Source organism: Massilia consociata, assembly GCF_042432755.1.
In the GTDB taxonomy this organism is placed as follows: Bacteria; Pseudomonadota; Gammaproteobacteria; order Burkholderiales; family Burkholderiaceae_D; genus Telluria; species Telluria consociata.
In genome coordinates, this window is sequence record NZ_JBHLWP010000011.1 from 394,128 (window position 1) to 449,081 (window position 54,954).

The window sequence follows — 54,954 nt, forward strand, 5'->3', positions numbered from 1 at the left end:
CGGCCAGTCGGGCATGGGCAAGTCCTCGCTCATCAACCTCCTGGTGCCGGACGCCGACATCGCGGTGCGCGAGATCTCGGAAGCGCTCGACACCGGCAAGCACACCACCACGTTCACGCGCCTGTACTGGCTTGACGGCGGGGCTGCGATCATCGATTCGCCGGGCTTCCAGGAATTCGGGCTGTACCACCTGACGGAAGGGATGCTGGAGCGCGCCTTCGTCGAGTTCAAGCCGTATTTGGGCGGCTGCAAGTACTATAACTGCCGCCACCTGGCCGAACCGCAGTGCGCGGTGCTGGGCGCGGTCGGGGAAGGCAAGATCGCGAAGATGCGGCACGAACTGTATGCGCAGCTGTTGCACGAGTCTTCCCAAACTTTGTATTAACCGTAAGGGTGATCTGGTCCAGTGGACAGATCGCGCGCTGCCGACCACCCTACGAAAAACCCGGTTTCCCTAGCGGAAAGCAAAACCCTTATAATTCAAGGGACAACAGCAAAGTAAAGACGATATGCCAGTCGCAAAGCCCATCAAGCACTTCCTGCAGTTCTCCGACTTCACGTTCGACGAATTCGAATACGTCATCGAGCGCGCGAAGGTCATCAAGCGCAAGTTCAAGGCCTACGAGGTATACCACCCGCTGGTCGACCGCACCCTGGTGATGGTCTTCGAGAAGAGCTCGACCCGCACCCGCCTTTCCTTTGAAGCCGGCATGCACCAGCTGGGCGGCGCCGCGATCTACCTGAACACGCGCGACAGCCAGCTGGGACGCGGCGAGCCGGTGGAAGACGCCGGCCAGGTGATGTCGCGCATGTGCGACATCATCATGGTGCGCACCTTCGGCCAGGAGATCATCGAGCGTTTCGCCGCCCATTCGCGCGTCCCGGTGATCAACGGCCTGACCAACGAACACCACCCCTGCCAGGTACTGGCCGACATCTTTACCTTCTACGAGCACCGCGGCCCGATCGCGGGCAAGACGGTGGCCTGGATCGGCGACGCCAACAACATGCTGTATTCGTGGCTGCAGGCGGCCGAGGTGTTCGGCTTCCACCTGAACGTCTCGACCCCGAAGGGCTACGAGATCGACCCGAAGCTCGTATCCACCCAGCGCTACACCCTGTTCGAGAACCCGTCGGACGCCTGCGAAGGCGCGCACCTGGTCAGCACCGATGTCTGGACCAGCATGGGCTACGAGAAGGAAAACGCCGAGCGCCTGAAGGCCTTCGACGGCTTCATCGTCGATGGCGCCAAGATGGCGCGCGCCACCCCGGACGCACTGTTCATGCACTGCCTGCCGGCCCACCGTGGCGAGGAAGTCGCGGCCGAGGTCATCGACGGCCCGCAGTCGGTCGTCTGGGACGAGGCGGAAAACCGCCTGCACGTGCAGAAGGCCCTGATCGAATACCTGCTGCTCGGCAGGATCGAAGACAAATAATCCATTTTACGTACCGATTCAACCCACCCACCTAGTTTGATCGTCGACCTCCCTTCCGCCCCGGCGGAAGGTGTTCGCAAAGGCCGGCTGACCATCTGAAAACCCACCTCCCTCCACACTGGAATCTTCCATGAGCGACATTAAAAAAGTAGTCCTTGCCTACTCCGGCGGCCTCGACACCTCGGTCATCCTGAAATGGCTGCAGGATCACTACAACTGCGAAATCGTCACCTTCACCGCCGACCTCGGCCAGGGCGAAGAGCTGGAACCGGCCCGCGCCAAGGCGATCAAGTTCGGCATCAAGCCGGAAAACATCTACATCGACGACGTGCGCGAGGAATTCGTGCGCGACTTCGTGTTCCCGATGTTCCGCGCCAATACCGTCTACGAAGGCGAATACCTGCTGGGCACCTCGATCGCGCGTCCCTTGATCGCCAAGCGCCTGATCGAGATCGCCAACGAGACCGGCGCCGACGCCATCTCGCACGGCGCCACCGGCAAGGGCAACGACCAGGTCCGCTTCGAGCTGGGCGCCTACGCGCTCAAGCCGGACGTCAAGATCATCGCGCCGTGGCGCGAGTGGGACCTGCTGTCGCGCGAGAAGCTGCTGAAGTACGCGGAAGACGCCGGCATCGAGATCGACATGAAGCACAAGAACGGGGGCGCGCCGTACTCGATGGATGCCAACCTGCTGCACATCTCGTTCGAGGGCCGCCACCTGGAGAACCCGAGTGCGGAGGCCGAGGAATCGATGTGGCGCTGGACCGTGTCGCCGGAAGCAGCGCCGAACGAAGCCGAATACCTCGACATCGAATACGAGCAGGGCGACATCGTGGCCCTGAACGGCAAGCGCATGGGCGCCGCCGACGTGCTGACGGAACTGAACCGCCTGGGCGGCAAGCACGGCATCGGCCGCCTCGACCTGGTCGAGAACCGCTACGTCGGCATGAAGTCGCGCGGCTGCTACGAGACCCCGGGCGGCGCGATCATGCTCAAGGCGCACCGCGCGATCGAATCGATCACGCTGGACCGCGAAGTGGCGCACCTGAAGGACGACCTGATGCCGCGCTACGCGAGCTTGATTTATAACGGCTACTGGTGGGCCCCGGAGCGCGTCGCGCTGCAGACCCTGATCGACCACACCCAGAAGACCGTGAACGGCTGGGTGCGCGTGAAGCTGTACAAGGGCAACGTGATCGTGGTGTCGCGCGATTCGAAGACCGATTCGCTGTTCGACATGAACATCGCCACGTTCGACGAAGACGGCGGCGCCTACAACCAGGCCGATGCGGGCGGCTTCATCAAGCTCAACGCACTGCGCATGCGCATCGCGGCCAAGGCGCGCACGGCACGCGGTAAATAAAGCCTGTCGTCACCATCCCGGCAGGCATTTTATTGCTGCCATTCCAAGCCGCCTCCGGGCGGCTTTTTCATCGGCACGGTTGTGAAAAATTTTGTGCCATGCGCGCTCTTGCTGACAGCGGAGGCACCCGAGCGCGGGGTCGCATGGGTTGTGAGCAAGCGCGGTGCGAGATGCGGTAGCGTAAAGCCGCCAAACTGGGTTCCCGCCTGCGCGGGAACGACGTTCTCGAGCCAACACCCGGAGCGAAGGCGGCGGACTTTCCACTACCAGCCTCGAAACCGTCGTTCCCGCGTAGGCGGGAACCCAATCTTGTTTGCGTACCATCAGCGTCGGCAGTACAGGTTCGTCCGACGATACTGCGATGGACAAACCATCCTACGTTTGCATCCTGGCCAGCCGACGCTACGGCACGCTCTACATCGGCGTCACATCCGATCTGGTCCGCCGCCTCTGGCAGCACAAGGAAGGCTTCGTCGAGGGTTTTACCAAAACCTATCGCGTTCACCAATTGGTCTGGTATGAAATGCACACCGACATCGTCTCTGCCATTACCCGCGAAAAGCAGATGTTGGGCGCGGGGCCGCATGGGTTGTGAGCAATCGCGGTGCGAGATGCCGTATCGTAAAGCCGCCAAATTGGGTTCCCGCCTGCGCGGGAACGACGTTCTTGAGCCAACACCCGGAGCGAAGGCGGCGGACTTTCCACTACCAGCCTCGAAACCGTCGTTCCCGCGTAGGCGGGAACCCAATCTTGTTTGCGTACCATCAGCGTCGGCAGTACAGGTTCGTCCGACGATACGCCGATGGACAAACCATCCTACGTTTACATCCTGGCCAGCCGACGCTACGGCACGCTCTACATCGGCGTCACATCCGATCTGGTCCGCCGCCTCTGGCAGCACAAGGAAGGCTTCGTGGAGGGTTTTACCAAAACCTATCGCGTTCACCAATTGGTCTGGTATGAAATGCATACCGACATCGTCTCTGCCATTACCCGCGAAAAGCAGATCAAGAAGTGGCGCCGTAACTGCAAGATCAACCTGATCCAGTCCGCCAATCCAGATTGGCGCGACCTCTACGGTGACATCACCACCTAGCTCCGCAAATCATCCACCGGCTCGCTCCCAAACCGCTTCGCCAGCAGGTAATCCACCAGCGCAACCGCGCAATCGCCCGGCGCCACCAGCACCCCGCCCTCCTTCATGTCCACGAAGCGCTGTCGCAGCGGGAAGCGCGCGTCCGGCGTGGCCCGGATTTCGGCCTGCATGTCGGTATCGATGACGCCCGGCGCCAGGCTGACGCAGCGCACCCGCGCATCGCCGTCGAGGGCCACGGCGCGCGCATGCTGGTCGAGCGCCGCCTTGGTGGCGCAATACACGCTCCAGCCGGGATAGGCGCTGCGTCCCGCGCCGCTCGAGACGTGCAGGATGCGCCGCTCGGCCTGCGGCGCGGCCTGCACGAATGCGGCGGACAAGGCCAGTGGCGCGGCCACGTTGATCGTGGCTGCGCGCAACGCCGCCAGCGGGTCCTGCTCGGCCAGCCTTCCGACCGGGGTGACCACGCCGGCGTTGTTCACCAGCAGCGCCGTGTCGCAACCCGAAAGAAACGAGCGCAGCGTGTGCCCGCCGAGCCAGTGGGCCAGCGCCGCGCCGTCGCCGAAGTCGACCGTTGCCTGCTCCATGCCTTCGCCGATCTCCGCATGCCCGCGCGCCAGCCCGAGCACCGGGATGCCGCGCGCCACCAGTTCCGCCGCCACCGCGGCGCCGAGGCCACGCGTGTGGCCCGTCACGACTGCCTTGATCATCGCCTCTCCCCTTCGACTAGATGAATACCGGTTCCGGCTCCAGTTCGACCCCATAGCGCGCCTTCACGTCGGCCTGGATCGCGCGCGCCAGGCGCACCACGTCCGCGCCAAGCGCCCCGCCCAGGTTGACCAGCACCAGCGCCTGCTTCGGGTACACGCCGGCCGCGCCCAGCGCCCGTCCCTTCCAGCCGCACTGGTCGATCAGCCAGCCGGCGGCGAGCTTCTCGCTGCCGTCCGGCTGCGTATGGTGCACCAGGTTCGGGAATTCGGCCAGCAGGCGTGTGCAGTGTTCGCCCGGTATGACGGGATTCTTGAAGAAGCTGCCCGCATTGCCGATGTCGAGCGGGTCGGGCAGCTTGCGGCGCCGGATGGCTTCGACGATGCGCCCGATCTCCTGCGGCGTGGGCTGAGCCAGGCCGGCCTCCTCGACCGCCTTCGCCAGTTCGGCATAGCGCAGGTTGGGCTGCCAGGCCACCGGCAGGGCGAAAGTCACGTCCAGCACCACCAGTTCGCGCCCTTGCGCATGCTTGAAGATGCTGTCGCGGTAGCCGAAGCGGCAGGCTGCCGCGTCGAGCGTGCGCACCTCGCCGCTGGCCATGTCGTAGGCGGTGAGCGAATGGAACACATCCTTCGTTTCGGTGCCGTACGCGCCCACGTTCTGGATCGGGGCCGCGCCCACGGTGCCCGGAATCAGGGACAGGTTCTCCAGGCCGCCCAGGCCCTGCGCCAGCGTCCACTGCACGAAACCATGCCAGTTCTCGCCTGCCTGCGCCCGCACCAGCACCCGGCCGTCCCGCTCTCCCAGCACTTCCTTGCCCAGACCCGCCATGTGCAGCACGATGCCGTCGAAGTCGCGCGTAAACAGCATGTTGCTGCCGCCGCCCAGCACCAGGCGCGGCAAACCGGCAAGTAGCGGGTCGCGCCGGACGGCGTCGAGCTGCGCCGCCCCGGTCACCCGCAGGTAATGCCGGGCCCGCGCCGGGATGCGGAAGGTGTTCAGGGAAGCAAGGGAAAAATCGTGGGAGATGGGCAGGTCGGCGTGCATGGCGTCAGGGTGTTTTTTGGCCATTATAGTGGCAAGCCCGGCCCGGTCTGTTGCCGTGCAGGTAAATCCGGTGGCCTGAGGGAGGCGTTGTCCGGTAAAATAGAGGGATTCATCTAGTTAGCATCATCAAGAAAAAGGAAAGCCGCCATGCCATCGTTTGATGTCGTCTGCGAAGCAGACATGGTCGAAGTGAAGAATGCTGTCGAACAATCGAACAAGGAAATCACCACCCGCTTCGACTTCAAGGGCAGCTCGGCCAATGTCGAGCAAAAGGAGCGTGAACTCACCCTGTTCGCCGACTCCGACTTCCAGCTCGGCCAGGTCAAGGACGTCCTGATCAACAAGATGGCCAAGCGCAAGGTCGATGTGCGCTTCCTCGACGAAGGCAAGGTCGAGAAGATCGGGGGCGACAAGGTCAAGCAGGTCATCAAGGTGCGCAACGGCATCGAGACCGAGGACGCCAAGAAGATCACCAAGGCCATCAAGGAAAGCAAGATGAAGGTCCAGGCCAGCATCCAGGGCGAATCGGTGCGCGTCACCGGCGCCAAGCGCGACGACCTGCAGGCCGCCATGGCCCTGCTGCGCAAGGACATCCAGGACCTGCCGCTGGCTTTTAACAACTTCCGCGACTGACCGCCGCGAATCGACCCGCACGCGGCCGCCGGCCGCTGCTCCAACGGCAAACGCCGCGTGAACCCGCCCCGCGTTGGGGTAAAATGACGGCCGCGCGCTGCGCGGCCTGCTGCATATGTACGCGTAGGGAACTACGGTAGTCTAAGGATTGCAATGAAACGTGTTGATGATTTCCGCCTGCGTCTGGGCAACAAGGAATATGTGCCCATCATGATCGGCGGGATGGGCGTGGACATCTCGACCTCGGAGCTGGCCCTCGAGGCCGCCCGTCTCGGCGGCATCGGCCACATCTCGGATGCGATGGTGCAGGACGTGTCGGACCGCAAGTTCGACACCACCTTCGTCAAGGACAAGACCAAGCTCTACAAGTTCAACATCAACAACATGAACAAGGCGGTGGTGCAGTTCGACCTCGACCGCCTGGCCGAGGCAACCCGCCTGCACGTCGGCTCGACCATGGAAGCGAAGAAGGGCGACGGCCTGATCTTCGTGAACTGCATGGAAAAGCTGACCATGAACGCGCCCAAGGAAACCCTGCGCACCCGCCTGTCGGCGGCGATGGACGCCGGCATCGACGGCATCACCATGTCGGCCGGCCTGCACCTGGGTTCCTTCGAGCTGATCAAGGACCACCCGCGCTTCCGCGACACCAAGCTGGGCATCATCGTGTCCTCGGTGCGCGCGCTGCAGCTGTTCCTGAAAAAAGTGTCGCGCCTGAACCGCCTGCCCGACTACATCATCGTCGAAGGCCCGCTGGCCGGCGGCCACCTCGGCTTCGGCATCGACGACTGGCAGCAGTACGACCTGCACACCATCATGGACGAGATCCATGCCTACATGCGCGAGCAGCAGCTCGACATCCCGGTGATCGCCGCCGGCGGCATCTTCACCGGCTCGGACGCGGTCGGCTTCCTGGAAAAAGGCGCCGGCGGCGTGCAGGTGGCGACCCGCTTCACCGTCACCCACGAGTGCGGCATGCCGGAGCACGTCAAGCAGGAGTACTTCCGCGCCAGCGAGGAAGACATCATCGTCAACGGCGTCTCGCCGACCGGCTATCCCATGCGCATGCTCAAGAGCACGCCGGCAATCGGCTCCGGCATCCGGCCGGGCTGCGAATCCTACGGCTACCTGCTCGATGCGACCGGCAACTGCGCCTACATCAACTCGTACAACCGCGAGGTGCAGGCCAGCCCGGACGGCAAGAACATCTCGGTGTTCGACAAGACCTGCCTGTGCACCCACATGCGCAACTTCAACTGCTGGACCTGCGGCCACTTCACCTACCGCCTGAAGGACACCACGCACCGCCTGGCGGACGGCAGCTACCAGATACTGTCGGCCCAGCACGTGTTCGAGGACTACCAGTTCAGCGTGAACAACGAAATCGCGCTGCCGCCGAAACAGGAAGTGGCATCCCCGAGCGCCGCCGCCTGACACAGCCTGCGTTTGCTGTTCCATATCTTCAAAGCCACGGTTCGCCGTGGCTTTGTCCTTTATGCGCCGCGCATATCGGAACGCGTGTAATCTGGCATTCGGCGAGCATTTTTCCCGAAGGATGCCAGCATGTCCCTGATCGAAGCATCTACGCAGGTTACTTTCCTGACCGATGACGAGGGCAACGTTGTCACCTGGAACCCCGCGTGCTCGACCATGTTCGGCTGGACGCCGGAACAGGCGCCGGGACGCCATCTCGACGCGCTGCTGGCGGGTGACGCGCATTGGCCCGCGCTGGCGTCGTCGGGCGGCGCCCGGGTCCGCATGCGCTTCGCGGGCGGACGCGAAGGCAAGGCCACCCTGCTCCTGATCCGCCAGTACGACGCGCGTGGCGAGCCTCACGGATGGAGCGCCACCGTGAGCGTCTCGCCGGCCGATTCCACCAGCGAACCCGAGCGCGTCGGCAACACCCCGCTGGCGGAAGTCGTCGACCTGCTGCCCGGCACCTTCTACGCGATCAACCGCGAGGGCCGCTTCGTCCTCTGGAACCATAACCTCGAACGCATGACCGAACTCACGCCGGACGAGCTCGCCGCGGCCCACGTGATGGACATGTTCGAGCCGCGCGAACGCCCGCTGGCGATGGAAAACTTCCGCCGCGTGTTCGAGCAAGGGGCCGAGGTCTCGATGGAGATGCATTATGTCTCGCGCAGCGGGCGCGAGACGCCGATCCTCGTGGGCGGCGCGCGCGTGGCCTGCGACGGCGACCAGTACCTGTTCGGCATGGGCATCAGCATCGCCAAACGGCGCGAGAAGGAACGCCAATTACTCCTGAGCGAACGCGCGCTGCACGCGGCCAGCAACGGCATCGTGATCACCCGTTGCGCCGGGCGCGACAACATCATCGAGTACGTGAACCCGGCCTTCGAACGCATCGCCGGCTATCCGGCCGCCGAAGCGATCGGACGCGATCCGCGTTTCATGGCCGCGCCCAATTTCGACACCCACGAACGCAGCCAGGTGCGGCTGGCAATCGCCGAGCGGCGCGCGGTCAACGTGGTGTTCCGCAACCAGCGCAAGAACGGCGAACTGTTCTGGAACGACCTGAGCATCACGCCGGTGCGCGACGAGTACGGCGAGGTCACGCATTTCATCGGCATCCTGCAGGATGTCACCGCCACCAAGCAGCGTACCGACCACCTCGAGCACGAGATCAACCACGATCCCCTCACCGGCCTGGCCAACCGCACCCTGCTGTGGGACAGGCTCGACCATGCCGTGCACCTGGCGCTGCGCCACAAGTCGATGGTGGCCACCGTGCTGATCGACCTGGACAACTTCAAGACCATCAACGACACCTTCGGCCACGAGGCCGGCGACGTGGTGCTGAAGGTGGTGGCGCGGCGCCTGCAGTCGGCGGTGCGCGAGAGCGACACGGTGGCGCGCATGTCGGGCGACGAGTTCGTGCTGGTGCTGGTGGACCAGCCTTCGCTGCGCTTCACGCTGCGCATGGTCGAACGGCTGCGGCGGTCGCTGACGATGCCGGTGGCCTTCGGCGGCAACGAGATTCCGATCGGCGCCAGCCTCGGCGTGGCGATCTTCCCGGCCGACGGCAAGACCTCGGCCGAACTGGTGCGGGCGGCCGACATGGCCATGTACCATGCCAAGGGCAACGGCGGCGGCGTGCATTTCTTTTCGCCGGAGATGCGCTCGGCCAACGAACGACGCGCCGCGCTCGCCAACAGCATCCGGGCCGCGCTCGACCACGACGAATTGTTCCTGCTGTTCCAGCCGCGCATGGACGCGCGCAGCGGGAAGGTGCGCGGCTTCGAGGCGCTGCTGCGCTGGCGCCATCCCGAGCACGGCGTCATGCTGCCGGCCGCCTTCCTGGCCGAGGCCGAGGAGACCGGCCAGATGGTCGAGATCGGCAACTGGGTGCTGGACCAGGCCTGTGCCTTCCTGCAGCAGTTGCGCCAGCTCGGCTACAGCAGCCTGCCCGTCTCGGTGAACGTCTCGCACCGCGAGTACAGCCAGCACGGCTTCATTGCCGGCCTGGCGGTGCGCATGCAGCGCTACGGCCTGCCGCCCGGCGCGCTCGAGATCGAGATCCCGGAGGCCGACCTGATCCGCAACCCGGGCCTCGGGCGCGACCTGTCGGCCCAGTTGGCCGAAGTCGGCGTGGCGCTGTCGATCGATGAATTCGGCAAGGGCATTTCCGACCTTGCCTTCCTGCAGCAGTTGTCGGTGCGCCAGGTCAAGCTGTCCAAGGCCGCGGTGCGCGACATCGCAGCCGATGGCAGCAGCGGCCGCGGCAGCCTGCTGGCCAAGACCCTGATCGATATCGGCCACAACCTCGACCTGGCCGTGGTCGGCGAAGCGGTCGAGACCGAGGCGCAGGTGGCCTTCCTTACCTCGCACGGTTGCGACCAGCTGCAGGGCCAATGGTTCAGCGAACCCTTGCAGCCCGACGCGGTGCGCGAGATGCTCGACCAGCGCCGGCAGGCGTAGGTGCTTGCGTTCAGCCGTCCTTGTTGATGCGGTTGATGAGAGCGCCGAGCACGTCCTCGGCCAGGGCGTTGTCCACCTGGCAGGTGCCGGCATTCTCGTGGCCGCCTCCGCCGTATTCCAGCATGAGGGCGCCGATATTGGTGTTCGAGGTCCGGTTCAGGATCGACTTGCCAGTTGCAAACACGGTGTTTTGCTGCTTCACCCCCCACAGCACATGAATTGAAATGTTCGTTTCGGGGAACAGCGCGTAGATGATGAAGCGGTTGCCGGCAAAGATCACCTCTTCATGGCGCAGGTCGAGCACCACGAGGTTCCCGTGGACCCGGGCGCAGCGCCGGATCTGCTCCTTGCAGCGCTCGCTGTGCTCGAAGTACAGCTCGGTACGCTCGCGCACGTCGGGCAGCTCCATGATCTGCTCGATGGTGTGCTGGGCGCAATAGTCGATCAGGGCCATCATGAGCTGGTAGTTCGAGATGCGGAAGTCGTGGAAGCGGCCCAGGCCCGTACGCGCGTCCATCAGGAAGTTCAGCAGGTTCCATCCCTGCGGGAACAGCACCTCTTCGCGCGAGAAGCGGGCCGAGTCGCCCTTGTCCACCGCCGCCATCATGTCGTTCCAGGCAGCCGGAAAGGTCTGCGCCCCGCCGTAGTGGTTGTAGACGACGCGCGCCGCCGACGGTGCCTCCGGCTGGATGACGTGGTTGTCGCGCCGGCCGGTGTTGCGGATCGTTTCCGACAGGTGGTGGTCGAACGCGAGGTGCGCCGCGGGCACGTACGGCAAATTGGTCGTGATGTCGCGTGCGGTGATCGCGACCTTCCCGTCCTGCATGTCCTTCGGGTGCACGAACAGGATGTCGTCGATCAGGTCGAGGTGCTTGAGCAGCACCGCGCACACCAGGCCATCGAAGTCGCTGCGGGTTACGAGTCGGTATTTGTCGTGAACGGCTGACATCGGCACATCCTTTCAAGAAGCGGATTGTCGGACAGGTGCCGGCCTGGGGACCTGCATGGCCGGAGTCCAAAGATCATACCTTGCAATGTTTCCAAATTACAGCCTTTGCGTTGGCGCATTCTGGCGGGACCCGGTGCAGTCCATGCCGCGGTTTGTGCAGGCTGTCGCACGAGGCTGGCCCTACGGACCCGCTGCGGGTAAAGTTGCATCATCCCAACAGTCCAGGATGCCGACAATGTTGTTTTTCCGGCACGCGCAAGCGGCCGAGGGTACACTCGCCGATTGCACCCATTCCACATAGCGACACGACACCGATCAGCACACCATGCAAGCCAGGCACACCAACCAGCACTATTTCTCGAGCGTCCTGTCGTGGCTCTACCGCGGCTTCGACGCCGTGGCGACCTGGGTCACCCAGCTCTCGTGGTGGAAGTTCTTCCTGTTCGCGATCCTGACCCTGACCGCCGGCGCCATCTTGCAGGAAGAACTGTTCTCCGGTCCGGCCAGCGAAGAGATCGCACGCGCCGAACGCGAAGCCGGCCGGCGCAGCGACGCGGCGATCCTCATCGACGAGAGCGGGATCCATTTCAACCCGCGCAACCGGCCCAGGAACGGCACGGCGCCCCCGCTGCCACCGGCGCCGCCCGATGCATCCGACGCCCCGGAAGCCCCGGATGCACCTGCGGCGCCGCCCGCCCCTGGCTCCCCGTCCGCCTCGACCACGATGGGCGCCAACGGCGAGTCGGTCCACATCGAGCTGCCGCCGCAGATCGGCGAGGAACTGTCGAACGCCATCGAAGCGGCAGTGGAGGACGCCGCCGAGCAGAAAGTGTCGCGCTACCACAAGCAGGCTTCGACCTGGTTCATGAACTTCGTGATCCTGTTCGTGCTGGCCCTGTTCGGTACCAAGGCCCTGGTCGGCGGAAAGAAGCGCGCCGAAGCCGAATCCCAGGTGGCGAACGCCGCCGCCGAGCGCGAGGCCATGCAGCGCCAGCTGTCGGAAACGAAGATGCAGATGATGCAGGCGCAGGTCGAGCCGCACTTCCTGTTCAACACCCTGGCTTCCGTGGAGCACCTGATCCAGGTCGACCCGCCGCGCGCCTCGGCCATGCAGCGCAGCCTGATCCAGTACCTGCGCGCGGTGCTGCCGCAGATGCGCGACAACGCCGTCGTGACCGGCCTGGGGCGCGAAGTGGACATGGTGACGGCCTACCTGGACCTGCTCAAGATGCGCATGGAAGAGCGCCTGACCGTGATCATGCAGGTGCCCGACGGCCTGCGCAGCGCGGCCTTCCCGCCGATGATGCTGCAGTCGATGGTCGAGAACGCGATCAAGCACGGCCTGGAGTGCAAGCCGGAAGGCGGCACCCTGAAGATCACCGCCGAGGTCGTCGACAGCAAGCTGCGCGTGACCGTCACCGACGACGGCGTGGGCTTCGGCGTGATGCCGAGCGACGGCACGGGCCTGGGGCTGCAGACGATCCGCGACCGCCTCAAGCTGCTGCACGGCGATGCCGGCCAGCTGCACATCGCGGCCAACAGCCCGAGCGGCGTGATCGCGATGATCGAGGTGCCCTACCAGCTGTCGAAATAGGCCGCCGCCGGACATCTTGCCTGCCGCGCCGTTTCATTGAATAATTAAATAATTGTCACCCTTAACTTTGCTACCAGGACCACCATGCCTACCGCAATCATTGCCGACGATGAAAGACTGATGCGTGACCAGCTGCGCCTGCGCCTGTCCGAGGCCTGGCCGGAGCTGCAGATCCTGGGCGAAGCGAAGAACGGCGAAGAAGCGGTGGAACTGGTCGAGCAGCTCAGGCCCGACCTGACCTTCCTCGACATCCGCATGCCGGGCAAGACCGGCATGGAAGCGGCGCGCGACATTGGCGAGCGCAGCCAGATCGTGTTCGTCACGGCCTACGACCAGTATGCGGTGGAAGCCTTCGAGCGCGGCGCGATCGACTACGTGCTCAAGCCGACCGAGCCGGAGCGCCTGAAGCTGACCGTGGACCGCCTCAAGGGGCGCCTGGAGCGCCCGAACGAGAAGGTCAACGACAGCGTGCAGGCGATGCTGTCGCAGCTGGCCGAGAAGATCGCGGCGCCGAAACCGAAGCACCTGCAGTGGATCCAGGCCAGCATCGGCCAGGACCTGCGCATGATCCCGGTCGAGGACATCCTGTTCTTCCGTTCGGACGAAAAATACACCTGCGTGCAGACGGCCACGTTCGAGGCCCTGATCCGCAAGCCGGTGCGCGACCTGGCCGAGGAACTCGACCCTGCGCTGTTCTGGCAGATCCACCGCGCCACATTGGTCAACGTCAACGCCATCGAAGGCGTGACGCGCGACATCCGCGGGCGGCATCTGGTGCTGGTCAAGGGCCGGCCGGAGAAGCTCGAGGTCAGCCGCAGTTTCCTGCACCTGTTCAAGCAGATGTAGAACGGCGCCGTTGCCGCGCAACGGCCTTTCCTGCCGCCGCACCGGCGACCGTGCGCGACGTGCCTGCCAGTTGACCTAAAGTCACGCCACAGCAAACTGGACAGGACTACTCATGAGCAACAGACGCAATGACAGCTTCCTCCTGGTCGCCGGCGTGCTCGGCGCCTTCGGCGCCGGCCTGGCCGCCGGCAGATCCATCGCCCGGGCAAGCGCCTCCGGCACGACCGACACCGGCCTGCCGCGCGCCAGCCTGCTCGACACACTGGCCTTCGGCATGGAGGTCTTTGCCCCTCTGGTAGCCCAGGGCGTGATCATCCGCCGCTCGCCGGTCGTGGCCGCGGCGGAGCGACTGGACCTGGACGGCCGCGCGGTGCGGCGCATGCAGAAACTGCGCGACAAATACGGACGTGGTCCGCTGATGCTGCCGCTGCCGATTCGCAAGCAGGCCGTGGTCCTGGCCCCGGAACACGTCCGTCGGGTGCTGGACGAGTCGCCCGCCCCTTTCACCGCCGCCAGCACCGAAAAGCGCGCAGCCTTGTCGCATTTCGAACCGAAAGGGGTACTGGTGTCGGAAGGGGCCGAGCGCGCCGAGCGCCGCCGCTTCAATGAAGCAGTGCTCGATACCGCCAACCCTGCGCACCGGCTGGCCGGAAGCTTCCTGCCGATCGTCGAAGAGGAAGCAGCGCGCATGCTGACCGGCGCAGAGCGACCCGGCGCGGTACAGGGCGAACTGGACTGGAATACGTACTCCGATCGCTGGTACCGCCTGATCAGGCGTGTCGTGCTGGGCAATGGCGCGCGCGACGACCACGAAATTCAGGAGCTGGTCGTGCGCCTGCGCGGGGCCGCAAACTGGGCCGGTTTCCACCCCAGGATGCGCGCAAAGCGTGAACGTTTCCTCGCACGTATCCAGATGTATCTCGACCGCGCCGAGCCAGGCAGCCTGGCGGGCTTCATGGCCCAGATCCCGCGCAAGGCCGACACCGAACCGCGCCAGCAGGTGCCGCAATGGCTCTTTGCCTTCGACGCGGCCGTCATGGCCAGTTTCCGCGCGTTGGCGCTGCTGGCCAGCCACCCGGACCAGTTGCAGCGCGCTCACGAGGAAATCGCCGCCCATCCGCGGCGCGATGCGCTGCCCTTCCTGCGGGCGACCGTACTGGAAGCGCTGCGCCTGTGGCCGACCACTCCGATGGTGCTGCGCCAGAGCACCGCTGCCACATTCTGGGAGAACGGCACGATGCCTCCTGGAACCGGCGTGCTGATCCATGCACCCTTCTTCCATCGCGACGACCGGCGCCTGCCGTACGCGGACCGTTTCACGCCGGAACTGTGGCTGCAGGAACAGGGCGAGCAGGACTGGCCGCTGATTCCCTTCAGCGACGGCCCAGTGACCTGTCCCGGCCGCAACCTGGTGCTGATGCTGACCAGCGCCATGCTGGCCTCCCTGCTCGACGGACGTTCGCTGCGGCTCGCGTCCGGGCAGCTGCTCGATCCGGCCCGCTTGCCGGGAACGCTGGACAACTACGCATTGCGCTTCGCGCTCGGTAAGTAGCGGCGCCGCTGCAGCCGCGCAGGGCCGCGGCCGCGTGATGCGGACGGGACCCACGCCAGCCGGGCGTCCTTGTGGGGTGTCAAGCCCCTCTCCGGTCGCGCCACGTAATGTAGAGCTCCCGGCCCTGCGCGGCCTTCTCCTTGGCAGCTTTCCCGCATGACACCACAGCGACGCTACCGCCGTCACAAAGCGGACACGGCGGCTCTTGTGTTCGGTTTTCTGGGCGGCTATTGCGCCGGCCAGGCCGCGGCTGCGCTGCGTCGCGCGCGCGCGCTGCGGCGCGCCGGCCGCGACAGCGACAACCGCCGCATCGACGGCCGCCGCATCGTTCACAGCGCCAGCGATGCCATCCTCTCCATCGGCGAGAACGCCGTCATCCTGTTCGCCAACCCGGCTGCAGCCCACATGTTCGCCACCAGCGTTGCGGCGATGCAGGGCAGCACCCTCGCGCGCTACATCCAGGCGCCGGTGCGCAATGCCCGCACCCCGCTCGACTACTTCCCGGCCGGCGGCGGGCGCGCCGGGCGCCGCGCCACCGACTATGCCGTCACCGGCATCCGCGCCAACGGCCACCTGTTCCCGATCGAAGGCTCGATCTCCGTGGTCGAGCAGAATGGCCGCCGGGTCTGCAACGTGATCCTGCGCGACGTCTCCGAGCGCCACCTCGTCCAGCAGAAGCTGGCGCGCTCACACGACCAGCTGCGCCAGCTGTCGTCTGCGCTGCAGACCATCCGCGAGGAAGAGCGCACCCACATCGCGCGCGAGCTGCACGACGACCTCGGCCAGCTGCTGGCCTCGCTGCGCATGGACCTGACCCTGCTCCAGCAGAACAACCAGCTGCCCGAGCCGAGCCGCCCCTTGATCGAAGGCATGGAAGCGAACCTGCTCACCGCCATCGCCTCGTTGCGCCGCATCGCCACCAACCTGCGCCCGCGCGCGCTCGACGAGGGCGGCCTGTATTTTGCCCTGCAGGGCCTGCGCGCCGAGTTCGAGGAGCGCCACGGCATCGCCTGCCTGCTGTTCGCCGACGAGGCCGGGCTGCGCCTCGACGATGCCACCAGCACCGCCATCTTCCGCATCGTGCAGGAAGCGCTGACCAACATCGCCCGCCATGCCGAGGCCACCGAAGTCGTGCTCAACCTCGACCGCATCGACGGCGAACTCCTGGTAACCATCCGCGACAACGGCCGCGGGATCCGCGCCGAAGACATGGAAAAGGTCGAATCGCTCGGCCTGGTCGGCATGCGCGAACGGGTCTGGGCCCTGCACGGCCAGATCGCCATCAGCGCCGACGAGCCGTCCGGCACCCGCATCGACATCGCCCTTCCCCTCGACGGCCACGCCCGCCCCGACGCCCCCTCCGGTTGACCCGTCCGGCATGACAGGATGCTACGTATCAGGATGTCACTAAGAGGAAATATTCTCTAGTTAATATCCCGGTCGATCTGAGTCATTCGTGAACTCGACATCCTGTCCAAACCAACCGGAGATCTGCATGAAGTACAAGTACCTGGCAGCTGCGCTGCTGTCGACCCTGCCGCTGTTCGCCCACGCCCAGACCAACGTCACCGTGTATGGCGTGATGGACGCAGCGATTGCCCTGGAAGACACCGACGCACCGGGTGAAAAGCGCCGTACCGTGGTCAACTCGGGTAACCAGTCGAGCAGCCGCCTCGGCTTCCGTGGCACCGAAGACCTCGGCAACGGCCTGAAGGCGATGTTCAACATCGAAGCCGGCGTCGCCCTCGACACCGGCGCCGCCGATTCCTCGCTGTTCGGCCGCCGCGCCGTGGTCGGCCTGCAGGGCGATTTCGGCACCCTGACCGTCGGTCGCGAATACAGCCCGATCGCTGCGGTCGGCGCCGCCTCCGACATCATGGGCCAAGGCATGTTCGGCAGCAACCTGTCTGCCTTCGGCACCAATCGCCTGACCCGCCGCCTGGCCAACTCGGTCAACTACAAGAGCAACGCCGCCGCCGGCTTCACCGTCAACGCCGCCTACTCGGCCGGCGAGCGTACTGTCGAACCGTCGGGCGACCTGATGGGCGTGTCGGTGGAATACAAGAACGGCGGCCTGTACCTGGGTGCCGGCTACCACAACATCGAGCGCCTGGCGATCGGCGACGACAAGGAATACGGCTTCGGCGCGGGCTACACCTTCGGTGCCTTCGAGATCAAGGGTAACTACCTGGTCGCCGACCAGACCGGCCCCAACAACGAGTACAAGAACGCCAACATCGGCGCCTCGTATGCCGCCGGCCCGAGCAAGTTCTTCGTGAACTTCCAGCAGCAGAAGCTCGAGACCGGCGCCAAAGGCAATACCGTGTCGCTGGCCTACACCTACGCGCTGTCGAAGCGCACCAACATCTACACCACCTACGCCCAGCTGCGCAACAACGGCCGCGGCGTGTTCGGCATCAGCTCGTCGTCGACCGCGGTCACCCCGCCGGCGACCGCGCTGGGCGCCGATCCGTCGGTGTTCACCCTGGGCGTGCGCCACTCGTTCTAAGCGCTGCATCCCTACCGGTCCCGTCTCCGCGGGACCATCCGATGCCGGTTTGCGCCGGCATCGCCTCCTCGCCCTTCCTGTCCCGTCCCGGCCTTGTCCCGTTAAGTTCACCATACAGGCGTGTTCGCGGCTGCATGGATATTTCTTTTCAAGTTTAATAACACGACAACATCGTGCGGATGCTGCCGCAGGATGCCGCACGATTGAAATAATTAGCGATTACTTAACAATGCATCCGGTATGATCGGCATCGAATTCATCAATTTTTCGATTCCGGTCTTCGGCACAGGAGGGGCGCATGGCTACAGCGACATGGCGGACGGAGGTGCTGGGCGGGTTCGACCCGTCACAGTGCGAGGATGGGCGCGCGGACGAGCTCGCACTGCTGCGCAGCTGCATCGAAGAGCGCATCGACCAGTTGCTGGCCGACTCCGGCGGACAGGCCGATCCCCTGAGCGCCGCCATGCGCGCGGGTGCGCTCAGCGCCGGCAAGCGCATGCGCCCGCTGCTGGTGATGCTGGTCGCACGCGACCTCGGCTGCCACTCGCCGGCGCTGGTGGACGTGGCCTGCGCCGTCGAGATGGTGCACGCGGCATCGCTGATGCTCGACGACATGCCGTGCATGGACAATGCCCAGCTGCGGCGCGGTAAGCCGGCCATCCACGTGCAGTACGGCGAGGACGTCACCATCCTCGCCTCGGTGGCGCTGCTCAGCCGTGCATTCGGCGTGCTCGCCACCGCCCACGACATTCCCCCGGTGACCCGTGCGCGCCTGGTGGCGAAGCTCGCCGAGACGGTCGGCACCCAGGGCCTGGTGCGCGGCCAGTTCGAAGACCTGCACGGGGCCGGCACGCGCACGCTCGACGCCATCGCGGCCACCAACGAGCTCAAGACCGGCGTGCTGCTCGGCGTCGCGGTCGACATGGCCGCCATCATCGCCCAGACCGACGACGGCGTCGCGCAGTCGCTGCGCGCGTTCGCGCTGGCGGCCGGCCACGCCTTCCAGATCCGCGACGACTTCCACGACCTGCCCGGCAACGACAGCGCCGTGACGGGCAAGGACACCGGCAAGGACCTCGGCAAGGCCACCCTGCTGGCCTCGCTCGGCATCGATGAAGCGCAGCGCCGCCTGGCCACCCACCTGGTCGACGCCGAGCGCCACCTGGTCGCGGCCCTGGGCGCGTCCAGCAGCACGCGCCATTTTGTCGACGGCCTGTTCGCCCAGGGCCGCTCGCGCCTGCGCCTGGCGCCCGACGGCGGCCTGTCCTATGCCGACAGCGCGCCGGCTCGGGGCCGCGAAGTACGCGTCAACTGAACCAGGAGAAGGGTCGCATGGCGCATTTCGGGGTCGTGGCACCGGCGTTCTACAGCCACTACAACGCGCTGGAAGCACTGGCGGGCGAGCTGGTGGCGCGCGGGCACCGCGTCACCTTCCTGCACCGGCCGGATGCCCGCCAGTACCTGCGCGACGGACGGGTCGGTTTCCACGCCGTCGGCGCCGATACCCACCCCCTCGGTTCGCTGGCCGATTCGCTGCAGCGCGCCGCCAACCCCGGCGGACCGCTGGGCCTGCGCCGCGTCATCCTCGACATGGCGGGCACCACCGACATGCTGTGCCGCGAGCTGCCGCATGCCATCGCCACGCTCGGGATCGACGCGATCGTGGCCGACCAGATGGAAGCGGCGGGCGGGCTGGTAGCCGAAGGGCTCGGCATCCCGTTCGTCTCGGTCGCCTGCGCGCTGCCGGTCAACCGCGAGCCGGGCATCCCCTTGCCCGTCATGCCCTTCGCGTATGCGGACAGCGAGCGCGCGCGCCAGCTCTATGAAGGCAGCACCCGCGTCTACGACTGGATGATGGGCCCGCACCATCGCAGCATCGCGACCAATGCCCGCCGCTTCGGCCTGGAACGGCGCGCCGGGCTGCACGACTGCCTGTCGCCGCTGGCCCAGGTCAGCCAGACGGTGGAAGCGTTCGACTTCCCGCGGCGGGCGCTGCCGGCGCACTTCCACCACGTGGGGCCGCTGCGCCCTGTCGTTGCCCGCCCGCAGGCGCGCGCGGCGAAGCGCATACCGGCGGTCGCCGCGGGCCGCCCTTTCGTGTTCGCCTCGCTCGGCACCCTGCAGGGCCAGCGCTTCGGGCTGTTCAAGCGCATCGCCCAGGCCTGCCGCCGGCTCGACGCCCAGTTGCTGGTGGCGCACTGCGGCGGCCTGGATGCGCCCCAGGAACGCGCGCTGGAACGGGCCGGGGCTACCTGGGTCTGCGATTTCGCGGACCAGCAGGCGGTCCTCGAACGCGCCGATGCGGTGGTGTCGCACGCGGGCTCGAACACCGTCATGGATGCGATCGCCGCCCGGACACCGATCCTGGCGCTGCCGATCGCCTTCGACCAGCCCGGCACCGCGAGCCGCGTCGTGCATGCGGGCGTGGGACTGAAGGCGTCGGCGCGCCTGGCCGGCAGCGCACAGCTGGCGGCCTCGCTGCGGCGGCTGCTCGACGAGCCCGGTTTCGCGGCGCGCCTGGCCGCGCTCTCGGACAGCGTGGGCAATGCCGGCGGCACGCCGCGCGCGGCCGACATCATCGAGACGGCGCTGCGACTGCATCCGCAGCTTGGGACGACAAGCGTGGCCAGCCATGGTTAAGGCCGCGCCATCGCCCGCATCTGGGCGCGAGCCCCGGTACGATCTGATCCTGGCCGGCGGCGGTCTTGCCAATGGCCTGCTGGCCTGGCGCCTGCGCCAGCGACGGCCCGAGCTGCGCATCCTGCTGCTCGAAGCCGGCGAGCAGGTCGGCGGCAACCATACCTGGTCCTTCCACGAGTCCGACCTGGCCCCCGCGGAACACGCATGGATCGCGCCGCTGGTGTCGCACCGCTGGCCACGCTACGACGTGGTCTTCCCCGCCCTGAAGCGCACCCTCGACGGCGGCTATGCCAGCATCGCCTCGCACGACTTCGCGCGCGTGATCGAGCCGGCGCTCGGCCCTGCCCTGCGCACCGGCGCGCGCATCGCCGCGCTGAGCCCGACCTCGGTACGCCTGGCCGGGGGCGACGTCCTGCACGCGCACGCCGTGATCGACGGGCGCGGCCCATGCCCCAGCACGCGCCTGTCGCTGGGCTACCAGACCTTCCTCGGACAGGAGCTGCGCCTGGCCGCGCCGCACGGCCTGCATGCGCCCGTCATCATGGACGCCTCGGTCGAGCAGCAGGGCGGCTACCGTTTCGTGTACCTGCTGCCGTTCGGGCCGGACCGGGTGCTGGTCGAGGACACCCATTACGTCGACAGCGCCGCGTGGGAACCGGAGCGGCTGCGCGCCAACATCGCGGCCTATGCCGCGCTGCGCGGCTGGCAGGTCGAGGAAGTGCTGCGCGAGGAACACGGCTCGCTGCCGATCGTGCTGGCAGGCGACATCGACGGCTACTGGGCGGACCTGGCCGGCCAGCCCTGCGCCGGCCTGCGCGCCGGCCTGTTCCACGCCACCACCGGCTACTCGCTGCCGCATGCGGTGCGCCTGGCCGACCGCATCGCGCAGCTGCCAGCCCCGGACCTGCGCGCGCCGGCACTGTTTGCGGCCATCCGCGACGAGGCCCGGCGCGAATGGCACGGCCAGCGCTTCTTCCGCCTGCTCAACCGCATGCTGTTCCTGGCCGGCCGGCCCGAGCACCGCTGGCGCGTGATGCAGCGCTTCTACCACCTGCCCGCGCCCCTGATTGCCCGCTTCTACGCCGGCCGCCTGCGCCTGCGCGACAAGGCCCGGCTGTTGAGCGGCAAGCCGCCGGTGCCGGTGGGACAGGCTTTCTCCGCCGCGTGCAAGATCCACCCCGAACAGATCAGGAAACCCGCAGGAGCACAGGCATCGATATGAACACCAGCCAGAAGAAACAAGCCGTCGTCGTCGGCGCGGGCTTTGGCGGCCTCGCGCTCGCCATCCGCCTGCAGGCCAGCGGCATGCAGGTCACGCTGCTGGAAAAGCGCGACAAGCCGGGCGGACGCGCCTATGTGTACGAAGACCAGGGCTTCGTGTTCGATGCCGGGCCGACCGTCATCACCGACCCGTCCTGCATCGAGGAGCTGTTCACGGCCGCCGGCAAGCGCATGCGCGACTATGTCGAGATGCTGCCGGTCACGCCCTTCTACCGCCTGTGCTGGGAAGACGGCAGCCACTTCGACTACGCCAACGACCAGGAGGTGCTCGACCGCCAGATCCATGCGCGCAACCCGGCGGACGTGGAAGGCTACCGCCGCTTCCTGGCCTATTCGAAGGCCGTGTTCGAGGAAGGCTACCTGAAGCTGGGCGCCGTGCCCTTCCTGTCGTTCCGCGACATGGTCCAGGCCGGGCCACAGCTGGCCCGCCTGCAGGCCTGGCGCAGCGTGTACAGCCTGGTCGCGCGCTTCATCCAGGACGAGCACCTGCGCCAGGCCTTTTCCTTCCATTCGCTGCTGGTGGGCGGCAACCCGTTCGCGACCAGTTCCATCTATACCCTCATCCACGCTTTGGAACGCCAGTGGGGCGTGTGGTTCCCGCGCGGCGGCACCGGGGCGCTGGTGCGCGCGATGGTGAAACTGTTCGAGGACATCGGCGGGCGCATCGAACTGAACGCGCCGGTGGCGCGTATCGAAGCCGACGGCGGCGACGGCAGGCGCGTGAGCGGGGTGCGCCTCGAGGACGGCCGCCTGTTCCCGGCCGACGCGGCCGCCTCGAATGCCGACGTGGTCCATACCTACAAGACGCTGCTTGGCCACCATCCGCGCGGCGCGGCCGAGGCCAGGGCGCTGCAGAAGAAGCGCTTCAGCAATTCGCTGTTCGTGCTGTACTTCGGCCTGGACCGCCACCACGATCAGCTGCAGCACCACACGGTCTGCTTCGGTCCGCGCTACCAGGGGCTGATCAAGGACATCTTCGGCGGCAAGGCGCTGGCCGACGACTTCTCGCTCTACCTGCATGCGCCCTGCGTGACCGACCCCTCGCTCGCGCCGCCGGGCTGCGGCAGCCACTACGTGCTGGCGCCGGTTCCGCACCTGGGCAATGCGCCGATCGACTGGGAAGTCGAGGGACCGCTGTACCGCGACCGCATCTTCGCGTACCTGGAACAGCGCTACATGCCGGGCCTGCGCAGCCAGCTCGTCACCAGCCGCATCTTCACGCCGCATGACTTCCGCGACCAGCTCAATGCCCACGTCGGCTCGGCCTTCTCGCTGGAGCCGATCCTGACCCAGAGCGCCTGGTTCCGCCCGCACAACCGCGACAGCGAGCTGTCCAACCTCTACCTGGTCGGGGCCGGCACCCATCCGGGCGCGGGCGTGCCGGGCGTGATCGGCTCGGCCAAGGCCACGGCCGGCCTGATGCTGCAGGAAGCGCAGGCGACGGCGACGGCAACCCTGCCGCAACAGGTGCGGGCATGAGCGAAGCGCTGATGGACCATGCGACCCGCACCATCGAGGTCGGGTCGAAGAGCTTCGCGGCGGCGGCAAAACTGTTCGATCCGGGTACCCGGCGCAGCGTGCTGATGCTCTACGCCTGGTGCCGCCACTGCGACGACGTGGTGGACGGCCAGGAGCTCGGTTTCAACGTGGCCGACCCGGACGGCCACCATGGCCGCCACGGCCATGACCCCGCCGCCCGGCTCGCCGTGCTGCGCGAGCAGACGCGCCGCGCCTACGCGGGCGAAGCGATGGCGGACCCCGCCTTCGCGGCCTTCCAGGAAGTGGCGCTGCGCCACCGGATCGAACCGCGCTTCGCGCTCGACCACCTGGCCGGCTTCGCCATGGATGTGGAGGGAGCGCGCTACGAGACCATCGACGACACCTTGCGCTACTGCTACCACGTGGCCGGGGTGGTCGGCCTGATGATGGCCTCGATCATGGGCGCGCACGATCCGGAGGTGCTGGACCGCGCCTGCGACCTCGGGCTGGCCTTCCAGCTCACCAACATCGCGCGCGACATCGTGGAAGACGCCCGCATGGGCCGCTGCTACCTGCCCGCGCAATGGCTGCGCGAAGCCGGCATCCCGCCGCACGAGATCGCCGAGCCGCGCCACCGCGCCGCGCTGGCAAGGCTGGCGGCGCGCCTGGTCGATCATGCCGAACCTTACTACGACTCCGCCGCCGAAGGCATCAAGGCCCTGCCCCTGCGTTCGGCCTGGGCGATTGCCAGCGCCCGCAACGTGTACCGGCAGATCGGCATCGAGGTCAAGCGCCGCGGCGCGCACGCCTGGGACGAGCGCGCCGGAACGACGAAGGCGATGAAATTGTGGCTGCTGGCAAAAGGCGCGGCGCGCGCGCTCAGTTCGCGTGCCGGCGCGATGCGGCCTCGTCCTGCCGGCCTGTGGCCGCGTCCGGGCCGGCCCGGCGCGGGGGACGCCCCTGGTGCTGCGCATGCAAGGCCTGCTTGAGCTTGTGGACGGGCGGCGCGTACAGGAAACCGAACGACACAGCCCCGTCCTTGCCTTCGACCGCATGGTGCATGCGGTGGGCCTGGTACAGGCGCTTGAGGTAGCCGCTGCGCGGGGTGTACCTGAACGGCCAGCGGCGGTGCACCAGCCCGTCGTGGGCGACGAAGTAGAGCACACCGTAGGCCGTCATGCCGGCACCGACCCATTGCAGCGGCCAGGCGCCTTCGGTGCCGAACCAGATCAGCGCGATCGCCACGCCTGCGAACACCACGGCGTACAGGTCGTTCTTCTCGAACCATCCCGTGCGGGGTTCGTGGTGCGACTTGTGCCAGCCCCAGCCGAAGCCGTGCATCACGTACTTGTGCGCGACGATGGAAAACAATTCCATCAGCACGACGGTGAGCACGACAATGAGGGTGTTGAGCAGCATGCACAGAGCCTACCATAAGCCCCGCGCCGCACGGCTGATGCCCTCACCGCGCGACGGGTCATCGGCGGTACAGATTCCACTCGACGAAAGGAACACCATGCGTATCGAATCCACCCTCCTGCTTGCCTGCGCCTTGTTACTGGCGGCAGTCCCCGCCACCGGCGCGACGGTCGAAGTGCGCGTCTCGGGCGTAGCGGGCGGCAAGGGAAAGGTCAACGTGGCGGTCTGCGACCGCGAGCGCTTCCTCAAGCAGTGCGCCTACAGCGCCTCGGTGCCGGCCCAGGCGGGCGAGACCGTGGTCAGCCTGAAGGACATTCCGCCGGGCACCTGGGCCGTGCTGGCCTACCAGGACGAGAACGACAATGGCCAGCTCGACCGCAACTTCATCGGCATCCCGAAGGAAAAATACGGCTTCAGCCGCGACGCCGCCAGCCGCTTCGGGCCGCCCTCGTTCGACGCTGCCGCCATCGAGGTGGGCGAGGGCACGACCGTGGCGCCGATCAAGCTCCATTGACGCCCGCTTGCGCGCGTCGTGCTCCGCCAGCGTGCCGCCATGCTCCAATGCGTGGCATCCTGCCTGGCCCGGCGCCCTCTTGCGGGGCGCGCTGCAATGCAACAGAAAATAACGGTAGGAATCAGACAACGCTTCGGGTATCGTTGTCACCCACAAGCGGCCGGGCAGCGTTTCCGGCCATGATCGAGTTGCATTGATTGCTACGGGGATTAGTAAATGAATGAGTTGGTTTCTGCCTTGAATGCCTATGTCTGGAGCACGGCGCTGATTGTGCTGTGCCTGGGTGCAGGCCTGTATTTTTCCATCCGCTCGCGCTTCCTGCAGCTGCGTCACGTGCGTGAAATGACCCGCCTGATGATCGACGGGAAGAGCTCCGACCAGGGCGTCTCGTCCTTCCAGGCCCTCACGATGACGCTGGCCGGCCGCGTCGGTACCGGCAACATCGCCGGTGTCGCCACGGCCATCACGTTCGGCGGGCCCGGCGCCGTGTTCTGGATGTGGGCGGTCGCCTTCCTCGGAGCCAGCTCGGCCTTCGTCGAATCGACCCTGGGCCAGGTGTACAAGGAATCGATCAACAAGCAGTTCCGCGGCGGCCCGGCCTTCTATATCGAAAAAGGCCTGGGCATGAAGTGGTATGCCGTGATCTTCGCGATCACGACCATCCTTGCCACCGGCCTGCTGCTGCCCGGCGTGCAGGCCAATTCGATCGCCGAAAGCCTGAAGACCGCGACCGGCGTCGACACGACCGTGACCGGCGTCCTGCTGTCCATCGCGCTGGCCTTCATCATCTTCGGCGGCGTCAAGCGCATCGCCACCTTCGCCGAGTTCGTCGTGCCCTTCATGGCGCTCGGCTACATCGTCGTGGCCTGCATCATCATCTCCATGAACATCGAGAAGCTGCCGGGCATGCTGGCGCTGATCTTCAGCTCGGCCTTCGGCCTGGAAGCCGGCTTCGGCGCCATCATCGGCATGGCGATCCAGTGGGGCGTCAAACGCGGCGTGTATTCGAACGAAGCGGGCCAGGGCACCGGCCCGCACGCGTCGTCGGCGGCGGAAGTGAGCCACCCGGCCAAGCAGGGCCTGGTGCAGGGCTTCTCGGTCTACGTCGACACCCTGTTCGTGTGCTCGGCCACCGCCTTCATGCTCCTGATCACCGGCCAGTACAACGTGCAGGCGCCGGACGGCACGGCGATGTTCACCGGCATCCAGGGCGTCGCTGCCGGTCCGGGCTATGTCCAGACGGCGCTGGAGAACATCATGCCGGGCTTCGGCGCGCTGTTCGTCGCCATCGCCCTGCTGTTCTTCGCCTTCACGACCATCGTGGCCTATTACTACATCGCCGAAACCAATATCGCCTACCTCAACCGCGCCACCGGCCGTCCCTGGCTGGCCTTCCTGCTGAAGCTGGCGATCATCGGCGCCACCTTCTACGGCGCCATCAGGACGGCCGACGCGGCCTGGGCGCTGGGCGACCTCGGCGTGGGCCTGATGGCCTGGCTGAACCTGGTTGCGATCCTGCTGCTGCGTAACGTGGCCTTCAAGTGCCTGCGCGACTACGAGGCGCAGAAAGCCCAGGGCAAGGATCCGGTGTTCGACCCGGTGGCGCTGGGCATCGACCGCGCCGACTACTGGGTCGCGCGTGGCCTCGACGCAAACCAGCAGGGCAAGGCAAATCCGACGGTAACTGCCACGACGGCCGGCCAGTAAGATCTTCTGTCCCCGGGCCCTCCCCGCTGCGGCGGCCTTGCCAATCAGGCATGGCCGCCGCTTGCGTTATAATGGCGGTGGGTGGCTTACATGGGGTAAGTCAGGTATGCGCGATGGTCGGGCCGCCACGCGGCTTGTCTGCGACCGTGTTCGCAATCATCATGACCGATATCCGACTTCCCGCCCGTACGCCCTTCGTCTTCCAGCATGCCGCCAAGGGGGCCGCATGATCCGCGTCGAACGCCGCCTTTCCGACACCTTCAAGGAATTCGCCGCCTCCGGCAAGGCCGGTGGCGTCATCCTCATCCTGTGCACGCTGCTCTCGCTGGCGCTGGCGAACTCGGCCTACGGGCCGGTCTACGTCGGCTTCTGGCACCAGTATGTGGCCGGGCTGAGCATCGAGCACTGGGTCAACGACGCCCTGATGGCCATCTTCTTCCTGCTGATCGGCCTCGAACTCCAGCGCGAATTGCAGAACGGCGAACTGTCCGACCTGCGCAATGCCATGCTGCCGATCCTGGCTGCGGCGGGCGGCATCGCCGTGCCGGCGCTGATCCACTTCATGCTCAATGGCGGCACCCCGACCCAGGCCGGCGTCGGCATCCCGATGGCAACCGACATCGCCTTCGCGCTCGGCGTGCTGGCACTGCTCGGCAGCCGCGTCCCGGCCTCGCTCAAGGTGTTCCTGACCGCGCTCGCCGTCATGGACGACCTCGGCGCCATCATCGTGATTGCCGTGTTCTATTCCACCGGGCTGTCGGTCGCCTACCTGGGCGGCGCGCTGGCGGTCTTTGCCGGCCTGATGCTGATGAACCGCGTGCTGCGCGTGATGGCACTGCTTCCGTACCTGCTCGGCGGCGCAGTGATGTGGTTCCTGATGCTCAAGTCCGGCGTGCACGCTACCATCGCGGGCGTGTTGCTGGCCTTTGCCATCCCCTATTCGAGCAAGCAGGACGACGTGGCCTCGCCGTCGCATCGCCTTGAGCACGTGCTGCACAAGCCGGTCGCCTTCCTGATCCTGCCGATCTTCGCGCTCGCCAATACCGGCATCGTGATCAGCGCCGGCTGGACCGAGGAACTGCTTTCAAGCAACAGTCTGGGCATCATCCTCGGCCTCGTCGCCGGCAAGCCGATCGGTATCGTCCTGTTCTGCTTTGCCGCTGTCGCAGTCGGCCTGTGCCGCCTGCCGCTCGACCTCGCATGGCGCCACGTCCTGGGTGCGGGCATGCTCGGAGGCATCGGCTTCACCATGTCGATCTTCATCACCAACCTGGCCTTCGTTGGCGCGAACGAGACCATCAACGCGTCCAAGATGGCGATCCTGGTGGCCTCGCTGGTGGCAGGCATTGCCGGGTTTGTCTGGCTCAAGCTGTTCGGCAAACCCCTGGCGTCGGACCGCGACACCGACACCATGGATTTTGACGTGAGCGAGCCCGCCGCCCCGTCGCGCTGAGCGCCGGCCCGGCAACGGGCAGCGCGCATGAACAAAAGGCCAGCAACGCGTTGCTGGCCTTTTTACTTTCCTTACCTAAATTTCTAACCCAAGCGGAGCCGGATGGCGGGCCGACATCCGGCGGCCCGGCCATGGAACGCGTCCGCGCGGTGCGTCCCGGCCTTACTTCAGCCGGCAGGTCAGCGCCCAGCAGCTATCCCAGCGCCCGATCTTGATCTCGCGCACCGCCGTGCCCAGCCGCTTGCGCAGCGCACTGTCGGTCGGGTAGTTCTTCGGCAGCTCATGGCGATTGCCGTCCGCGTCGGTAAAATTGGCCCAGGTATTGCCCTGGGCATCGGTACGGGCGACCGTCGGGCTGGCGCCCTCGACGTACTCATCGTCGATCAGCACCAGCAGCGCATCCTTGCCGATGCGGGCGCGCAGTCCGGCCAGGAAGGCGTCCTGCTCTTCGCGGCGGAAGTGCGACCACAGGAAGCCGGCGAACACGGCCGTGATCTTTCCGACCCCGTTCGCCGCCTCGTTGCCGATGTCGGGGGGCAGGTTCAACGCATCGACCACGCGGTACCGGACGTTTTCCAGCCCTTCACCGTGCTCGCGCGCCACCGCCAGCATCGTTTCGCTGATATCGGTGGCCAGCACCGCCTTGGCCGTTTCGGCCAGCACGTCGGTCCAGTAACCGGTGCCGCAGCCCAGTTCCAGTACCGTGTGCCCGCGCATCAGGCCGGCGACCTGCTCGGCCACATCGTCCAGGTCGTCCTGGCGGTCCTCGTCGCTCTCGTCGTGGAACTGGGCGTCGTAGTGATCGGCAATCGCCGTGTAGAAATCTGCGACAGGGTTATGACTCATGGGGTTTCCTTATTGTTACAGTGCGGCGCATTCACGGCGCGTCGCTCAAAGCTCGTAATTCTCGCCGCCGCGCATTGCCGACTCGACCATCTTGCGGTTGAGCGTCGGGGCGAGCAATTCGATGAAAGTGTAAATATAGCTGCGCAGGTAGGCGCCCTGCTTGATCGCCACGCGCGAGGTGTTCATGCCGAATAGGTGACCGACGGGAATGGCGCGCAGGTTACGGTCGCGTTCGGGATCGAAGGCCATGCCGGCGATGATGCCCACGCCCATGCCCAGTTCGACATAAGTCTTGATGACGTCGGCGTCGATGGCTTCCAGCAGCACGTCCGGCTTCAGGTTGCGCAGGCCGAAGGCATGGTCGATCTTGCTGCGGCCGGCGAAGGCCGCGTCGTAGGTGATCACCGGGTAACTGGCGATCTCCTCCAGCGACACCGCCTTCGAGCGCAGCAGCGGGTGTTCGTGCGGCACCACCAGCACGTGTTCCCACTGGTAGCACGGCAGCGTGATCAGGCCTTCGATGGCGGCAATCGACTCGGTGGCGATCGCCAGGTCGGCCTGGTCGTTCTTGACCATGTCGGCGATCTGCTTTGGGTTACCTTGAAGCAAGGACAAACGCACCTTCGGGAACTTCTGCATGAAGGCCTGCACCACTTTCGGCAGCATGTAGCGCGCCTGGGTATGGGTGGTGGCAATGGTGAAGCTGCCGCTGTCGTGCGCCGCGTATTCCTTGCCGATGCGCTTGAGGCTGTCGATCTCCTGCATGATCAGCTCGACCGACTGCAACACCAGCCTGCCGGGCTCGGTCAGCCCGCGGATGCGCTTGCCATGGCGGGTGAAGATGTCCACGCCGAGTTCTTCCTCGAGCTCGATGATGGCTTTGGACACACCCGGCTGGGAAGTGAACAGTGCCTTGGCTGCATCGGTCAGGTTGTAGTTCTGGCGTACGGCTTCGCGTACGAAACGCAGCTGGTGAAGGTTCATGAAGTGAAGGCTTTTCCTGTGTCGGTTGTTGTTATTGCGGCAGCAGACGACATTTTAAGATGCTTATTCGGGTTGCGCATATAAGCAAATGAATTCTCCGTAGTTTGGAATATAAGCACTGGTCCGTACACTTGACCCAACATTTAACGGGTGGACAATGTTTGCAGCAATGTTTGCAGGCATCTGCCCCAACTGGACGAGACCATGTACCGCTACGACCACTACGACCATCTCATCGTGCGCGAGCGCATCGCGCAGTACCGCGACCAGGTGCAGCGCCGCCTGAACGGTGAGCTGCTTGAAGAAGAATTCCTGCCGCTGCGCCTGCAGAACGGCCTCTACATGCAGCGCCACGCCTACATGCTGCGCGTCGCCGTGCCCTATGGCCTGCTGTCGTCGAAGCAGATGCGCATGTTCGCCCATATTGCCCGCAAGTATGACCGCGGCTACGGCCACTTCACCACCCGCCAGAACATCCAGTACAACTGGATCGAACTGGAGCAGACCCCGGACATCCTGACCGACCTGGCTTCGGTGGAAATGCACGCCATCCAGACCTCGGGCAATTGCATCCGCAACATCACCACCGACGAGTTCGCGGGAGTCGCGGCCGACGAGATCATCGATCCGCGCCCGTTCGCCGAAATCCTGCGTCAATGGAGCACCTTCCACCCCGAGTTCATCGCCCTGCCGCGCAAGTTCAAGGTGGCGATCAACGGCGCCGTCGAGGACCGCGCCGCCATCGCCATCCACGACATCGGCCTGACCGTGGTGCGCAACGAGCTAGGGGAAGTCGGCTTCAAGTTCATGGTTGGCGGCGGCATGGGCCGCACCCCGATCATCGGCAGCGTGATCCGCGAATTCCTGCCGTGGCAGCACCTGCTGACCTATACCGAAGCCGTGATGCGCGTGTACAACCAGCACGGCCGCCGCGACAACAAGTACAAGGCCCGCATCAAGATCCTGCTCAAGGCCGTGGGCGTCGAGGAATTCACGCGCCAGGTCGAAGCCGAATGGGCCGACCTGAAGGACGGTCCGGAAACCCTCACCCAGGAGGAATTCGACCGCGTGGCCCAGTGGTTCCAGCCGCACCCGTACGCCCAGCTGGACGACAGCGATCCGGCCGCGGCCCATGCGGATAACCGCGCCTTCGCCAACTGGCTCAACCGCAACGTCAAGCCGCACAAGGTGCCGGGCTACGCCGCCGTGGTGCTGTCGCTCAAGAAGACCGGCGTGCCGCCGGGCGACGCGACCGCCGAGCAGATGGACTTCGCGGCCGACCTGGCCGACAAGTACAGCTTCGGCGAACTGCGCGTGACGCACGAGCAGAACCTGGTGCTGGCCGACGTCGAGCAGTCGAAACTGTTCGAGCTGTGGCAGCTGGCCAAGGCCAAGGGCCTGGCGACGCCGAACATCGGCCTGCTGACCGACATCATCTCGTGCCCGGGCGGCGACTTCTGCTCGCTGGCGAACGCCAAGTCGATCCCGATAGCCGCGGCGATTGCAGAGCGTTTCGACAACCTCGACTTCCAGCACGACATCGGCGACATCGAGCTGAACATCTCGGGCTGCATCAACGCCTGCGGCCACCACCACGTGGGCAACATCGGCATCCTCGGCGTCGACAAGGACGGCAGCGAGTGGTACCAGGTGTCGATCGGCGGCGCCCAGGGCAACGCCACCGCCATCGGCAAGATCATCGGCCCGTCGTTCTCGGCCGTCCAGATGCCGGAAGTGATCGGGCGCCTGCTCGAAGTCTATGTGCGCGAGCGCTTCGAAGGCGAACGCTTCGTCGACACCGTGCAGCGCCTCGGCATTGCGCCGTTCAAGGAACATGTCTATGCCACGCCGATCGCGGCGGGCGAACTGGTTGGGGAAGACCACTATGCCTAATTTCGTACAGCACAAGCAGATCATCAAGCACCGTGCGGTGGTCGACGACGACTGGAGCGTGCTGCGCCTCGTGGAAGGCGACACGCCCGAGGCGGTCGAGGTCCCGGAAGGCAAGGTCATCGTTCCCCTGAGCGTGTGGCAGGCGCAGCGCGACGCGCTGGCAGGGCGCGCCGACATCGGCGTCTGGCTGGCGCCGGACGAGGAGGCAGCCGCCATCAAGGACGACCTGGCGCGCTTTGGCGTGGTAGCCGTGGACTTCCCGAAGTTCTCGGACGGCCGCGGCTACTCGACCGCCTTCAACCTGCGCAAGCGCCTCGGCTACAACGGCGAGCTGCGCGCGATCGGCGACGTGCTGCGTGACCAGCTGTGGCCCCTGTCGCGCGTCGGCTTCGATGCCTTCGCCACCCGCCAGGACCGCAGCATCCACGACGCGCTCAAGGGCCTGACCGTGTTCTCGGAAACCTACCAGGCTTCCGTCGACCAGCCGCTGCCGCTGTTCCGCCGCGCCCCGCGCGGCACGCCGCCGGAACTGACGGACGTTGGCGCAGGCATCTGAGGAAAGCACCATGAGTGACCTCCACCGCCGCGTCGAAGAGACCAACGCCATCCTGGCGCGCATCGCCCGCGACTACTCGCCCGCCGTGTTCGCATCGAGCCTGGCGGCCGAGGACATGGTCCTGACCGACCTGATCCTGAAAGCGAAACTGCCGATCGGGATCTTCTCGCTGGAGACCGGCCGCCTGCACGCCGAGACCCTGGACATGCTGAACCGCGTGCGCGAGACCTACGGCTACGAGATTGCCCTGTTCCGCCCGCAGCCGGAAGCGGTCGAGGCCTACGTGTCGCAGAACGGCCTGAACGCCTTCTACGACAGCGTCGAGATGCGCAAGGAATGCTGCCGCGTGCGCAAGGTCGAGCCGCTCGGCCGTGCCCTGTCCGGCAACAAGGCCTGGATCACCGGCCAGCGCCGCGCCCAGTCGACCACGCGCGCCGAACTCGCGGTACAGGAAGACGACGCCGCGCACGGCATGCAGAAGTTCAACCCGCTGGCCGACTGGTCGGAACAGGACGTCTGGGACTACCTGCGCGCCAACAAGGTGCCCTACAACGCCCTGCACGAGCGCGGCTACCCGTCGATCGGCTGCGAACCCTGCACCCGCGCGATCCAGCCGGGCGAGGACGTGCGCGCCGGCCGCTGGTGGTGGGAAAACCCCGAATCGAAGGAATGCGGCCTGCACGTGGTCGACGGCAAACTCATTCGCATCAAATCCGTGGCGGCCTGAGCCTCCACCATCCAGACAAGACAAACATGACGAACCTTCTCGACAACCCGGCCGTCCTCACGGACGTGAATGCGCGCCACCTCGACGCCCTCGAATCCGAGGCCATCCACATCCTGCGTGAAGTGGCGGCCGAATGCAGCAACCCCGCCCTGTTGTTCTCGGGCGGGAAGGATTCGGTTGTCCTGCTGCGCCTGGCCGAAAAGGCCTTCCGCCCGGGTAAATTCCCGTTCCCGCTGGTGCACATCGACACCGGCCATAACTTCGACGAAGTGATCGCCTTCCGCGACGCCCGTGTGGCGGAGCTGGGCGAGCGCCTGATCGTCGGCTCGGTCGAGGACTCGATCAAGCGCGGCACCGTGCGCCTGCGCAACCCGCAGCTAGACTCGCGCAATGCCGCCCAGGCCGTGACGCTGCTGGAGACCATCGCCGAACACGGTTTCGACGCCTGCATCGGCGGCGCCCGCCGCGACGAAGAGAAGGCACGCGCCAAGGAGCGCATCTTCTCCTTCCGCGACGAGTTCGGCCAGTGGGACCCGAAGGCCCAGCGTCCGGAACTGTGGGACCTGTATAACACCCGCGTCCACCCGGGCGAGAACATGCGCGTGTTCCCGATCTCGAACTGGACCGAACTCGACGTGTGGCAGTACATCGCCCGCGAGAAGCTGGCCCTGCCCCCGATCTACTTTGCGCACGAGCGCCAGGTCATCCCGCGCAACGGCCTGCTGGTGCCGCTCACCCCGCTCACCCCGGCCCGCGAAGGCGAGACGGTCGAGACCCGCACCGTGCGCTTCCGTACCGTGGGCGACATCTCCTGCACCTGCCCGGTGGCCTCGACGGCCAGCACCGTGGAGAACATCATCGCCGAGACCGCCGTCACCGAAGTGACCGAGCGCGGCGCGACCCGGATGGACGACCAGACCTCCGAAGCCTCGATGGAAAAACGCAAGAAGCAAGGATATTTCTGATGAACGCGATTAATGAGAACCTGAACCAGCGTCCGAACGCCGAAGCGGGCCTGCTGCGCTTCATCACCGCCGGTTCCGTCGACGACGGCAAGAGCACCCTGATCGGCCGCCTGCTGTACGACAGCAAGGGCATCTTCGCCGACCAACTGGCCGCCGTCTCGCGCTCGAAGCACAAGCGCACCGTGGGCGACACCATCGACCTGTCGCTGCTGACCGACGGCCTGGAAGCCGAGCGCGAACAGGGCATCACCATCGACGTGGCCTACCGCTACTTCGCCACCCCGAAGCGCAAGTTCATCATCGCCGACACCCCGGGCCACGAGCAGTACACCCGCAACATGGTGACCGGCGCCTCGACTGCGGACGCCGTGATCATCCTGGTGGACGTGTCGAAGGTGAAATTGGGCGATGACGGCAGTGTGGAGCTGCTGGTACAGACCAAGCGCCACTCGACCATCGCCAAGCTGCTGCAGATCGAGCACGTGATCGTGGCCGTCAACAAGATGGACCTGGTGAACTACGACCAGACCGTGTACGAGCGCATCGTCGCGGCCTACCGCGAGTTCGCCGCTTCGCTCGGCCTGAAGGACGTGACCGCGATCCCGCTGTCGGCACTCAGCGGCGACAACGTGGTGACGAGCTCCGAGAACATGCCGTGGTACCAGGGGCCGACCCTGATCGAGCTGCTGGAAGGCCTGTCGGTGTACGACGAATCGCACGCCGCCCCGTTCCGCTTCCCGGTGCAGCTGGTGGCGCGCCACAACGGCCACGAAGCCAATGACTTCCGCGGCTACATGGGCCGCATCGAGTCGGGCAAGGTTTCCGTCGGCGACAAGCTGGTGGTGCAGCCTTCGGGCCAGACCGCCACCGTCAAGGACATCGTGACCTTCGACGGTTCGCTGCAGACTGCCGTGGCCGGCCAGTCGGTCACCCTGCTGCTGAACGAATACCTGGACATCTCGCGCGGCGACATGCTGGCCAGCCAGGACCAGCCGGCGACCCTGCTGAAGCAGGTGGTGGCCGACGTGTGCTGGATGTCGGACGAACCGCTGGACGCGCGCCGCAAGTACTGGATCAAGCACGGCACCCGCCAGACGGCGGCCAAGGTCAAGCAGGTCGACAGCATCCTGGACGTCAACACGCAGCAGCGCAAGGTGGGTGACCTGAGCACCGAAGGCCTGAAGCTGAACGACATCGCCACCGTGCAGCTGACCGTGCAGCAGCCGCTGGCGGCCGACGCCTACGCCGACAACCGCGCGCTAGGGGCCTTCATCCTGATCGACGAAGTCACCCACCAGACCGTCGCGGCAGGTATGATCCGTCTGGATCAATAAGCGAAGGGGTACTATGGCGGCACTGGGCAAAGTCTATCTGGTAGGAGCCGGACCCGGTGCCGCCGACCTCATCACCGTGCGCGGTGCACGCCTGCTGGCGCAGGCCGACGTCGTGCTCTACGACGCCCTCGTCACCCCCGAGATGCTGGCTTTGTGCCGCCAGGCGGAGCTGATCTCCGTCGGCAAGCGCTCGGGCCAGCGCTCCACCGCCCAAACCCTCATCAACCAGCAGCTGGTCGAGTGCGCCGGCAGATTCCGCCACGTTGTGCGCCTGAAGGGCGGCGACCCGATGCTGTTCGGGCGCGCCGACGAGGAATTGCGCGCGCTGGAAGCGGCCGGCATCGAGGTCGAAGTCGTCCCCGGCATCACCACCGCGGTGGCCGCGGCGGCCGCCGCCAAGCAGCCGCTGACCAAGCGCGGCGTGGCCCGCAGCGTCGCTTTCTTCACTTCCAGCACCGCCCCCGACCACCCTGAACATCCAGCCCTGCCCGAAACCGACACCCTGGTGCAGTACATGGGCGGGCGCGAAGCGGCGGCCACCGCCGAGCGCCTGCTGGCGGAAGGGCGGCGTCCCAACCTGCCGGTGGTGGTGGTGGAGAACTGCACCCGTGCTGACGAGCGGATCATGCGCCTGACGCTGGCGGACCTGGCGCGCGGGCTGGAGCCGGGGCATGGGCCGGTGCTGGTCATGCTGGGCGAGGCGCTCGCCAAGCGCGAACACCAATCCTGACGCGGGCGGCGAAGCCGCCCATCCACAGCATCAGCCCCAGGGCGTGAACTCGATGCCGTTCTGGATCATCCCGATCACCTGCGCCTGGTTCTCGGCGCTTTCGCTGAAGTGGGCCAGCACCGCCGCGCGCGGCAGGTGATCGCCCATCACGTCCAGCCAGTAGTCACGCCCCGCGATGTCGGGGGCACGATGCAAGACGTTCTGGTACAGCAGTTCGAGGAAGCGGGCGTCGCTCGTATTCGTGCCGTACAGGTCGGCAAACTCCTGGCTGGTGGCAAAGCCGAACGCAGCCTGCTGCAGCGTCTCCCCGTTATCCAGCATCTTGATCCAGTAGCCGAGCCCGGCCTTGTCCGGCACCCGGTTGAATGCCGCCTTGTAGAGTCGATAGGCCTGGCCCGCGGTGCCGTCGATATCCAGCGCGACCGACACGTCACTGAAAGCCAGCCGTTCGACATTGACCAGGGTGGTGGCGGTGCCAGTACCGTACAAATCCACCACCTGGGTGCTGCCGGCGCCGAGCGTAATGCCGTATGCGCCCTTGCGTGCGTCGAAGACGATCGTGTCGATGCCGCCCTTGCCGTCGATGCGCTGGTTTCCGGCCGCGGCCACGAACACGTTGGCGAAGTCGTTTCCATAGGACGTGACCGCGCTGCTGCCGGATGCCGCGCCGCTACCCGAACTGCCGGCGCCGACAGGGACCGGTGCGGGGCCTGGTGCCGGTGCCGGTGCCGGTGCCGGTGCGGGAGCCGGTGCCGGTGCGGGAGCCGGTGCCGGTGCGGGCGCCGGCGCAGTTACGGAAGGCAGTTCCGGTGTCGACACGCTGATCGTGGGCGCGGTGGCGGTCGGCGCACCGGGCGCGGCACCCGCTACTGCCGTACCGGCCAGCACCCGCGCCTCGACCATCACCGCGCCGTTGGCGCCGGTGTCGATCCAGGCCGCCGCGAAGCCCCCGCCGGCCAGCGCGGTCAGCGCCGGGTTGGTCTGGTCGCCTGCGCGCACCTCGTTGATCGCGAATTCGCGGGCATCGCTTGCCTGGCCGTCCGCGCCGAAGCGGCGCCCGAAGATGCCGTTGCCGTCGAAGTCGCCCGATTGCGACTGCCAGGCGACCAGGAAACCGCCATCCGACAGCGCCGTCACCGAGGCGTCGTAACGGCCGCCGCCGCTGTCGAGGTTGGCCTGTACCACGCCGCCCAGGCGGTTGCCGCCGGCATCGAAGCGCTGGAAGAAGATATCGCTGATGGCGAAGCCGATCGGCGAATTGGCGTAGCTGTCCCAGGCCACCACGAAGCTGCCGTCCTTGAGCGTGACCGCGTGCGGCAGCGGCGCCGCGGTGGCGATGCTGGCTGCCAGGCCGTCGCCGTTGACCGCGACCGGGGCGCGACCATTGACCGCCGCGTAGACGTTGCCGTCGCCGATTTCGCCCCAGCTCACGACATAGGTCGAGCCGGCCGTCGCCAGCGACGGGCTGTAGGCCGTGCCCAGGCTGCCGTAGAGCTGTTCGGCGCCCAGCTTGCCGGCGCCATCGGCAACGCGCACGTGCACCTGGCCGCCGGCGCGCCAGGCAATCGCGAAGCCGCCGCCAGGCAGGGCCACGACGTCGGGCATGGCGGTGTCGCCGGCCGGGCCCAGGTCCGCATACTGTTGCGCGCCGCCATTGCCGGCCGCATCGACGATGCGATAGGCCACCCTCGCCATGCCGCCGGCCACGACCGTGTAGGCCGTCACGAACAGGCCGCCATCGAGGGCGGCCACGGCCGGTTCGCCCTCGATCGCCCCATCCGTGGCGGAGGTCAGCGCGAAGGCCGCGCCGCGCGCCGTGCCGGCCGCGTCGCGGACCTGGGCCATCAGGCCGCCGCCGGCCGCGTCCGGCGCCTGCCAGACGGCGACGAAGCTGCCGTCGGCCAGGGTGGCCAGGGCCGGGTTGGCCACTGCGGTGCCCTGCCCCAGGGCCAGGTCGTTGCCGAAGCCGGCCAGGTCGCGGGTCGTGCCTGCCTCGATGCCGTAGACCAGGGTCTCGGCGATGCCGCGGCCCGGCAGCGGGTTGCCATAGCCGTCGATCTGGTAGCGGTCGTAATAATGCACCGTGACGCTGACGTGCGAGCCCGCCTCGGGCAGCAGCGCGGCATTGTTGACCACCAGGCGCGCTGTCTCGTCCGTCGCCGGGTTGTAGGAAATCGAGAACAGCCCCGCCACCGACTGGCCGTCGATGACCCAGCGTCCGCCGGTCAACTGGCCCCAGTCGATCGGCGTCAGGACGGCGGCGACGTCGCCGTTGCGCAGGGTGGTAAAGATCGTGTCGCGGTCGTCGATGATGGCGACCGGTGCGTAGTCAATGGTCTCGGTGCTCATGGGGCGGATAGGCTGGCTCGTCGCGCCGGGATGGCGCGGTGCCAGCAATTATCATGCCCTACGGAAACCACTATTGAAAGGTAGAAATTAAATTCCTTACGGAAATTTGGCAGGAATCCAACGGAACATTAGCGCCTTTGCCAGAGGTGTTAGCACTCCGCCAGCATCGCGCGTGGCCGGCATGGACAGGCCGGCGCGGCTGTGCTTACGCAAGCGAGCGGATGCAGTAATCGCGCATCGCCGCCTGTACGCCGGGGTCTTCGCCGATGGCCCCCACCACCTGCAGGCGCAGGCCCGGATGCGCGGCGCGGATGGCGTCGGTGAGCTGGGGCAGGTCGCGCAGCAGGTGCCCTCCCTGCCCCAGGAACACCGGCACCACGGTGATGTCGTCGGCACCCTGCGCCACCAGGGCGTCGATGGCGACGGGCAGGCTCGGCGTCATCAGCTCGAGGAAGGCCAACGTCACGGCGCACTCCAGGGACTGGGCCTCCACCTGCGCCCTGACCTGGGCCTGCAGGCGTTCGAAGGGAGCGGCCCATGCCTGCGCGCGGGCGCCATGGGCGAACAGGACGAGTGCTTTGCTCATCAATGCCTTTCCACCCACCACAGGGCGCCCAGCGCCAGCAGCAGGAACAGCATGCTCGGGGCAGCCGCGGTGAAGAACGCGGGCAGCGCCGTCAGCACGCCCAGGTGCGAGAACAGCGCGTTCAGCAGCAGGAAGCTCACGCCGATCATGATGCCCACGAAGATCTTGAGGCTCACGCCGCCGCTGCGCGTGTGCAGGTAGGCGAAGGGCAGCGCCAGCGCCATCAGCACCAGGATCGACACCGGGTCGAACAGCTTCTTCCAGAACGCCACCTTGAAGCGGTCGGTCTCCTGGCGGTTCTCGGCCAGGTGGCGGGTGTAGACCGCCAGTTCGTTGGCCGACATGCGTTCCGGGTCGGAGCGCGATACCGACAGGATCTTCGGGGTGATCTCCGACGCCAGGTCCATCGAGGCCAGCTTGCGCGTGCCGACGGCAGCCGTCTCCTGGCCGAAGCCGGCCTGGATGCCCTGCGCTTGCTGCGCCGCGGCGCCGGGCGCGGGCGGCGTGCGGCTGTTGGTGAAGACGGTCTGGCTCACGTCGGTCAGGCGCCAGGTGTTGTTGCCGCGGTAGGTGCCGCTGGCCGCGGTGATCAGCGCGCGCATGTGCATGTTGGTATCGAACTCGTACAGGCGCACGTCCACCAGCTGGCCGTCCGGGCGGATCTGGCGCACGTTGAAGAAGCGCGTGCCGATCACCGGGCCCTTGACGCCATCGGTATGGATGCTGTCCTTGGTCCACATTCCCGAGCGGAATTCGGCCGACAGGGTCGAGCCCTTGGCCGCCAGGCGCACACGCTCGGCCAGCGGCGCCGTGCGCGGCGTGATCAGTTCGCCGAACACGAAGGCGACCCCCACGAGCACGAGGCCGATCTTGAAGAGCATCGTGGCGGCCATCCGGGTCGACATCGAGGATGCGCGCATGATGGTGAACTCGGAGCTCGATGCGAACTGCGCCATCGTGTAGATGGTGCCGATCAGCGCCGCCACCGGCAGCACCTGGTACACGTTGCCCGGCACCAGCAGCAGCACGTAGAGCAGCGCATGCTGGAATTCGTAGCCGCCCTTGCCCACCGACGGCAGTTCGCCGGTGAGGTCCATGAACGAGATCAGGCCGAGGAAGGCGAGCAGCACGAAGGCGACCGCCTGCAGGATGCTGACGGCGAAGTAGCGTTGCAGGATCGTCATTCGGCCTCCACCTTCGCCAGCGGGGCCTGGGACGGCTGCTGCGCGCCCGCCCTGAGCAGGCGGCGCCGCTTCCAGGCGTTGATCAGGACCAGCGGATGCCAGCGGTGGTTGACGTTCAGGCGCCAGGCGAACAGCGCCAGCACCGCCAGCGCGGCCGCCAGGTGCAGCGGCCACCAGGCCACGGCGAACTCGAGCTTGCCGCGCTTGACGCTGTTCTCGAGCAGCTTGGTCAGGTTGTTATAGGTGAAGAAGATCAGCAGCGCGAGGATCATGTTGGCCGAGCTGCCCGCGCGCGGGTTGACGAAGCCGAGCGGGATCGCCAGCAGCATCAGTACCAGGCAGACGATGGGCGCCGAGATGCGCGCCAGCAGTTCGGCGCGCGTGTACTGGTTCTCGACCGCCAGCAGCGCGGCCGTGGGCAGCGCGTTGATCGGCGTGTCGGCGCCCAGCACCGGCATTCGGGTAGCCACGCGCATGCTGTAGCGCTCGAACTCCATCGACTGGAAATCGGCCTGCCCCGGGGTGCCCTGGTAGCGCCGGCCGTCGGTCAGCACCAGGTACTGCCCGCCCTTGGCGTCGGTCTCGATCACGCCCTCCCTGGCGACGACGACCGCATTGCCGCCGTTCTGGTCGTTCGAGCTGACGAACACGTTCTGCACCACCGTGGCCCCGGCGGTGGAGCGCTCCACGAAGAACACGCGGTCGGCGGACGAGGATTCACGGAACTGGCCGGGCGCCACGCGCTTGAGGTCTTCGCGCTTCTGGAAGCGCTCGACGAATTCGGTGCGCTTCATCGCCGCCCAGGGCGTGACGAACAGCGACAGCGCCGCCACCAGCGCCACCACCGGCAGGCCGAAGGTCAATACGGGACGGATCCAGCGCCGCAGCGACATGCCCGATGCGAACCACACGACCATCTCGGAATCGCGGTAGCTGCGCGTGACCGCGGCCAGCACCGAAATAAAGGTGGTGAGAGTCAGGATGGTTGGCAGATAATTCAGAATGGCAAATCCGATAAGGGCCAGGACATCGCCCGAATCGACCTTGCCGCCAGCGGCCTTGCCGAGGACGGAAATCAGGGTCCAGGTAACCAGGATCGTGAACAGCACCGTAAAGGTGGCGCCGGCCGAACTCACCAATTCACGTTGCAGGGCGCGTCGAAAGATCATTCAATAGATATAATTGCAGGTTGGGCAGTACGCCGCGCTGAGTGAGCCACGGTACGCCAAAACAGAAACGGAGAACCAAAAATGGACTTTAGCATAAAAGCATTCGACACCAAGAACACCCTGGCCGCTGCAAAAGCCGGCGTGGTGGCAGTCGCCGTGTTCGAAAACAAGAAACTGTCGCAGGCTGCAAAAGCCCTGGATGCCAGCGGCGAAATCACCGCGGCGGTCAAGTCCGGCGACATCAGCGGCAAGGCTGGTTCGACCCTGCTGCTGCGCGGCGTCGGTGGCGTCGCCGCGGCGCGTGTGCTGTTGGTGGGCATGGGCACCGACGAGGCCGTGAGCGACAAGAGCTATACCACCGCCGTCGGCGCGGCCCTGAAGGTGTTCGGCACGCTGGGCAGCCAGGATGCCATTATCGCATTCCCGGTCGCGGATGTGAAAGAGCGGGACATCAACTGGGCAGTGCGCGCACTCGTGATCGCCGCCAATGAGACCGAACACCGTACTGATAGCCAGAAGAGCAAGAAGGAACCGGCTCCCGCCGGCGTGCGCAAGATCGTCATCGCGGCCGACGCCGCCAACGCGGTCACGCAACTCAAGCCGGTGCTGGCGCAGGCCGTCGCGATCTCGAACGGCATGGCGCTGACCAAGGAACTGGGCAACCTGTCGCCGAACGTCTGCACCCCGACCTACCTGGCCAACACCGCGCGCCAGCTTGCCACCGAATACGGCTTCGACATCGAAGTCCTGGAGCGCAAGCAGCTCGAAGCGCTGAAGATGGGCAGTTTCCTGTCGGTGGCCAAGGGCAGCGACGAAGCGCCGAAGTTCATCGTGCTCAAGCACATGGGCGGCAACAAGAAGGATGCACCGGTGGTCCTGGTCGGCAAGGGCATCACTTTTGATACCGGCGGCATCTCGCTCAAGCCGGGTCCGAACATGGACGAGATGAAGTACGACATGTGCGGCGCCGGCTCGGTGCTGGGCACCTTCCGCGCCATCGGCGAGATGGGCCTGAAGCTGAACGTGATCGGCATCGTGGCCGCCTGCGAGAACATGCCGTCGGGCCGCGCCAGCAAGCCGGGCGACATCGTGACCTCGATGAACGGCCTGACCATCGAAATCCTGAACACCGACGCCGAAGGCCGCCTGATCCTGTGCGACGCCCTCACCTACGCCGAGCGCTTCAAGCCGGCCGCCGTGGTCGACGTCGCCACCCTGACCGGCGCCTGCATCGTGGCCCTCGGCCACCACACCAGCGGCCTGTTCACCCGCCACGACGACGCGCACGATGCCCTGGCGCAGGAACTGCTGGACGCCGGCAAGCAGGCGGGCGACGTGGCATGGCGTTTCCCGCTGGGCGAGAACTACAACGAGCAGCTCAAGTCGAACTTCGCCGACCTGGCCAACATCGGCACCCCGGGCGCGGCCTCGATCACGGCGGCTTGCTTCCTGGAGAACTTCACCCGCAAGTACACCTGGGCGCACCTGGACATCGCCGGCACCGCCTGGAAGTCGGGCGCGAACAAGGGTGCGACCGGTCGCCCGGTGCCGCTGCTGACCACGTTCCTGATGAACCGCGTGTAAGACAGTGACCGCATGCCGCCATGAAAGAATATTTCACGGCGGCATTCAAGATGAAATATTATTTCATCAGTGAAAACAGCCCCGCTTGCGGGGCTGTTTCGCATGGATCGCCGCCAGTCGATGGCATCAGAACACCGGTGACTCCACCCGCTGCTGCTCCGCCAGCTCCTCGCGCCTGTTCACCGCCTCCATCAGCACCGTGACATGCGCCGGATACCCATATCCCGCTCCCGAGTGCCGGTCCACCAACTGCCCCAGCCCCGCACTGATCACGACATTGCCCATCATGCTGGCCGTATCTGCACGCGCGCCGACGACTTCCTGCGCGATGCGCATGCCATCCTTCTTGCAGGTAACGGTGAGCGGCTGGCTGCTGCGGGTGACGGTCACGCGCCCCGGCACGACCACGAACCAGCGCCCCTTGTCGTTATTCAGGATGCACCCTACGCCAGCGACCTCCCGGTAGTCGAGCACGGCATGCAGTTCGAGTTGCTGCACGGGAGAGTCGGACAGCGTGGCGCAGCCGCCGAGCAGCAGCGGCAGGGCCGGCAGGAGGGAAAGAAAGCGCGACATGGGACCTGGCAGATAATGCTTCATGCGCCGTTAACGGCAGCAGGAGCAAATGCTGAAGGGCCCATTGTGTCGGGCACGCGGCCCGGAGCAAGGCGGGAGATCGTGCTAAGGATGGGGCGAAAAGCGCGGCACCGCCACGCCGTCGACCACGACGTTTTCGAAGAACGCGGCCTTCGGCCGCACCCAGACGGCGCCGTCCTGGCCGCGGTAGACCATCACCGGCGTGTGGTCCGCTTCCAGCACGGCCTCGCAGACCAGCTCGTAGACGCCGCCCTTGTAGTGGCGGTAACGTACCACCGGCAGATCAGGCCTTGGTATCGGCCAGGGCCTTCTGCTTCTTCTTGAGGCCCTGGATAACTTTCAGCACGCCTTCCATGCCGGCAGCTTCGTCCAGTTCGCTGAACGCGTCCAGGACTTCGTTCAGCACGCGGTTGCGCACCGTGGCTTCGTCCTGCGTGACGGCAGGCTTCTGCTCCGGCTCCTTGGCAAACTTCGACGGCGCCTCGGCGGCCGCCTTGGCGCCGTGCGTCAGGGCAGCCTGCCAGATCACCCAGCGGCGCTGGGTTTCATACACGAGGTATTCTTCGGGCTTGTCCTCGCGGCGGCGAACAATGTGGCCTTCGCGCTGGGCCCACGCTTCGAATGCAGTGCGCATTTCAGTCCTTTGTAAATCGTCGTTCGGGTTCATGTGCTATCGAAAAAGCAATGTTTCGAAATAGTACCATTTTGCACTGCAACACCCCTGTCCGGCACATGCCGTGTCATGGTGCTGTCCGAACATCATTCAATCCGCAAATGGTACAACGTTAGTTGCACTGACGCAATAATTTTATTCCCATGCGGCAACAGTGTTACATGCCGCGGTGCTAGTTTAATTCTTCCGCGTATGTTTTTACAGCCCTATCCGCGAAAAACTGGCACATTTTTTAATATTCTATTAAGTCATTTTAACACAGACACTTGCTCCGCACGCAACGTTATGGGCAGCTAAACAACAGTTTCCATGCGGCGGGCATCAATACAACTGTCACATCTGCTTACATTATTCTGCCCACATAAGCCCACTCCCGGCACGATGCGCCAGGAATAATGGCGGGTTGCTGGTACAAGCATCCCGGTCCGGCCGACGCAGCTGTCCGCCTTCCCGGCAAACGGTTATGATGCCGCCTTTGCCACACTACACGCCGCTGCCCCATGAAGATTGCCACCTGGAATGTCAACTCGCTGAAGGTCCGCCTGCAGCACCTGCTCACCTGGCTCGAAGCCAATCCTGTCGATGTGCTGTGCATCCAGGAGACCAAGCTCACCGACGACAAATTCCCGGTGGCGGAGATCGAGGCGGCCGGCTACCAGGTGGCCTACACCGGCCAGAAGACCTACAACGGGGTAGCCATCCTGTCGAAGCATCCGGTCGAAGACGTACAAAAGAACAATCCGCGCTTCGAGGACGAACAGCAGCGCATCATTGCGGCGACCATCGCCGGCATGCGCATCATCTGCGCCTACATGCCGAACGGTCAGGAAATCGGCAGCGACAAGTTCGCCTACAAGATGGCGTGGCTGGCCGCTCTGCGCGAGTGGGTGGCGGCCGAGATGCAGGCGCATCCGCACCTGGCCCTGCTCGGCGACTACAACATCGCACCCGAGGAGCGCGACGTGCACGACCCGGCCGAATGGGAAAACCACATCCACTTCACGCCGCCGGAGCGCGAGCAGATGCAGGCGCTAATAAGCCTGGGGCTGCAGGATGCCTTCCGCCTGTTCGATCAGCCGGAGAAACAGTACAGCTGGTGGGACTACCGCCAGATGGCCTTCCGCCGCAACCGCGGGCTGCGCATCGACCACATCCTGCTCACGAACGACCTCGCCAAGCGCTGCACGGCCTGCCACATCGACCGCGAGACGCGCAAGTGGGAACAGCCGTCGGACCATGCGCCGGTAGTGGCGACGCTGGCGGACTGATTACCCGTCGATCGCATCCAGGACGGAGCTGACCAGCAGGCGCGCCGCCTCGGCGGCCGGCAGCGGGCGCGCGAACAGGTAACCCTGCGCGAACTGGCAGCCATGGCCGCGCAGCAGCTCGTACTGCCCTTCCGTCTCGACGCCCTCCGCCACCACCGACAGCTGCAGGCTGTTCGCCAGCGCCATCACGGCCGCGACGATGGCCCGGTCTTCGGAACTGGCCTCGAGCTCGCGCACGAAGGCGCGGTCGATCTTGATCTTGCGGACCGGGAAGCGCTTCAGGTAGGCCAGGCTCGAATAGCCGGTGCCGAAATCGTCGATCGACAGGCGCATCCCCATGCCGTTGATCTGGCGCAGGATGTCGAGCGTCCGTCCGCCGTGCTGCATCAGCGCCGTCTCGGTGAGCTCGAACTCCACCAGCGACGGATCGATTCCGGTCGCGCCGACGATGCGGCGGATCGACGCCACCAGTCCGTCGTGCATGAACTGGCGCGCCGACAGGTTGATCGCCAGCGGCACCGCGGCCAGGCCCAGCGCCTGCCAGGCCATGCTCTGCTCGCAGGCGCTGCGGATCACCCACTCCCCTACCGCCACGATCATCCCGTTCTCTTCCAGGATCGGGATGAACTCGTCGGGGCCGACCAGGACCCCGCCGCCGTCCCTGCCGCCACGGCGCCAGCGCAGCAGCACTTCGAGCGCATGCAGCCGGCGCGTGGCCGTGTCGATGATCGGCTGGTAGTGCAGCTCGAACTCTTCGTTCGCCAGTGCGCCGCGCAGGCTCGATTCCAGCGCGAAGCGGCGCGCCGCCGCCTGGTTCATGCGCTGGTCGAAGAACTGGTAATTGTTGCGGCCCGCGCCCTTGGCGTGATACATCGCGGCGTCGGCATGGCGCATCAGGGTCTCGACGTCGCCGCCGTCGTCCGGGCACAGGCAGATGCCGATCGACGGCGAGATGTGCAGGCTGTGTCCTTCGAACGGGAACGGCGTGGACAGCGCCTCGATGATCTTGTCGCCGACCTGCGCGCATTCCTGCGCCCCACCCACTTCCGGCAGCAGCACGACGAATTCGTCGCCGCCCAGGCGCGCCACGGTATCGCTGTGGCGCACCGCCGCGCACAGGCGCCGGGCGACTTCGCGCAGCAGGTGGTCGCCGGTGGCGTGGCCGAGCGAATCGTTGATGTTCTTGAAGCGGTCGAGGTCGAGGAACATGACCGCCAGCCTGTTGCGGCTCCCCTTCCCGCTGCGCGCGAAATTGCGCTGCGCCGTACGCAGGGCGCAGTCGAGCCGGTCGGACAGCAGCGCACGGTTCGGCAGCCCGGTCAGGCTGTCGTGGTAAGCCATGTGGTGCGCGCGCGCCTCGGCCTGGCGCCGCTCGTTGATTTCCTCCTGCAGCAGCTGGTTGGCCCCCGCCAGTTCGGCGGTGCGCTCGGCCACGCGGATTTCGAGCTCGTCGCGCGCGCGCCGGATCGCATCGGCGGCCTCGCGCTGCGCGGTGACGTCGTCGAGCAGCCAGACGCTGCGCCCGCTCTTCTTCTCGACGTCGAACAGGCGGCCGGACAGCCGGGCCCAGAAGCGCGCGCCGTCGCGCCGCGCCATCTGGTACTCCCCGGTATGCACCTGCCCGGCGTCGAAGCTGCGCGCGGTGTCCGTGCGCGCCATGCGCCAGGTCGCCTCATCCGGGTACAGCGCCCGCACCGGCCTGCCGTCCATGCCCCCGGGCGGGCTGCCGAACAGTTCCTCCATCTTGCTGTTGCAGTGCAGGGTCACGCCGTTCTCGACCACCGCGATGCCCAGCACGGCATTGTCGAGGATGGCACGGTTCTCCATCAGCGCATTGCGCAACTGGACCTCGTCGCGCTTCTCGCGGGTGCGGTCCTCGAACATCCAGATCGTTCCCAGTTCCGGGTCCCCCGGATTGAACAGGTAGCCGTTGAGCTGGACCCAGAGGCGCTCGCCGTCCTTGCGCACGAACTCGGCCTCGTTGCGGTAGGGGATGCCGCGTCCCAGCAGGGGATAGCTCTTGGCGCCGGCGTCGAGATAGGTCTGGTCGTCCGGGTAGAGGATACGGGTCGAGCGGCCGAGCGCCTCGCCGTCGCGGTAGCCGAACATCGCGGCGAAGGCCGGGTTGTAGCGCTGGATCACGCGGTTGCGCACGAACACGATGCCGATCGTGGCGTTGGCCATGATGGCCTGGACCTCGATCAGGGTCTGGCGCGCATCGGTCACGTCTTCGACGATCCAGATCGTGCCCGCCTCGCGCGTAGCGGGATCGACCGCGCGTGCACGCAGCCGGGCCCACATCATCGACCCGTCGCGCCGCCGGAACGGATGCTCGCCCTTCTCGAACAAGCCGCCGGTGGCGAGTACCGGATAAGCCTCGCCGATCAGGTCCTGGTAAGCATCGGGAGAACCGAACACGTCGCGCGGATGCAACTGGGACATCTCTGCGTAGGAGTACCCGAGCATCTCGCAGATGCGCGGATTGCAGGACTTGAACTGGCCGGGCAAGGTAAACAGGATGCCTACCGGCGCATTCTCGAGGATGGCACGCTGTTCGCGCAGCGCCACCTGCAGCATCTCGTGTTCGAGGTCGCGCGGGTCGACCGGCAGCTGCTTCCCTGCAGGGGAGATCCCGGCCGCGAGCTCGATCTCGCTGGATAGTCGGTCCATGTGATTGTTGATTTTCTCTCGGCTAGGTTGCCATTAAGAAATCATAAACCACAAATCCGCGATGCTCCAAAAATAACAAACACAGAAGACGGGCCGTGTTGTTGCGGCCCATCAGTGTTGCTAGAAGGAATCCCCAGGGACGCGCACCCAGCCTTCCATCAGCACGCGTGCGCTGCGGCTCATGATCGCCTTGGCAACGCGCCATTCGCCGTTCGTTTGCAGCGCTTGCGCGCCCACGCGCAGGGTGCCCGACGGGTGGCCGAAGCGCACGGCGGTGCGTTCGCCCCCGCCCGCGGCCAGGTTGACCAGGGTGCCGGGAATGGCGGCGGCGGTGCCGATCGCGACGGCGGCCGTCCCCATCATCGCATGGTGCAGCTTGCCCATCGACAGCGCGCGCACCAGCAGGTCGATGTCGCCGGCATTGACCTGCTTGCCGCTCGACGCGACGTAGCTGGCCGGCTTGGCCACGAAGGCAAGCTTGGGCGTGTGCTGGCGCTTGGCGGCATCCTCGATGCTCGAGATCAGGCCCATGCGCAGGGCGCCATGGGCACGGATGGTCTCGAACATGGCCAGCGCGCGCGGGTCGCCGTTGATGGCCTCCTGCAGTTCGGTGCCGTCGTAGCCGATGGCGTCCGCGTTCACGAAGATGGTCGGGATGCCGGCGTTGATCATGGTCGCCTTCAAGGTGCCGACGCCCGGCACCTCCAGCTCGTCGACCAGGTTCCCGGTCGGGAACATCGACCCGCCGGCGCCCTCTTCCTCGGCAGCCGGGTCGAGGAACTCGAGTTGCACCTCGGCGGCCGGGAAGGTCACGCCGTCCAGTTCGAAGTCGCCGGTTTCCTGCACTTCGCCGTTCGTGACGGGAACGTGGGCGATGATGGTCTTGCCGATGTTGGCCTGCCAGATGCGTACTGTGGCCATGCCGCTTTGCGGAACGCGTTCCGGGTCGACCAGGCCGCTGGCGATGGCGAACGAGCCGACCGCCGACGACAGGTTGCCGCAGTTGCCGCTCCAGTCCACGAAGGGCTTGTCGATCGACACCTGGCCGAACAGGTAGTCGACGTCGTGGTCCGGGCGTTCGCTCCTGGCGACGATGACGGCCTTGCTCGTGCTCGAAGTAGCGCCGCCCATGCCGTCGATCTGCTTGCCGTAGGGGTCGGGGCTGCCGATCACGCGCAGCAGGAGCGCGTCGCGCGCGGGGCCGGGCACGCGCGCCGCTTCGGGCAGGTCTTGCAGGCGGAAGAAGACGCCCTTGCTGGTGCCGCCGCGCATGTAGGTGGCGGGAATCTTGATTTGGGGGGTATGTGGCATATCGCGTCGGGTTCGTTCATTGTTGGCAAGTGAACGTCGCTCCCGCGAAGGCGGGAGCCCAATTTTGCCAACGTGCCGAGTACGCAAACAGAAATTGGGTCCCCGCCTGCGCGGGGACGACGTGCAAATGGCGCGTCAAATAATGTGTGCCGTGTCCGCTCAGGCAGCTACCTTGGGGACCGACGACTCGAGGAAATCCTGCGCGAAGCGCTGCAGCACGCCGCCCGCCTCGTAGATCGCCACTTCCTCGGCGGTGTCGAGGCGGCAGGTTACCAAGACTTCCACGCGCTCGCCGTTCCGGCGGTGGATGACGAGCGTCAGGTCGGTGCGCGGGGTACGCTCGCCGATCACATCGAAGGTCTCGGTCCCGTCGATGCCCAGGCTCAAGCGGTTCACGCCCGGCTTGAACTCGAGCGGCAGCACGCCCATGCCCACCAGGTTGGTGCGGTGGATGCGCTCGAAGCCCTCGGCCACGATCGCTTCCACGCCCGCCAGGCGCACGCCCTTGGCCGCCCAGTCGCGCGACGAGCCCTGGCCGTAGTCGGCGCCGGCGATCACGATCAGGGGCTGCTTGCGTTCCATGTAGGTCTCGATGGCTTCCCACATGCGCGTAACCAGGCCGTCCGGCTCGATGCGCGCCAGCGAACCCGATTTCACGTTGCCCATGGCATCAACCACCATCTCGTTCTTCAGGGTTGGATTCGCGAAGGTGGCGCGCTGCGCGGTCAGGTGGTCGCCGCGGTGGGTCGCGTACGAATTGAAGTCCTCTTCCGGCAGGCCCATCTTCGCCAGGTATTCACCGGCGGCCGAATCCGGCAGGATCGCGTTCGACGGCGACAGGTGGTCGGTGGTGATGTTGTCGCCCAGGACCGCCAGCGGACGCATGCCGGCCAAGGTACGCTCGCCCGCCAGCGCGCCTTCCCAGTACGGCGGACGGCGGATGTAGGTGCTCTGCGCTCGCCAGTCGTACAGCGGGCTCACCTTCGCACCGTCGTCGACCACGCGCGCGAACATCGGCGTGTAGACCTTGCGGAACTGCTCCGGCTTGACGGCGCGTTCCACCACGGCGTCGATCTCCTCGTCGGTCGGCCACAGGTCGGCCAGGCGGATGGGCGCGCCATTCGCATCCACGCCCAGCACGTCCTTCTCGATGTCGAAGCGGATGGTGCCGGCGATCGCATAGGCCACGACCAGCGCCGGCGAAGCCAGGAAGGCCTGCTTGGCATACGGGTGGATGCGGCCGTCGAAGTTGCGGTTGCCCGACAGGACGGCAGTCGCGTACAGGTCGCGTTCGATGATCTCCTGCTGGATGACCGGATCGAGTGCGCCGCTCATGCCGTTGCAGGTGGTGCAGGCAAAGGCCACCACGCCGAAGCCCAGCTTCTCCAGTTCCGGCATCAGGCCGGCTTCTTCCAGGTACAGTGCCACGGCCTTGGAGCCAGGCGCCAGCGAGCTCTTGACCCAGGGCTTGCGGGTCAAGCCCGCGCGGTTGGCATTGCGGGCAATCAGGCCGGCCGCGATCATGTTGCGCGGGTTGTTGGTGTTGGTGCAGCTGGTGATGGCCGCGATGATCACGGCGCCGTCCGGCATCAGGCCGGGGTCGTTGTCAACCCGGTTCTCCACCTTGACGGCAATGCCGCGTTCGGCCAGCTCCGAGGTCGGCACGCGCTTGTGCGGGTTCGACGGTCCGGCGATGTTGCGCACCACGGACGACAGGTCGAAGGACAGCACGCGCTCGTACTGGGCGGTCTTGAGGCTGTCGGCCCACAGGCCGGCTTCCTTCGCATAGGCTTCGACCAGCTGCACGGTCTCTTCCTCGCGGCCGGTCAGGCGCAGGTACTTGATGGTCTGCTCGTCGATGTAGAACATCGCGGCGGTGGCGCCGAATTCCGGGGCCATGTTCGAGATGGTGGCGCGGTCGCCCAGGGTCAGGCTCGATGCGCCTTCCCCGTAGAACTCGAGGTAGGCGGACACTACTTTCGACTTGCGCAGGAACTCGGTCAGCGCCAGCACGATGTCGGTGGCGGTGATGCCCGGCTGCGCCTTGCCCGTCAGCTCGACGCCGACGATGTCCGGCAGGCGCATGTACGAGGCGCGACCCAGCATCACGCTCTCGGCTTCCAGGCCGCCCACGCCGATGGCGATCACGCCCAGGGCGTCGACCATCGGGGTATGCGAGTCGGTGCCGACCAGGGTGTCCGGATAGGCCACGCCGTTCTCCTGCTGGATCACCGGCGACATGCGCTCCAGGTTGATCTGGTGCAGGATGCCGTTACCCGGCGGGATCACATCGACGTTCTGGAAGGCCTTCTTGGTCCACTCGATGAAGTGGAAGCGGTCTTCGTTGCGGCGGTCCTCGATGGCGCGGTTCTTGGCGAAGGCGTCCGGATCGAAGCCGCCGCACTCGACGGCCAGCGAGTGATCGACCACCAGCTGGGTCGGCACCACGGGATTGACCAGGGCCGGGTCGCCGCCTTGTGCGGCGATGGCGTCGCGCAGGCCGGCCAGGTCGACCAGCGCGGTCTGGCCCAGGATGTCGTGGCAGACCACGCGCGCCGGGAACCACGGGAAGTCGAGGTCGCGCTTGCGCTCGATGATCTGTTTCAAGCTGTCGGTCATGCTGGCCGGGTCGCAGCGGCGGACCAGGTTCTCGGCCAGCACGCGCGAGGTGTAGGGCAGCGTGTCATAGGCGCCGGGCTGGATGGCATCGACCGCGGCGCGTGTGTCGAAGTAGTCCAGGCTGGTGCCAGGGAGGGGTTTGCGGTGGTTGGTGTTCATCATGTGAAGCTCGTTTGCTCGGTGCGCTCGCTTGCTTAGCCACCCTTAAAACCGTCATCCCCGCGAAGGCGGGGATCCAAGTTTGCGTGAGCGGCCTGCACACAAATTGGGTTCCCGCCTTCGCGGGAAAGACGAATCAGGGGCCGCGGGTACTTTTTTACTTCCGATCCGCGATCGGCACGAACTGCAGGTCTTCCGGACCCACGTAATTCGCGCTCGGGCGGATGATCTTGTTGTCGATGCGCTGCTCGATGATGTGCGCGGCCCAGCCGGAGGTGCGCGAGATGACGAACAGCGGCGTGAACATCGCGGTCGGCACGCCCATCATGTGGTACGACACGGCCGAGAACCAGTCCAGGTTCGGGAACATCTTCTTGACTTCCCACATCACCGATTCCAGGCGCTCGGCGATGTCGAACATCTTCATCGAGCCGGATGCCGAGGACAGCGTGCGCGCCACTTCCTTGATCACCACGTTGCGCGGGTCGCTGATGGTGTATACCGGGTGGCCGAAGCCGATCACGACTTCCTTGTTCGCCACGCGGTTGCGGATGTCCGCTTCGGCTTCGTCGGCGTTCTCGTAGCGTTTCTGGATCTCCAGCGCCACTTCGTTCGCGCCGCCATGCTTCGGGCCGCGCAGCGCGCCGATCGCGCCGGTGATGGCCGAGTGGATGTCGGAACCGGTGCCGGCGATGACGCGGCTGGTGAAGGTGGAGGCGTTGAACTCGTGTTCCGCGTACAGGATCAGCGAGGTGTGCATCGCACGCACCCACGACTCGCGTGGCGGGTGGCCGTGCAGCAGGTGCAGGAAGTGGCCGCCGATCGAATCGTCGTCGGTTTCCACGTCGATGCGGCGGCCGGAATGGCTGAAGTGGTACCAGTACAGCAGCATCGAGCCGAACGATGCCATCAGGCGGTCGGCGATGTCGCGCGCGCCCGGGATGTTGTGGTCGTCCTTTTCCGGCAGGGTGCAGCCGAGCACCGACACGCCGGTGCGCATCACGTCCATCGGGTGGGCGCCGGCCGGTAGCGCTTCCAGCGCGCTCTTGACCGCCTGCGGCAGGCCGCGCAGCGATTTCAGCTTGGCCTTGTAGCCCTTCAGCTCGGCCACGGTGGGCAGCTTGCCGTGCACCAGCAGGTAGGCGATTTCCTCGAATTCGCAGGCGTTGGCGACATCCAGGATGTCGTAACCGCGGTAATGCAGGTCGTTGCCCGACTTGCCGACCGAGCACAGTGCGGTGTTGCCGGCGGCGACGCCGGACAGGGCCACCGACTTCTTCGGCTTGAACGTTGGAGTTTCGTTGGTCTGGGTGCTCATGCGTGGATCTCCTTGAGTCTGCTTATTTGGTTTTCTTCTGGGCGAACAGCGCGTCGAGCTTGGCTTCGAAGCTGTGATAGTCGATGCGGTCGTACAGTTCGGCGCGGGTCTGCATCGTGTCGAGCACATGCTGCTGGGTGCCGTCGCGGCGGATCGCGGTGTAGACGTTCTCGGCCGCCTTGTTCATGGCGCGGAAGGCCGACAGCGGGTACAGCACCAGGCCGACGTGCGCGCTCTTGAGTTCGTCGACGGTGAACAGCGGCGTCGAACCGAACTCGGTGATGTTGGCCAGCACCGGCACCTTCACGGCGTCGGCGAACTGTTTATACATCTCCAGGCTCGTCATGGCTTCCGGGAAGATCATGTCGGCGCCGGCTTCCACGCAGGCAACCGCGCGCTCGATGGCAGCGTCCAGGCCTTCCACGGCCAGCGCGTCGGTGCGCGCCATGATCACGAAATTCTCGTCGGTACGGGCGTCGGCGGCGGCCTTGACGCGGTCCACCATCTCGTCCTTGCTCACGATTTCCTTGCCCGGACGGTGACCGCAGCGCTTGGCGCCGACCTGGTCCTCGATGTGGCAGGCGGCTGCGCCGGCCTTGATCAGGGAGCGCACGGTGCGCGCCACGTTGAAGGCCGAGGCGCCGAAGCCGGTGTCGATATCGACCAGCAGCGGAGTATCGCACACGTCGGTGATGCGGCGCACGTCGATCAGGACGTCGTCCAGGTTCGAGATGCCGAGGTCCGGCAGGCCCAGCGAACCGGCGGCCACGCCGCCGCCCGACAGGTAGATCGCCTTGAAGCCGGCGCGCTTGGCCAGCAGCGCGTGGTTGGCATTGATCGCGCCCACCACCTGCAGCGGGGATTCTTCCTGGACGGCCTTGCGGAATGCGGCGCCTGCGGAGTGATGACTCATGGTGTCCTTTCTGTGATGCGTTAGGGATGCGTTGTAGGCTATGCGCTACAGTATGCAAGCAGCGTGCCAGTCGCTCCGAGGGCGATAAGAAGACGCACCGGACCCGGCTTGCGTGTGGATTCAAGGACTTAGATGGATGCCCCTCCCCGCCCTTGCAAGCCCGCGTTTCATCCGCGTTTCACAGTGAAACATTATAGGGGATGGTGAAACAAATAAAAAACCCCGCACGCGGCGTAATGCCGTTCAGTTAAGGTAGCTTCTTGACCTTCCGGACAGCATAACGCTTCGGCGTTGCCTTGACGGCCCGGTCGCATTTGCGGCCGGGCCGTTCGTCTTTCAGAAGGCTAACCAGCCTTT

At 66.1% G+C, this 54,954-nt stretch carries 47 protein-coding genes (1 of these 47 cut by a window edge); 29 read left to right on the forward strand and 18 right to left on the reverse strand.

The window, feature by feature from the left end:
- The 5 genes from rsgA to ACFFJK_RS12870 form a co-directional block, all read left to right on the forward strand.
- Positions 1 to 385, forward strand: the end of a protein-coding gene (rsgA, locus tag ACFFJK_RS12850; protein WP_379679595.1) for a ribosome small subunit-dependent GTPase A. It extends 518 nt beyond the left edge of the window; only the last 385 of its 903 coding nucleotides appear in the window; the start codon falls outside the window, past its left edge; the stop codon is at positions 383 to 385.
- Between the two features lie 124 nt (positions 386 to 509).
- A complete protein-coding gene (gene argF / locus ACFFJK_RS12855) occupies positions 510 to 1,436 on the forward strand; it encodes an ornithine carbamoyltransferase (RefSeq protein WP_379679597.1) in 927 nt (308 codons plus the stop codon).
- Between the two features lie 130 nt (positions 1,437 to 1,566).
- Entirely contained in the window at positions 1,567 to 2,799 is a 1,233-nt protein-coding gene (locus tag ACFFJK_RS12860; protein ID WP_379679598.1) for an argininosuccinate synthase, read from the forward strand.
- A gap of 361 nt (positions 2,800 to 3,160) precedes the next feature.
- Complete coding sequence (locus ACFFJK_RS12865) at positions 3,161 to 3,394, forward strand: GIY-YIG nuclease family protein (RefSeq protein WP_379679599.1); 234 nt, start codon at positions 3,161 to 3,163, stop codon at positions 3,392 to 3,394.
- A 159-nt stretch (positions 3,395 to 3,553) separates the two neighbouring features.
- Positions 3,554 to 3,895: a GIY-YIG nuclease family protein gene (locus tag ACFFJK_RS12870; protein WP_379679600.1), complete on the forward strand. Its 342-nt coding sequence runs from the start codon at positions 3,554 to 3,556 to the stop codon at positions 3,893 to 3,895.
- On the opposite strand, the gene ACFFJK_RS12875 is transcribed toward ACFFJK_RS12870, so the two are convergent.
- The gene (locus ACFFJK_RS12875; protein WP_379679601.1) at positions 3,892 to 4,602 is read right to left on the reverse strand and encodes an SDR family oxidoreductase; all 711 of its coding nucleotides are present in this window, start codon (positions 4,600 to 4,602) and stop codon (positions 3,892 to 3,894) included. The two genes, ACFFJK_RS12870 and ACFFJK_RS12875, sit on opposite strands and share 4 nt — an antisense overlap.
- A gap of 16 nt (positions 4,603 to 4,618) precedes the next feature.
- Positions 4,619 to 5,647 carry a UDP-N-acetylmuramate dehydrogenase gene (gene murB / locus ACFFJK_RS12880; RefSeq protein ID WP_379679676.1) on the reverse strand — a complete coding sequence of 343 codons (1,029 nt, stop codon included), beginning with the start codon at positions 5,645 to 5,647 and terminating at the stop codon, positions 4,619 to 4,621.
- A 147-nt stretch (positions 5,648 to 5,794) separates the two neighbouring features.
- Between murB and ACFFJK_RS12885 the strand changes: the two genes are divergently transcribed.
- The 3 genes from ACFFJK_RS12885 (at position 5,795) to ACFFJK_RS12895 (ending at position 10,222) form a co-directional block, all read left to right on the forward strand.
- Positions 5,795 to 6,280 (forward strand): YajQ family cyclic di-GMP-binding protein, encoded by a 486-nt coding sequence (locus ACFFJK_RS12885; RefSeq protein WP_379679603.1) that lies wholly within the window; start codon positions 5,795 to 5,797, stop codon positions 6,278 to 6,280.
- A 153-nt stretch (positions 6,281 to 6,433) separates the two neighbouring features.
- Positions 6,434 to 7,714: a nitronate monooxygenase gene (locus ACFFJK_RS12890; RefSeq protein WP_379679605.1), complete on the forward strand. Its 1,281-nt coding sequence runs from the start codon at positions 6,434 to 6,436 to the stop codon at positions 7,712 to 7,714.
- Positions 7,715 to 7,843: 129 nt separating this feature from the next.
- The gene (locus ACFFJK_RS12895) at positions 7,844 to 10,222 is read left to right on the forward strand and encodes a sensor domain-containing protein (RefSeq protein WP_379679606.1); all 2,379 of its coding nucleotides are present in this window, start codon (positions 7,844 to 7,846) and stop codon (positions 10,220 to 10,222) included.
- Positions 10,223 to 10,232: 10 nt separating this feature from the next.
- On the opposite strand, the gene ACFFJK_RS12900 is transcribed toward ACFFJK_RS12895, so the two are convergent.
- Entirely contained in the window at positions 10,233 to 11,171 is a 939-nt protein-coding gene (locus ACFFJK_RS12900) for an exopolyphosphatase (protein ID WP_379679607.1), read from the reverse strand.
- Between the two features lie 325 nt (positions 11,172 to 11,496).
- Between ACFFJK_RS12900 and ACFFJK_RS12905 the strand changes: the two genes are divergently transcribed.
- From ACFFJK_RS12905 to crtB, 10 genes are all read left to right on the forward strand, one after another.
- Complete coding sequence (locus ACFFJK_RS12905; protein WP_379679608.1) at positions 11,497 to 12,765, forward strand: sensor histidine kinase; 1,269 nt, start codon at positions 11,497 to 11,499, stop codon at positions 12,763 to 12,765.
- A gap of 84 nt (positions 12,766 to 12,849) precedes the next feature.
- Entirely contained in the window at positions 12,850 to 13,611 is a 762-nt protein-coding gene (locus tag ACFFJK_RS12910; RefSeq protein WP_379679609.1) for a LytR/AlgR family response regulator transcription factor, read from the forward strand.
- A gap of 112 nt (positions 13,612 to 13,723) precedes the next feature.
- Positions 13,724 to 15,163: a cytochrome P450 gene (locus tag ACFFJK_RS12915; RefSeq protein WP_379679611.1), complete on the forward strand. Its 1,440-nt coding sequence runs from the start codon at positions 13,724 to 13,726 to the stop codon at positions 15,161 to 15,163.
- Between the two features lie 207 nt (positions 15,164 to 15,370).
- Positions 15,371 to 16,531 carry a PAS domain-containing sensor histidine kinase gene (locus ACFFJK_RS12920; RefSeq protein ID WP_379679613.1) on the forward strand — a complete coding sequence of 387 codons (1,161 nt, stop codon included), beginning with the start codon at positions 15,371 to 15,373 and terminating at the stop codon, positions 16,529 to 16,531.
- A gap of 127 nt (positions 16,532 to 16,658) precedes the next feature.
- Positions 16,659 to 17,672 (forward strand): porin, encoded by a 1,014-nt coding sequence (locus ACFFJK_RS12925; protein WP_379679615.1) that lies wholly within the window; start codon positions 16,659 to 16,661, stop codon positions 17,670 to 17,672.
- Positions 17,673 to 17,970: 298 nt separating this feature from the next.
- Positions 17,971 to 18,987 carry a polyprenyl synthetase family protein gene (locus ACFFJK_RS12930; RefSeq protein WP_379679616.1) on the forward strand — a complete coding sequence of 339 codons (1,017 nt, stop codon included), beginning with the start codon at positions 17,971 to 17,973 and terminating at the stop codon, positions 18,985 to 18,987.
- Positions 18,988 to 19,004: 17 nt separating this feature from the next.
- Positions 19,005 to 20,312 carry a glycosyltransferase gene (locus tag ACFFJK_RS12935; protein WP_379679617.1) on the forward strand — a complete coding sequence of 436 codons (1,308 nt, stop codon included), beginning with the start codon at positions 19,005 to 19,007 and terminating at the stop codon, positions 20,310 to 20,312.
- Positions 20,305 to 21,534 carry a lycopene beta-cyclase CrtY gene (crtY, locus tag ACFFJK_RS12940; RefSeq protein ID WP_379679618.1) on the forward strand — a complete coding sequence of 410 codons (1,230 nt, stop codon included), beginning with the start codon at positions 20,305 to 20,307 and terminating at the stop codon, positions 21,532 to 21,534. The genes ACFFJK_RS12935 and crtY overlap by 8 nt, the downstream gene beginning before the upstream one ends.
- Entirely contained in the window at positions 21,531 to 23,072 is a 1,542-nt protein-coding gene (locus ACFFJK_RS12945; RefSeq protein ID WP_379679619.1) for a phytoene desaturase, read from the forward strand. Before crtY ends, ACFFJK_RS12945 begins: the two co-directional genes overlap by 4 nt.
- Positions 23,069 to 24,061, forward strand: coding sequence for a 15-cis-phytoene synthase CrtB (gene crtB, locus ACFFJK_RS12950; RefSeq protein WP_379679620.1), 993 nt, complete (start codon positions 23,069 to 23,071; stop codon positions 24,059 to 24,061). Before ACFFJK_RS12945 ends, crtB begins: the two co-directional genes overlap by 4 nt.
- Here the strand turns inward: crtB and ACFFJK_RS12955 are convergent.
- Positions 23,952 to 24,491 carry a sterol desaturase family protein gene (locus ACFFJK_RS12955; protein ID WP_379679621.1) on the reverse strand — a complete coding sequence of 180 codons (540 nt, stop codon included), beginning with the start codon at positions 24,489 to 24,491 and terminating at the stop codon, positions 23,952 to 23,954. The two genes, crtB and ACFFJK_RS12955, sit on opposite strands and share 110 nt — an antisense overlap.
- A gap of 97 nt (positions 24,492 to 24,588) precedes the next feature.
- Between ACFFJK_RS12955 and ACFFJK_RS12960 the strand changes: the two genes are divergently transcribed.
- The 3 genes from ACFFJK_RS12960 (at position 24,589) to nhaA (ending at position 28,165) form a co-directional block, all read left to right on the forward strand.
- Positions 24,589 to 25,005, forward strand: coding sequence for a DUF2141 domain-containing protein (locus tag ACFFJK_RS12960; RefSeq protein WP_379679623.1), 417 nt, complete (start codon positions 24,589 to 24,591; stop codon positions 25,003 to 25,005).
- Between the two features lie 216 nt (positions 25,006 to 25,221).
- A complete protein-coding gene (locus ACFFJK_RS12965) occupies positions 25,222 to 26,712 on the forward strand; it encodes an alanine/glycine:cation symporter family protein (protein ID WP_379679625.1) in 1,491 nt (496 codons plus the stop codon).
- A gap of 226 nt (positions 26,713 to 26,938) precedes the next feature.
- On the forward strand, positions 26,939 to 28,165 hold the full coding sequence (gene nhaA / locus ACFFJK_RS12970) for a Na+/H+ antiporter NhaA (protein ID WP_379679627.1): 1,227 nt from the start codon (positions 26,939 to 26,941) through the stop codon (positions 28,163 to 28,165).
- Positions 28,166 to 28,327: 162 nt separating this feature from the next.
- Here nhaA and ACFFJK_RS12975 read toward each other — a convergent pair whose 3' ends face one another.
- Together ACFFJK_RS12975 and ACFFJK_RS12980 are read right to left on the reverse strand one after the other, a co-directional pair.
- Positions 28,328 to 29,011, reverse strand: coding sequence for a class I SAM-dependent methyltransferase (locus tag ACFFJK_RS12975; RefSeq protein WP_379679629.1), 684 nt, complete (start codon positions 29,009 to 29,011; stop codon positions 28,328 to 28,330).
- A 45-nt stretch (positions 29,012 to 29,056) separates the two neighbouring features.
- Complete coding sequence (locus ACFFJK_RS12980) at positions 29,057 to 29,995, reverse strand: CysB family HTH-type transcriptional regulator (RefSeq protein WP_379679631.1); 939 nt, start codon at positions 29,993 to 29,995, stop codon at positions 29,057 to 29,059.
- 204 nt (positions 29,996 to 30,199) lie between these two features.
- Between ACFFJK_RS12980 and ACFFJK_RS12985 the strand changes: the two genes are divergently transcribed.
- Genes ACFFJK_RS12985 through cobA form a run of 6 tightly spaced genes read left to right on the forward strand, consistent with a single transcriptional unit; the run spans position 30,200 to position 36,200 of the window.
- Positions 30,200 to 31,888: a nitrite/sulfite reductase gene (locus tag ACFFJK_RS12985; protein WP_379679632.1), complete on the forward strand. Its 1,689-nt coding sequence runs from the start codon at positions 30,200 to 30,202 to the stop codon at positions 31,886 to 31,888.
- Positions 31,881 to 32,444, forward strand: coding sequence for a DUF934 domain-containing protein (locus ACFFJK_RS12990; protein ID WP_379679634.1), 564 nt, complete (start codon positions 31,881 to 31,883; stop codon positions 32,442 to 32,444). Before ACFFJK_RS12985 ends, ACFFJK_RS12990 begins: the two co-directional genes overlap by 8 nt.
- Before the next feature lie 10 nt (positions 32,445 to 32,454).
- The gene (locus tag ACFFJK_RS12995) at positions 32,455 to 33,171 is read left to right on the forward strand and encodes a phosphoadenylyl-sulfate reductase (protein ID WP_379679635.1); all 717 of its coding nucleotides are present in this window, start codon (positions 32,455 to 32,457) and stop codon (positions 33,169 to 33,171) included.
- A gap of 26 nt (positions 33,172 to 33,197) precedes the next feature.
- Entirely contained in the window at positions 33,198 to 34,136 is a 939-nt protein-coding gene (gene cysD, locus ACFFJK_RS13000) for a sulfate adenylyltransferase subunit CysD (protein ID WP_379679636.1), read from the forward strand.
- On the forward strand, positions 34,136 to 35,470 hold the full coding sequence (locus ACFFJK_RS13005) for a sulfate adenylyltransferase subunit 1 (RefSeq protein ID WP_379679638.1): 1,335 nt from the start codon (positions 34,136 to 34,138) through the stop codon (positions 35,468 to 35,470). Before cysD ends, ACFFJK_RS13005 begins: the two co-directional genes overlap by 1 nt.
- A gap of 13 nt (positions 35,471 to 35,483) precedes the next feature.
- Positions 35,484 to 36,200: a uroporphyrinogen-III C-methyltransferase gene (gene cobA, locus ACFFJK_RS13010; RefSeq protein WP_379679639.1), complete on the forward strand. Its 717-nt coding sequence runs from the start codon at positions 35,484 to 35,486 to the stop codon at positions 36,198 to 36,200.
- 30 nt (positions 36,201 to 36,230) lie between these two features.
- Here cobA and ACFFJK_RS13015 read toward each other — a convergent pair whose 3' ends face one another.
- The 4 genes from ACFFJK_RS13015 to lptF form a co-directional block, all read right to left on the reverse strand.
- The gene (locus ACFFJK_RS13015; RefSeq protein WP_379679640.1) at positions 36,231 to 38,549 is read right to left on the reverse strand and encodes a DUF4214 domain-containing protein; all 2,319 of its coding nucleotides are present in this window, start codon (positions 38,547 to 38,549) and stop codon (positions 36,231 to 36,233) included.
- A 205-nt stretch (positions 38,550 to 38,754) separates the two neighbouring features.
- Complete coding sequence (locus tag ACFFJK_RS13020; RefSeq protein ID WP_379679641.1) at positions 38,755 to 39,135, reverse strand: sirohydrochlorin chelatase; 381 nt, start codon at positions 39,133 to 39,135, stop codon at positions 38,755 to 38,757.
- Positions 39,135 to 40,319, reverse strand: coding sequence for an LPS export ABC transporter permease LptG (lptG, locus tag ACFFJK_RS13025; RefSeq protein WP_379679643.1), 1,185 nt, complete (start codon positions 40,317 to 40,319; stop codon positions 39,135 to 39,137). Before lptG ends, ACFFJK_RS13020 begins: the two co-directional genes overlap by 1 nt.
- The gene (gene lptF, locus ACFFJK_RS13030) at positions 40,316 to 41,488 is read right to left on the reverse strand and encodes an LPS export ABC transporter permease LptF (RefSeq protein WP_379679644.1); all 1,173 of its coding nucleotides are present in this window, start codon (positions 41,486 to 41,488) and stop codon (positions 40,316 to 40,318) included. Before lptF ends, lptG begins: the two co-directional genes overlap by 4 nt.
- An 81-nt stretch (positions 41,489 to 41,569) precedes the next feature.
- Between lptF and ACFFJK_RS13035 the strand changes: the two genes are divergently transcribed.
- Positions 41,570 to 43,072 (forward strand): leucyl aminopeptidase, encoded by a 1,503-nt coding sequence (locus tag ACFFJK_RS13035; protein ID WP_379679646.1) that lies wholly within the window; start codon positions 41,570 to 41,572, stop codon positions 43,070 to 43,072.
- Positions 43,073 to 43,198: 126 nt separating this feature from the next.
- Here the strand turns inward: ACFFJK_RS13035 and ACFFJK_RS13040 are convergent, their stop codons facing one another.
- The 3 genes from ACFFJK_RS13040 to ACFFJK_RS13050 all read right to left on the reverse strand — a co-directional run bounded on the left by ACFFJK_RS13040 (position 43,199) and on the right by ACFFJK_RS13050 (position 44,300).
- On the reverse strand, positions 43,199 to 43,669 hold the full coding sequence (locus ACFFJK_RS13040; protein WP_379679647.1) for a hypothetical protein: 471 nt from the start codon (positions 43,667 to 43,669) through the stop codon (positions 43,199 to 43,201).
- Positions 43,670 to 43,750: 81 nt separating this feature from the next.
- On the reverse strand, positions 43,751 to 43,942 hold the full coding sequence (locus ACFFJK_RS13045) for a DUF1653 domain-containing protein (RefSeq protein ID WP_379679648.1): 192 nt from the start codon (positions 43,940 to 43,942) through the stop codon (positions 43,751 to 43,753).
- A 7-nt stretch (positions 43,943 to 43,949) separates the two neighbouring features.
- Positions 43,950 to 44,300: a phiTE_015 family protein gene (locus ACFFJK_RS13050; RefSeq protein ID WP_379679649.1), complete on the reverse strand. Its 351-nt coding sequence runs from the start codon at positions 44,298 to 44,300 to the stop codon at positions 43,950 to 43,952.
- Between the two features lie 539 nt (positions 44,301 to 44,839).
- Between ACFFJK_RS13050 and xth the strand changes: the two genes are divergently transcribed.
- Complete coding sequence (xth, locus tag ACFFJK_RS13055; protein WP_379679651.1) at positions 44,840 to 45,607, forward strand: exodeoxyribonuclease III; 768 nt, start codon at positions 44,840 to 44,842, stop codon at positions 45,605 to 45,607.
- Here xth and ACFFJK_RS13060 read toward each other — a convergent pair whose 3' ends face one another.
- The 5 genes from ACFFJK_RS13060 to prpB all read right to left on the reverse strand — a co-directional run bounded on the left by ACFFJK_RS13060 (position 45,608) and on the right by prpB (position 54,597).
- Positions 45,608 to 48,277 carry an EAL domain-containing protein gene (locus tag ACFFJK_RS13060; protein WP_379679653.1) on the reverse strand — a complete coding sequence of 890 codons (2,670 nt, stop codon included), beginning with the start codon at positions 48,275 to 48,277 and terminating at the stop codon, positions 45,608 to 45,610.
- 120 nt (positions 48,278 to 48,397) lie between these two features.
- Entirely contained in the window at positions 48,398 to 49,588 is a 1,191-nt protein-coding gene (prpF, locus tag ACFFJK_RS13065) for a 2-methylaconitate cis-trans isomerase PrpF (protein ID WP_379679654.1), read from the reverse strand.
- Between the two features lie 159 nt (positions 49,589 to 49,747).
- Positions 49,748 to 52,366: a Fe/S-dependent 2-methylisocitrate dehydratase AcnD gene (acnD, locus tag ACFFJK_RS13070; RefSeq protein ID WP_379679677.1), complete on the reverse strand. Its 2,619-nt coding sequence runs from the start codon at positions 52,364 to 52,366 to the stop codon at positions 49,748 to 49,750.
- A gap of 157 nt (positions 52,367 to 52,523) precedes the next feature.
- Positions 52,524 to 53,684 carry a bifunctional 2-methylcitrate synthase/citrate synthase gene (prpC, locus tag ACFFJK_RS13075; protein WP_379679655.1) on the reverse strand — a complete coding sequence of 387 codons (1,161 nt, stop codon included), beginning with the start codon at positions 53,682 to 53,684 and terminating at the stop codon, positions 52,524 to 52,526.
- A gap of 22 nt (positions 53,685 to 53,706) precedes the next feature.
- Positions 53,707 to 54,597 carry a methylisocitrate lyase gene (prpB, locus tag ACFFJK_RS13080; protein ID WP_379679657.1) on the reverse strand — a complete coding sequence of 297 codons (891 nt, stop codon included), beginning with the start codon at positions 54,595 to 54,597 and terminating at the stop codon, positions 53,707 to 53,709.
- Positions 54,598 to 54,954 lie beyond the last annotated feature (357 nt).

Excerpts from the sequence above, each read along its gene's own strand:
- argF (WP_379679597.1), top strand. The coding sequence starts at position 510 with ATGCCAGTCGCAAAGCCCATCAAGCACTTCCTGCAGTTCTCCGACTTC.
- ACFFJK_RS12860 (WP_379679598.1), top strand. The coding sequence starts at position 1,567 with ATGAGCGACATTAAAAAAGTAGTCCTTGCCTACTCCGGCGGCCTCGAC.
- ACFFJK_RS12865 (WP_379679599.1), top strand. The coding sequence starts at position 3,161 with ATGGACAAACCATCCTACGTTTGCATCCTGGCCAGCCGACGCTACGGC.
- ACFFJK_RS12875 (WP_379679601.1), bottom strand. The coding sequence starts at position 4,602 with ATGATCAAGGCAGTCGTGACGGGCCACACGCGTGGCCTCGGCGCCGCG.
- murB (WP_379679676.1), bottom strand. The coding sequence starts at position 5,647 with ATGCACGCCGACCTGCCCATCTCCCACGATTTTTCCCTTGCTTCCCTG.
- ACFFJK_RS12885 (WP_379679603.1), top strand. The coding sequence starts at position 5,795 with ATGCCATCGTTTGATGTCGTCTGCGAAGCAGACATGGTCGAAGTGAAG.
- ACFFJK_RS12890 (WP_379679605.1), top strand. The coding sequence starts at position 6,434 with ATGAAACGTGTTGATGATTTCCGCCTGCGTCTGGGCAACAAGGAATAT.
- ACFFJK_RS12895 (WP_379679606.1), top strand. The coding sequence starts at position 7,844 with ATGTCCCTGATCGAAGCATCTACGCAGGTTACTTTCCTGACCGATGAC.
- ACFFJK_RS12900 (WP_379679607.1), bottom strand. The coding sequence starts at position 11,171 with ATGTCAGCCGTTCACGACAAATACCGACTCGTAACCCGCAGCGACTTC.
- ACFFJK_RS12905 (WP_379679608.1), top strand. The coding sequence starts at position 11,497 with ATGCAAGCCAGGCACACCAACCAGCACTATTTCTCGAGCGTCCTGTCG.
- ACFFJK_RS12910 (WP_379679609.1), top strand. The coding sequence starts at position 12,850 with ATGCCTACCGCAATCATTGCCGACGATGAAAGACTGATGCGTGACCAG.
- ACFFJK_RS12915 (WP_379679611.1), top strand. The coding sequence starts at position 13,724 with ATGAGCAACAGACGCAATGACAGCTTCCTCCTGGTCGCCGGCGTGCTC.
- ACFFJK_RS12925 (WP_379679615.1), top strand. The coding sequence starts at position 16,659 with ATGAAGTACAAGTACCTGGCAGCTGCGCTGCTGTCGACCCTGCCGCTG.
- ACFFJK_RS12930 (WP_379679616.1), top strand. The coding sequence starts at position 17,971 with ATGGCTACAGCGACATGGCGGACGGAGGTGCTGGGCGGGTTCGACCCG.
- ACFFJK_RS12935 (WP_379679617.1), top strand. The coding sequence starts at position 19,005 with ATGGCGCATTTCGGGGTCGTGGCACCGGCGTTCTACAGCCACTACAAC.
- crtY (WP_379679618.1), top strand. The coding sequence starts at position 20,305 with ATGGTTAAGGCCGCGCCATCGCCCGCATCTGGGCGCGAGCCCCGGTAC.
- ACFFJK_RS12945 (WP_379679619.1), top strand. The coding sequence starts at position 21,531 with ATGAACACCAGCCAGAAGAAACAAGCCGTCGTCGTCGGCGCGGGCTTT.
- crtB (WP_379679620.1), top strand. The coding sequence starts at position 23,069 with ATGAGCGAAGCGCTGATGGACCATGCGACCCGCACCATCGAGGTCGGG.
- ACFFJK_RS12955 (WP_379679621.1), bottom strand. The coding sequence starts at position 24,491 with ATGCTGCTCAACACCCTCATTGTCGTGCTCACCGTCGTGCTGATGGAA.
- ACFFJK_RS12960 (WP_379679623.1), top strand. The coding sequence starts at position 24,589 with ATGCGTATCGAATCCACCCTCCTGCTTGCCTGCGCCTTGTTACTGGCG.
- ACFFJK_RS12965 (WP_379679625.1), top strand. The coding sequence starts at position 25,222 with ATGAATGAGTTGGTTTCTGCCTTGAATGCCTATGTCTGGAGCACGGCG.
- nhaA (WP_379679627.1), top strand. The coding sequence starts at position 26,939 with ATGATCCGCGTCGAACGCCGCCTTTCCGACACCTTCAAGGAATTCGCC.
- ACFFJK_RS12975 (WP_379679629.1), bottom strand. The coding sequence starts at position 29,011 with ATGAGTCATAACCCTGTCGCAGATTTCTACACGGCGATTGCCGATCAC.
- ACFFJK_RS12980 (WP_379679631.1), bottom strand. The coding sequence starts at position 29,995 with ATGAACCTTCACCAGCTGCGTTTCGTACGCGAAGCCGTACGCCAGAAC.
- ACFFJK_RS12985 (WP_379679632.1), top strand. The coding sequence starts at position 30,200 with ATGTACCGCTACGACCACTACGACCATCTCATCGTGCGCGAGCGCATC.
- ACFFJK_RS12990 (WP_379679634.1), top strand. The coding sequence starts at position 31,881 with ATGCCTAATTTCGTACAGCACAAGCAGATCATCAAGCACCGTGCGGTG.
- ACFFJK_RS12995 (WP_379679635.1), top strand. The coding sequence starts at position 32,455 with ATGAGTGACCTCCACCGCCGCGTCGAAGAGACCAACGCCATCCTGGCG.
- cysD (WP_379679636.1), top strand. The coding sequence starts at position 33,198 with ATGACGAACCTTCTCGACAACCCGGCCGTCCTCACGGACGTGAATGCG.
- ACFFJK_RS13005 (WP_379679638.1), top strand. The coding sequence starts at position 34,136 with ATGAACGCGATTAATGAGAACCTGAACCAGCGTCCGAACGCCGAAGCG.
- cobA (WP_379679639.1), top strand. The coding sequence starts at position 35,484 with ATGGCGGCACTGGGCAAAGTCTATCTGGTAGGAGCCGGACCCGGTGCC.
- ACFFJK_RS13015 (WP_379679640.1), bottom strand. The coding sequence starts at position 38,549 with ATGAGCACCGAGACCATTGACTACGCACCGGTCGCCATCATCGACGAC.
- ACFFJK_RS13020 (WP_379679641.1), bottom strand. The coding sequence starts at position 39,135 with ATGAGCAAAGCACTCGTCCTGTTCGCCCATGGCGCCCGCGCGCAGGCA.
- lptG (WP_379679643.1), bottom strand. The coding sequence starts at position 40,319 with ATGACGATCCTGCAACGCTACTTCGCCGTCAGCATCCTGCAGGCGGTC.
- lptF (WP_379679644.1), bottom strand. The coding sequence starts at position 41,488 with ATGATCTTTCGACGCGCCCTGCAACGTGAATTGGTGAGTTCGGCCGGC.
- ACFFJK_RS13035 (WP_379679646.1), top strand. The coding sequence starts at position 41,570 with ATGGACTTTAGCATAAAAGCATTCGACACCAAGAACACCCTGGCCGCT.
- ACFFJK_RS13040 (WP_379679647.1), bottom strand. The coding sequence starts at position 43,669 with ATGAAGCATTATCTGCCAGGTCCCATGTCGCGCTTTCTTTCCCTCCTG.
- ACFFJK_RS13050 (WP_379679649.1), bottom strand. The coding sequence starts at position 44,300 with ATGCGCACTGCATTCGAAGCGTGGGCCCAGCGCGAAGGCCACATTGTT.
- xth (WP_379679651.1), top strand. The coding sequence starts at position 44,840 with ATGAAGATTGCCACCTGGAATGTCAACTCGCTGAAGGTCCGCCTGCAG.
- ACFFJK_RS13060 (WP_379679653.1), bottom strand. The coding sequence starts at position 48,277 with ATGGACCGACTATCCAGCGAGATCGAGCTCGCGGCCGGGATCTCCCCT.
- prpF (WP_379679654.1), bottom strand. The coding sequence starts at position 49,588 with ATGCCACATACCCCCCAAATCAAGATTCCCGCCACCTACATGCGCGGC.
- acnD (WP_379679677.1), bottom strand. The coding sequence starts at position 52,366 with ATGAACACCAACCACCGCAAACCCCTCCCTGGCACCAGCCTGGACTAC.
- prpC (WP_379679655.1), bottom strand. The coding sequence starts at position 53,684 with ATGAGCACCCAGACCAACGAAACTCCAACGTTCAAGCCGAAGAAGTCG.
- prpB (WP_379679657.1), bottom strand. The coding sequence starts at position 54,597 with ATGAGTCATCACTCCGCAGGCGCCGCATTCCGCAAGGCCGTCCAGGAA.